General features: G+C 39.0%; 43 protein-coding genes and 1 other RNA gene. 14 read left to right on the top strand and 30 right to left on the bottom strand.

Features of this window, described 5'->3' with window-relative positions; all coding sequences use genetic code 11:
* The first annotated feature begins 625 nt into the window (after positions 1-625).
* Both B1C82_RS04065 and B1C82_RS04060 read left to right on the top strand, forming a co-directional pair.
* Positions 626-1996: an SBBP repeat-containing protein gene (locus tag B1C82_RS04065; protein WP_086446317.1), complete on the top strand. Its 1371-nt coding sequence runs from the start codon at positions 626-628 to the stop codon at positions 1994-1996.
* A gap of 175 nt (positions 1997-2171) precedes the next feature.
* A complete protein-coding gene (locus B1C82_RS04060; protein ID WP_086446316.1) occupies positions 2172-3182 on the top strand; it encodes a patatin-like phospholipase family protein in 1011 nt (336 codons plus the stop codon).
* Between the two features lie 3 nt (positions 3183-3185).
* On the opposite strand, the gene B1C82_RS04055 is transcribed toward B1C82_RS04060, so the two are convergent.
* Both B1C82_RS04055 and B1C82_RS04050 read right to left on the bottom strand, forming a co-directional pair.
* Positions 3186-4022: an RNA polymerase subunit sigma-70 gene (locus B1C82_RS04055; protein WP_234008468.1), complete on the bottom strand. Its 837-nt coding sequence runs from the start codon at positions 4020-4022 to the stop codon at positions 3186-3188.
* A gap of 104 nt (positions 4023-4126) precedes the next feature.
* On the bottom strand, positions 4127-4900 hold the full coding sequence (locus B1C82_RS04050) for an intradiol ring-cleavage dioxygenase (protein ID WP_234008467.1): 774 nt from the start codon (positions 4898-4900) through the stop codon (positions 4127-4129).
* A 221-nt stretch (positions 4901-5121) separates the two neighbouring features.
* On the opposite strand from B1C82_RS04050, the gene B1C82_RS04045 reads away from it, so the two are divergent.
* Together B1C82_RS04045 and B1C82_RS04040 are read left to right on the top strand one after the other, a co-directional pair.
* Entirely contained in the window at positions 5122-6549 is a 1428-nt protein-coding gene (locus B1C82_RS04045) for a glycosyltransferase family 39 protein (RefSeq protein WP_234008466.1), read from the top strand.
* A gap of 177 nt (positions 6550-6726) precedes the next feature.
* Positions 6727-7119: a hypothetical protein gene (locus B1C82_RS04040; RefSeq protein ID WP_086446315.1), complete on the top strand. Its 393-nt coding sequence runs from the start codon at positions 6727-6729 to the stop codon at positions 7117-7119.
* An 11-nt stretch (positions 7120-7130) separates the two neighbouring features.
* Here the strand turns inward: B1C82_RS04040 and B1C82_RS04035 are convergent, their stop codons facing one another.
* Complete coding sequence (locus tag B1C82_RS04035) at positions 7131-7694, bottom strand: SelL-related redox protein (protein WP_086446314.1); 564 nt, start codon at positions 7692-7694, stop codon at positions 7131-7133.
* A gap of 76 nt (positions 7695-7770) precedes the next feature.
* Here B1C82_RS04035 and B1C82_RS04030 point away from each other — a divergent pair, with 76 nt between their 5' ends.
* A complete protein-coding gene (locus tag B1C82_RS04030; RefSeq protein WP_086446313.1) occupies positions 7771-8481 on the top strand; it encodes a TerC family protein in 711 nt (236 codons plus the stop codon).
* Here the strand turns inward: B1C82_RS04030 and B1C82_RS04025 are convergent.
* The 5 genes from B1C82_RS04025 to rnpB form a co-directional block, all read right to left on the bottom strand.
* The gene (locus B1C82_RS04025; RefSeq protein ID WP_086446312.1) at positions 8441-9889 is read right to left on the bottom strand and encodes a peptidase C69 family protein; all 1449 of its coding nucleotides are present in this window, start codon (positions 9887-9889) and stop codon (positions 8441-8443) included. The two genes, B1C82_RS04030 and B1C82_RS04025, sit on opposite strands and share 41 nt — an antisense overlap.
* Before the next feature lie 49 nt (positions 9890-9938).
* Positions 9939-11264: a PP2C family protein-serine/threonine phosphatase gene (locus B1C82_RS04020; RefSeq protein WP_086446311.1), complete on the bottom strand. Its 1326-nt coding sequence runs from the start codon at positions 11262-11264 to the stop codon at positions 9939-9941.
* On the bottom strand, positions 11227-11649 hold the full coding sequence (locus tag B1C82_RS04015; RefSeq protein ID WP_086446347.1) for an acyl-CoA thioesterase: 423 nt from the start codon (positions 11647-11649) through the stop codon (positions 11227-11229). The genes B1C82_RS04020 and B1C82_RS04015 overlap by 38 nt, the downstream gene beginning before the upstream one ends.
* Before the next feature lie 149 nt (positions 11650-11798).
* Positions 11799-12398: a hypothetical protein gene (locus tag B1C82_RS04010; protein ID WP_086446310.1), complete on the bottom strand. Its 600-nt coding sequence runs from the start codon at positions 12396-12398 to the stop codon at positions 11799-11801.
* Positions 12399-12407: 9 nt separating this feature from the next.
* Positions 12408-12798: RNase P RNA component class A (rnpB, locus tag B1C82_RS04005), an RNA gene on the bottom strand.
* Positions 12799-13106: 308 nt separating this feature from the next.
* On the opposite strand from rnpB, the gene B1C82_RS04000 reads away from it, so the two are divergent.
* The 5 genes from B1C82_RS04000 (at position 13107) to B1C82_RS03975 (ending at position 17147) form a co-directional block, all read left to right on the top strand.
* Positions 13107-13817 carry a lysophospholipid acyltransferase family protein gene (locus B1C82_RS04000; protein WP_086446309.1) on the top strand — a complete coding sequence of 237 codons (711 nt, stop codon included), beginning with the start codon at positions 13107-13109 and terminating at the stop codon, positions 13815-13817.
* A 309-nt stretch (positions 13818-14126) separates the two neighbouring features.
* Positions 14127-14588, top strand: coding sequence for a tetratricopeptide repeat protein (locus B1C82_RS03990; RefSeq protein ID WP_086446307.1), 462 nt, complete (start codon positions 14127-14129; stop codon positions 14586-14588).
* A gap of 240 nt (positions 14589-14828) precedes the next feature.
* On the top strand, positions 14829-15116 hold the full coding sequence (gene hpf / locus B1C82_RS03985) for a ribosome hibernation-promoting factor, HPF/YfiA family (protein ID WP_086446306.1): 288 nt from the start codon (positions 14829-14831) through the stop codon (positions 15114-15116).
* Positions 15116-16048 carry a hypothetical protein gene (locus B1C82_RS03980; protein ID WP_086446305.1) on the top strand — a complete coding sequence of 311 codons (933 nt, stop codon included), beginning with the start codon at positions 15116-15118 and terminating at the stop codon, positions 16046-16048. The genes hpf and B1C82_RS03980 overlap by 1 nt, the downstream gene beginning before the upstream one ends.
* Positions 16049-16085: 37 nt before the next feature.
* Positions 16086-17147: an NAD(P)H-dependent flavin oxidoreductase gene (locus tag B1C82_RS03975; protein ID WP_199775829.1), complete on the top strand. Its 1062-nt coding sequence runs from the start codon at positions 16086-16088 to the stop codon at positions 17145-17147.
* Between the two features lie 4 nt (positions 17148-17151).
* Here the strand turns inward: B1C82_RS03975 and B1C82_RS03970 are convergent, their stop codons facing one another.
* The 4 genes from B1C82_RS03970 to B1C82_RS03955 form a co-directional block, all read right to left on the bottom strand.
* Positions 17152-17718, bottom strand: a complete 567-nt coding sequence (locus tag B1C82_RS03970) for an LIMLP_12425 family protein (RefSeq protein ID WP_086446303.1) — start codon at positions 17716-17718, stop codon at positions 17152-17154.
* 6 nt (positions 17719-17724) lie between these two features.
* Positions 17725-18327 (bottom strand): RNA polymerase sigma factor, encoded by a 603-nt coding sequence (locus B1C82_RS03965; protein WP_086446302.1) that lies wholly within the window; start codon positions 18325-18327, stop codon positions 17725-17727.
* Positions 18328-18424: 97 nt separating this feature from the next.
* Positions 18425-18778, bottom strand: a complete 354-nt coding sequence (locus B1C82_RS03960) for a PilZ domain-containing protein (RefSeq protein ID WP_086446301.1) — start codon at positions 18776-18778, stop codon at positions 18425-18427.
* A gap of 55 nt (positions 18779-18833) precedes the next feature.
* Positions 18834-20294 (bottom strand): MBOAT family O-acyltransferase, encoded by a 1461-nt coding sequence (locus B1C82_RS03955; RefSeq protein ID WP_086446300.1) that lies wholly within the window; start codon positions 20292-20294, stop codon positions 18834-18836.
* A 256-nt stretch (positions 20295-20550) separates the two neighbouring features.
* Here B1C82_RS03955 and B1C82_RS03950 point away from each other — a divergent pair, with 256 nt between their 5' ends.
* Positions 20551-21156 (top strand): DUF3332 family protein, encoded by a 606-nt coding sequence (locus B1C82_RS03950; RefSeq protein ID WP_086446299.1) that lies wholly within the window; start codon positions 20551-20553, stop codon positions 21154-21156.
* 32 nt (positions 21157-21188) lie between these two features.
* Here the strand turns inward: B1C82_RS03950 and B1C82_RS03945 are convergent, their stop codons facing one another.
* From B1C82_RS03945 to B1C82_RS03930, 4 genes are read right to left on the bottom strand one after another with little or no spacing between them, the layout of a single operon-like run.
* Positions 21189-21647, bottom strand: coding sequence for a DUF192 domain-containing protein (locus B1C82_RS03945; RefSeq protein ID WP_086446298.1), 459 nt, complete (start codon positions 21645-21647; stop codon positions 21189-21191).
* Between the two features lie 6 nt (positions 21648-21653).
* A complete protein-coding gene (locus B1C82_RS03940) occupies positions 21654-22427 on the bottom strand; it encodes an enoyl-CoA hydratase-related protein (RefSeq protein ID WP_086446297.1) in 774 nt (257 codons plus the stop codon).
* Between the two features lie 4 nt (positions 22428-22431).
* Positions 22432-23802, bottom strand: a complete 1371-nt coding sequence (locus B1C82_RS03935; RefSeq protein ID WP_086446296.1) for a PP2C family protein-serine/threonine phosphatase — start codon at positions 23800-23802, stop codon at positions 22432-22434.
* Complete coding sequence (locus tag B1C82_RS03930; protein ID WP_411550348.1) at positions 23786-24202, bottom strand: hypothetical protein; 417 nt, start codon at positions 24200-24202, stop codon at positions 23786-23788. The genes B1C82_RS03935 and B1C82_RS03930 overlap by 17 nt, the downstream gene beginning before the upstream one ends.
* 148 nt (positions 24203-24350) lie before the next feature.
* Between B1C82_RS03930 and B1C82_RS03925 the strand changes: the two genes are divergently transcribed.
* Complete coding sequence (locus B1C82_RS03925; RefSeq protein WP_234008465.1) at positions 24351-25349, top strand: hypothetical protein; 999 nt, start codon at positions 24351-24353, stop codon at positions 25347-25349.
* A gap of 83 nt (positions 25350-25432) precedes the next feature.
* On the opposite strand, the gene B1C82_RS03920 is transcribed toward B1C82_RS03925, so the two are convergent.
* The 5 genes from B1C82_RS03920 to B1C82_RS03900 all read right to left on the bottom strand — a co-directional run bounded on the left by B1C82_RS03920 (position 25433) and on the right by B1C82_RS03900 (position 32828).
* Entirely contained in the window at positions 25433-25939 is a 507-nt protein-coding gene (locus B1C82_RS03920) for an SURF1 family cytochrome oxidase biogenesis protein (RefSeq protein WP_157894093.1), read from the bottom strand.
* Between the two features lie 254 nt (positions 25940-26193).
* Entirely contained in the window at positions 26194-28260 is a 2067-nt protein-coding gene (locus tag B1C82_RS03915) for a methyl-accepting chemotaxis protein (RefSeq protein WP_086446293.1), read from the bottom strand.
* A gap of 22 nt (positions 28261-28282) precedes the next feature.
* The gene (locus B1C82_RS03910; protein WP_086446292.1) at positions 28283-30532 is read right to left on the bottom strand and encodes an ATP-binding protein; all 2250 of its coding nucleotides are present in this window, start codon (positions 30530-30532) and stop codon (positions 28283-28285) included.
* A 13-nt stretch (positions 30533-30545) separates the two neighbouring features.
* Entirely contained in the window at positions 30546-30932 is a 387-nt protein-coding gene (locus B1C82_RS03905) for a response regulator (RefSeq protein WP_008597002.1), read from the bottom strand.
* Between the two features lie 174 nt (positions 30933-31106).
* Positions 31107-32828: an EAL domain-containing response regulator gene (locus B1C82_RS03900; protein WP_086446291.1), complete on the bottom strand. Its 1722-nt coding sequence runs from the start codon at positions 32826-32828 to the stop codon at positions 31107-31109.
* Between the two features lie 187 nt (positions 32829-33015).
* Here B1C82_RS03900 and B1C82_RS03895 point away from each other — a divergent pair, with 187 nt between their 5' ends.
* Complete coding sequence (locus B1C82_RS03895) at positions 33016-34644, top strand: peroxidase family protein (RefSeq protein WP_086446290.1); 1629 nt, start codon at positions 33016-33018, stop codon at positions 34642-34644.
* A 22-nt stretch (positions 34645-34666) separates the two neighbouring features.
* A complete protein-coding gene (gene hisC, locus B1C82_RS03890; RefSeq protein ID WP_086446289.1) occupies positions 34667-35764 on the top strand; it encodes a histidinol-phosphate transaminase in 1098 nt (365 codons plus the stop codon).
* A gap of 12 nt (positions 35765-35776) precedes the next feature.
* Here the strand turns inward: hisC and B1C82_RS20640 are convergent, their stop codons facing one another.
* From B1C82_RS20640 to B1C82_RS03850, 9 genes are all read right to left on the bottom strand, one after another.
* Positions 35777-35947: a hypothetical protein gene (locus B1C82_RS20640; RefSeq protein ID WP_167373745.1), complete on the bottom strand. Its 171-nt coding sequence runs from the start codon at positions 35945-35947 to the stop codon at positions 35777-35779.
* Between the two features lie 241 nt (positions 35948-36188).
* A complete protein-coding gene (locus B1C82_RS03885; RefSeq protein ID WP_086446288.1) occupies positions 36189-36635 on the bottom strand; it encodes an OsmC family protein in 447 nt (148 codons plus the stop codon).
* A gap of 127 nt (positions 36636-36762) precedes the next feature.
* Positions 36763-37248 (bottom strand): DUF1801 domain-containing protein, encoded by a 486-nt coding sequence (locus B1C82_RS03880; protein WP_086446287.1) that lies wholly within the window; start codon positions 37246-37248, stop codon positions 36763-36765.
* Complete coding sequence (locus B1C82_RS03875) at positions 37241-37819, bottom strand: YdeI/OmpD-associated family protein (RefSeq protein WP_086446286.1); 579 nt, start codon at positions 37817-37819, stop codon at positions 37241-37243. The genes B1C82_RS03880 and B1C82_RS03875 overlap by 8 nt, the downstream gene beginning before the upstream one ends.
* Positions 37820-37824: 5 nt before the next feature.
* Positions 37825-38193: a DoxX family protein gene (locus B1C82_RS03870; protein ID WP_086446285.1), complete on the bottom strand. Its 369-nt coding sequence runs from the start codon at positions 38191-38193 to the stop codon at positions 37825-37827.
* 10 nt (positions 38194-38203) lie between these two features.
* Positions 38204-38668, bottom strand: a complete 465-nt coding sequence (locus tag B1C82_RS03865; RefSeq protein ID WP_086446284.1) for an SRPBCC domain-containing protein — start codon at positions 38666-38668, stop codon at positions 38204-38206.
* A gap of 3 nt (positions 38669-38671) precedes the next feature.
* Positions 38672-38995, bottom strand: coding sequence for an ArsR/SmtB family transcription factor (locus B1C82_RS03860; RefSeq protein WP_086446283.1), 324 nt, complete (start codon positions 38993-38995; stop codon positions 38672-38674).
* A gap of 503 nt (positions 38996-39498) precedes the next feature.
* On the bottom strand, positions 39499-40761 hold the full coding sequence (locus tag B1C82_RS03855; protein ID WP_086446282.1) for a replication-associated recombination protein A: 1263 nt from the start codon (positions 40759-40761) through the stop codon (positions 39499-39501).
* A complete protein-coding gene (locus B1C82_RS03850; protein WP_086446281.1) occupies positions 40745-40987 on the bottom strand; it encodes a hypothetical protein in 243 nt (80 codons plus the stop codon). The genes B1C82_RS03855 and B1C82_RS03850 overlap by 17 nt, the downstream gene beginning before the upstream one ends.
* Positions 40988-40991 lie beyond the last annotated feature (4 nt).

The following is a 40991-nucleotide window of genomic DNA, read 5'->3' as shown; positions in this document are numbered from 1 at the left end:
AATCGCTGGAATTGTTCATTATTTTTTCGGGTTAAGATGATTCGGTTAAAACCATCTTAATGCGAGATCTTTAGGTTTAAAAATCTCGCGGGTCACGCTACTCTATATGTTTTCAAAGATCTTTTAAGATCCCCTCAGGCTCTTTCCCTCCCGGGCGATATCCTTCAGGCGTAAAGACCATATTAATTACGTCTCTCAACCGGTCAAATAACTTTTGTAAAAATTGATTCGAATTTCTGCTAAAAATGGGAGGAAAACAAAAGAATTTTTGGAAGTTTTTCAGATGGAAATACAGAAAAGAATTCATGATTTCATTTTAAAATCCGACACGATTTCGGTTTAAGAATTAATAATTTATTTCAAGATTCAAATCTAAAAAATTTCACAAGAATCATCAAAACGATCTCAGTCATTTTATTTTTTATAATAAGAAGAGAAGAAACACGGGTGAAATACTGAGCAATGTCACAGGAGGTTATTTAGAACGGCCTGCAAAATCGTTTCAGTATATTATACAATCAGGATACAGGACCAAACGGCACATAACTTTATTCCCAAGAATATGAAATTATAATTTACAATTTGAATATTCGTTTTACTTAAAAAGTATTCTGAGAAATACTTAATGAAAGCCTACAAAAAAAATTGCATCTTCTATCTTACTGGAATCTTATTCTTATTTAATTGCAATTCCAAATCCAATCCGAACCTGTCAGTTAGTGCGTTAGCACTCCTTAATAATACAAAATCAGAAATTCAAAACAAAAGTGATGCTGCTTGGACTCGCCTCTTAGGAACGCTTTCAGCAAGTACATATGCAAATGCAATCACTTCGGATCCTTCTGGGAATATTTACACAGCTGGTGAGGCATGGGGAGATCTGGATGGACAAATTAGATCCGGTTACATTGATTTATTTGTCATAAAATATGATACCAATGGGAACAAACAATGGACCCGTTTGCTCGGTACGCCTGGTGAGATAGCAGAAACATATGCATATGGAATCACCTCTAATTCTTCAGGAAATATTTACACAACTGGTTACACAAATGGAAATCTTGATGGGCAAACTAAGACCGGGAGTCAGGATCTGTTTATAGTAAAGTATGATTCTAATGGAAATAAACAATGGACTCGTTTATTAGGAATAGTTAACAAACAAACACGGGCACAAGGGATTACATCTGATTCATTAGGAAATATTTATATTACTGGTTACACCTCAGGAAATCTTGATGGGCAAACTAAAACCGGGAGCTACGATTTATTCGTAATTAAATATGACTCTAATGGAAATAAAATGTGGACCCGCTTACTTGGAGCCTCTGGAGCAACCACATATTCACGTCATATTGTATCTGATTCTTCAGGAAATGTTTATGCAACTGGCTCTACTCATGGAAACCTAGATGGACAAACAAAAGTTGGTAATATTGACCTATTTGTCGTAAAATACGATCCCAATGGAAATAAACAGTGGCTCAAATTGCTGGGAGTTTTTTCACGCGAGGCAGAAGCGTATGGAATTACATCGGATTTATCAGGAAATATTTACACAACTGGTTACACAAATGGAAATCTAGATGGAGAAACTCGAACAGGTAGCCAGGATTTATTTATCGTAAAATACGACACGAATGGAAACAAACAATGGACCCGATTGCTCGGAGGCGATGAAAGGGACACATATGCTTACGGCATTACATCAGATTCTTCGGCGAATGTTTATATAACAGGGTATACCTATGCAAATTTCGATGGACCGCCTAAATCCGCTGGTGTGATTCCTGATCTTTTCGTTGTAAAATATGATAATACTGGTGCAAAACAAGAAATTCGTTTAATACGACAATCCTCTTTTTTCCCTTACGGAATCACATTGGATCCAGCAGAAAATATATATGTTACTGGCTTTACCAGTGCTGACCTGAATGGAAATGGGTTAGGTGCCGTTTATTTGTTTTTATCAAAATTTAATAAGCAATCGCAATGAATATTGCTCAAAAACCCGTAGTAGCTCGACCCGAGTGAAACGAGGGGCCGCCCGTTGACATCTACGTGGAATGTTGCAAAAAAGTCTTTTTTTTGGAAGAAAAAGGAAATCGAATTTGTGATTTAGAATTTCAAGTTTCTTGCAAATGCAGAAGGGTCGAAAATTTTATCTCTAGATGAGTTCATATTTTTCTCCTGGAGAATCAGAACAATCAGGAATGATGATTGGTCTGCCTAAAGCCAAAAAAGGCGCGAGGGCATTGGTAGTCGCAGGTGGAGGAATGAAAGGTTCTTTTGCAGGCGGTGCTTTATATGCGATCAACCAGGCAATGCCTTCTACATACTTTGATCTAATTTTAGGAGTTTCTTCAGGCTCCTGCGCTGCAGCTTACTACACTACTGGCTATGAAACAGATCATGCACATGGTTTGAAAATCCTGGATATTTGGAGAAAAGAACTCTCAGGTAGTCAATTGATCTCTTTTTTAAATCCTTTCCGGGGAAAAACTTTTTTAGATCAAGAATATCTAATAGACTATTTGTTTGGAACCAAGTATAGGCTTCCTTCCGAATATTTGGAGAAGAAGGAAACTTCTCCTTTTTATGTGGTAGTCACAAATCTTGCAAAAGCAAGAGCAGAATATGTGAAGGCTACCGCTTCTAATGTTCTAAATTTGTTGAAGGCAGCGACTTCTTTGCCCATTGCTACCAGAGGGAAATGGAAATTGGGCGAGCAGTATTACGGGGACGGAGGGATCTCTGATCCTATCCCCGTTGAGTCTGTTATCCAAGCAGGTTATAAGGATATTACTGTTGTATTAAATAGCCCTGAGGATGAATTTTCAGATCCAATTCCAGGGTTCCAAGGTTGGCTTTCCTATCCTTCTAACAAAAAACTTTCACATATGATCAGTAAAGTGCATCATACTATGTATAATCGTGCGGTTCGAATCATCCATTCCCCGCCTAAAGGTGTAAAAATCAGAGTCATCTCTCCGGAAGAATCCGAATTGAGTATGGTCACAACAAGTTCAAAACTTTTAAATCGTTCCGTTACAAAAGGAATGGAAGCTGGCCAAAGGTTAGTTGCGAATATGATCGCAGAAATTTCAGGACTCAAAAATAAATCAAAACTTTTGAGAAAACTTTTCATCCCTACGATCCGACCCGAAGAAGGTAAAGATTAATCTTTAGGCTGCTTCCAAAAATCTGATCTTTTTCAGATCTTCTTTTCTTTTTATTTCGGAAATCCCAAAATAATACGATTTTCTAACCGAATGTTCACTGAGCCCTAAATACCAGCCTATCTTTTTAAAACTTTTTTCTTCCATTACAGAACCGCAGACTTCGAGCAATTGTTTTCTGGAAATTTTCCACTTTTCTGAATTTTCGAAATGATGGATTTGCATATTTTGATAAAGCCTGGAAAGTTTCTCGTTTAACTCCTTTTTTCTAATCCAAGATTTCCTTTCTTCTTCTAGATCTTTTCCATAATAATCTCTAAGTTTTAATTTTTTCTTTTTAAGCTTAGAATAGAATAATCTGGAATCTTTTAAATTTAGAGGGATCCTATGTTTCAATTTGAGAATGAGAGAAGCAATGGGATCCATTTCAGAAAGAATTTTCCGGATTAAAATTGAAGTTTTCTGTCTTTCACTTAGTATGTCCTTAGTGAATTCGGATCTTGGATCATAAAATCTTTCGAATCCATCTGATAGAATTTCATTTTTGTTGAGTCGAATCTCTTTTCGCCGCTGATTCCATATTAAGTTTTTAGTATATGTCGTAAAAAAAGCGGGAAAATTGGAATAACCTCTTTCCCTGTACAGATGTAACACTTCCTCCGCATCCAACACCAATTTCAGAACGATCTCAGAACAGGAATCTTCGTCCAAATGATATCTTCCTCTGGCAAGTGCCCAGGCCCAGGTCCATGCTTCTTTTAAAAATTGTTCGGAATTACCTTCTCTAAAATAAAATTCAACGGATGAGATAAGTCTTTTGTCTTTTTCAGATAATTTTTCCATGATCGGATTTCGAAATAGAAGCCCCGATCTTCCACAAATATAAAAATGGAACCGTTCGCCTTAGGTCTGATTCTGGGAACTAAGACGAACTTATCTGTATTTTTTTAATTAGCGATCCCCACTGTGAGACTCGCAATATATCCGCCTGTGGAATTATCCTTGGTAATCGTACACAATTCCAAACTTAGATCAGAAGAAGAATTATTGAATATATTGTCATAACAATTCCCAGGGACGGATGTATTTTGTCCATGATCTGAATACAATGAAGTATTATATATAGTTTTCGTAATGTCTTCGGGGAAAGCGATTTGAGAAGTTGCCACAAGTCCATTATTCAAATACACTTGAAAATGAATATGAGTTACTCTTCCCGAATACCATCCTGGATAGATCGTAGTAAAATTCACGATACCAGAACTATCGGTGAGTTGTATCCCTCTGCAGAATGTTTCGCCTATATAATTCCTAATTCCCAAATATCCAGATTCCTTGTATCCGGAATAATATCCGTCTTTATCACAATGCCAAATATCTACTCTTGCATTCGAGATAGGGTTACAATTATCATTTATATTTTGGATCGTTAACACAAGACTCAAAGGAACTCCAGTTTTTCCTTCTGTGATATCCTGACGAAAATAAGAAGAATTGGAACTAAGGTCCAAAGGATAAGGGCCTTCCGTTTCTTTTGGGATCAAAGAACATACAGAAGTGCTGGAAACATCAGTTATATTGCAGGAAGAAGTATCCAGAATTCCCTGTAATAGACCAAGATTAGAAGTAGAATTATCTTTTTGAGAATTACAGGAACTCGTTAGTCCGGTAAAAACGGCACCAGATACAAATATACTTTTTAGAAAATCTTTTCTTTTCAATGCAAACTCCGTATTCTCTCGAATTCATCCGAGAAAATGATTTAGATATTTTTTGCATTTAAGTAAACCCGGTAATACGAGAAGGTTCCCGAGAAAAGAGGAGAGATTATTTTTTGTAGAATAATATAGATAGAACCTCCAACTAAGGATTGATCCCTAACAAATAGTTTGACTTAGCACTAAAATTGACTCATCTTGCAAATTCAATGTCAGAAACATTAATGAAAATAAAACGAGCTTTAAATATATTTTTTTCGGAAAAAATAATAGCCTCCATCTTCTTCGTTCTGACGGTGCTTGGTTTTTATCTTAGATTCTATAAATTAACAGACCAAAGTCTTTGGTTCGATGAGTTATTTTCAGTTACTCATAGTGCAAATGTTGCCTCTATCCCAGATTTGTTAGAAGGAATTAAATGGGATGTCCATCCTCCTGGATACCAAATCATTCTATATTATTGGATTAAACTTTTTGGAGATTCTGATTTTTCCGTACGATCTCTATCATCCTTTGCCAATATCATTTCAATCATTATTGTTACAGTTATTTATTACTTTCGAATCAATAAAAATCTAATAATGTCTCTCGGATTAGCTGCAAGTTTATCCGCATGCTCGATACTTTTATTGTACAGCCAAGAAGCAAGATCTTATAGTCTTATGGCTTCCTTTGGCCTGTTGGCAATTGTATTATCAATGGTCCACGATCAATACCAGACCTCGTATGTATGGCTCCTCACTTTCCTAATTCTATTAATTGAATCTTGGATTCATTACCTCGGGTTAATTTGGGCAGGTTCAATTATCATTATACATTTTCTTTATAATGTATTCAACAAAGAGAAAAGTAAGGCCATTTTATGGGGAATCACTGGGTCTTTAATCTTAATTTCGTTTATCCCTTGGTATTTATTTACCACTGCTGGGCATAAAATGGTCCCAATGAAACATATCCCACCAGCTGAATTTACCTTTCCTTTAACTATCATGTTTCTATTTTTCGGGAGAGGCATACTAACGTATTTCCCAAGTCTTATTTTTACAACAATAAGCGAGTTTCGCCGTTCTCCTAAAAATTTAAAATTTTTCTCCCTTTATGCGATTGTAGTCTTTTACTCATTGGTCCTATATTCTCTTCAAATTTTTGCGAATCTACCAATGATCTTGGATCGTAATATTATAGTAATATCAACTGCATATATATTACTCATATTCTTGAATTCTGAATTTTCGGAAAAATGGAAAAAGACATTTTACTTCTCAATTCTTTTTTCAGCGAGCATTCAATTATATGACTTTAAAACTTATACCAAAAAGTATTATAAAAAAGAAGAGTATCGCAACATTTCGATCCAAGTAGAAAAAATTAAATATGAATTAGGAATAAATCATAAACTTTCTTTTGTATCGATTTATCCGGATCATCAATCCCATTACCTTCCTGAAGAAAAAATTGAAAAATGCGAAGCGAATACCAATTTTAATAGTGAGAATAAATCTAAAGGATCTTATTTGATTTATCTCTGGGGTCATATTGGTAAAAGTTTTAGTAGTAGCCCAAGCCAACATTGTTTATTTCCAGAATATGAAATAATAAAAGAATCGGCTTTCTTTAAAGCTGGTCTTGTTCTTTTAAGAAAGAAAATCTAAAAACCGAAATTCTCAGAGAATGTTCCCGATAAATCAAATTAAATCGGAAATAATCTGTTCGTTTATAGATGATTATATTTTTCATAACTTAGATATTCCGGAACTAATTTCTAAATCGATCAGGTCCCATCTTTAAACAAAACCAAGGAACTAATAACTCCCGCAAGAGAACACACTATGAAAAAAATAATCTTACATTCTGCATTAGCACTCGTCTTAACCGGAGCTGCATTCGCACAGCCAAACGGTAGGCCTGGGGGACCTCCTGGCAAAGATCCATGCAAAACGGAAAGACAAACTTACTGTAAAGATTCCGGACCTGGACACGAAACAGATCGTTGTTTGAAAGAATATATGTCCAAACTATCAGAGGCATGTAAGAATCATATAAACGAAATGATGGCTCGGTTCGAAAAATTCAGATCAGCTTGCGCTGCAGATGATGAAAAATATTGTAAAAACGTAGAACGTGGGCCTTCTCATATGAGATGTATGAGAGAAAACGAAAGTAAGTTAACGGCTGCATGTAGAGCTGCACTTCCACCTCCTCCTCCAGGAAATAGGATGTAAGATGTAGGATACTAAGCCGGCAGAATTCCTGGATCATACTCATCCGTAGGTAAAGGTGTACAACCAGGTATTTTACTCCAATCTGGTTCGTCTCCAATATGGCGGTAGGAATGAGTCCAAAGAATTCTGTCCTTCAAAACTAAAAAAACGCCGGGCATTCTAAGCAAATGCCTGCCTTGGACGCCGTAAAAATTTCCTTTTGCAAGAGCACGCACTGCACTCACCCAAACTTCTGGGCCAGCTAATTCGATTAAATTGCCCTCTAACACATTAATCTGTTCGTAAAAGGAAGCACTTGGATTTGAGATTGCTTTTGCCTCAGGCCAGAATCGGGAAAAAAATTCTTCTCCATCTCTTACCGAGTCAGGATATACAAATAGAACAGGCGGGAAAGCAGCCATTTCAGAACTAAATGCACGAAGGTCCTCCACTGTTTCCCTGCAAAATATACAGCCTAGGTGCCGCAGAAAAACAAGCAAACTAGGTTTTTGAGGAAGATTGTCCCCAAAGCTCGGGCCGGTTAAATTTCTTCCTTCGACCTTGGATTCCAAAATTTCTTTCGGTAGGAATTTCATCTCTCTTTCAATTCTTCTACGATACCGGAATGGAAATCGATTGCTTTTCTAGTCCTTAGACGAATTTCTTTCTACAATGGATTTGCATATTATAGACCTTATTGTCTCTCTTCTAACCCTCACAGCAATGGAAATCGTTCTAGGGATTGATAATATCGTATTTCTCTCCATAGTAGTAGGCAAACTTCCTAAAGAGCAACAAGCAGGTGGACGAACTATCGGGCTTTTAGCAGCGTTAGGCTTTAGAATCGGTTTATTATTTACTGTAAGTTGGCTTGCAAGTCTCACAAACGGACTTTTCCAAGTTGGAGATTTTACAGTAACAGGAAGAGACCTGATCATGCTTGGTGGTGGGCTTTTTCTAATGGCGAAAAGTACAAGTGAGATCCATCACAAAATGGAAGAAGGTGAAACTGATCTAGACACAGGATCTTCTCCTTCTTTTTTGAATGTCATCGTTCAAATCATCATTTTAGATATTATTTTTTCCGTAGATTCTATCATTACTGCAGTGGGGCTTTCAGGAAATCTAATGGTGATGGTTCTCGCTGTGGTCATTTCTCTTATAATAATGTTAATATTTTCAGGAAAGGTAAGCGACTTTATCAACGAACATCCTACCATGAAAATTTTGGCTTTATCCTTTTTGATCATGATAGGAGTGATGCTGTTTGCAGATGGTTTACATTTCCATATTCCAAAAGGATATATATACTTCTCTATGGCATTCTCACTTCTTGTGGAATTCATAAATATGCGGATTCGTAAGGCAAATCAATCCCCTTAAGAACTCTGGAATTGATATGTGCCTTGCGATTCCAAATTGCCCAACTCAGATTATAAAGTGGAGAAGACCAGAAGTTCGGAAGAATATTTCCGTTTACAGCAAGTTCTAATACTTGGGTTCTCCATTTTTTATAAAGTCTGTCTACTTCTTCCGAAGCTTCTTTAGTAACTGGATCTAAAGAGAAATTCCGACCTAAACCAAGTGTATATTCTACTTTTTGAATATATTTTTCTTGTTTCTCCTTCAGTTCTGCGCTAAAGATCGAAACTGCCTTATCATAATTTTTCAGACAAAGCCTATATAAAATTTCATGATTCCACCATAAAGAAGAATCCGGATTTACACCCGGTTGAACAATATCTCCTTCTAAGAAAGTTTTCCCTGGAATAGAGAATGGGATAAAAACAGATAACGAAGGAATAGAACAACCTGTTGCCCAAAACTGAGAATAAGCAGGATTTGTATCCAGTTCCGCAACAAAAGAAGAAGTAGTTTGGTTAGGAGAAAGCGGACCTCCTGCATGGAGACACACTGAACCCATACCTGACTGAGCTGGGGAATAACCTATACTCTTAGAAGGAAAACCTCCTTGGCTGATAGAAAGAGGAACACTCCCCTTTTCTTTACCTTCTAACCTTAGAATTTGCATTGCCTCTGCAACACCTAACTTAGGACCGAAAAATTTTCCACCATCGGTAACGATCTCTCTTCGAACTTTACATTTACTGAAACTAGTAAATAGAGAATCAGAGAAAGCTTCTTTAAAAGAGAAAGTTTGTCCCTTTTTCAGCCAACCTTTTGCTCTTGCAAAATCGATCGCATGAGAATGAAGACCGTCGTAATCAGATTCTAAGGTAAGACCGTTTGAGATCGCATAAAAACCTTTAATCTTCTTCCAAGCCCAATATCTGTCTGCAGTTTCCAGGACAAAGGCTTCTTTAGGATCAGCAATTATAAAACTATTATGGTAGAAAAAGTCCCGATTTGAATAACCGCCGCATGCATCTTGGCCAAATCTTTCCAAATATTCTATAATCAGATCTCTTGCTTCTGAAGCTGTATCGGAACGTTCTAATCCAAGACGTAGAAGATCCATCCCAGTAAGACCATCATTCTTCTTTTCGATCTTAAGTTTGGTAAATACTGCCTCGTTACCGATCACAACACCTTTTGAATTTGCCCCCATCTCCGCTCCCCACATATGAAGAGGGCGAGAGATCAAAACTTCTCTGGCTTTTTTGGAATTAGGAACATCTATGAATGTAAGTCTTTTCTGGCTCTCCTTAGAAACCGTTTCGGGATATCTTACAAGACATTGGGGCTCGTTAGGTTCTCTGTCTGAATTTTTTCCAAAGATCATTTTTCCGGAAGAAGTGGAATCCGGAGTGACCACAAAAGTATCGCACATGGGCAGCGATACTAACTCTTCTTGCAAGAAGAGCAAGATGTTTTTTAGTTCAAAGAACTTCCAAATATAACATAGTCATATCATCTCTAGGAGGAGAAGAATGTAGTCCAATAACTGCTTCTCCCAAAGAATCTAAAAATACTCTGCCAGAAAGAGATGTATAATCTCGAATCAGATCCAAGAATGCTTCGTTACCGAAAAATTCTTTTTCTTCGGTATAAAACTCAAACATTCCATCCGAGAACAATATAACTCTATCCCCCGATTCTAATATAACTTCGTAATCACGATTGAATAGTTTAGGAAGTGCAAGTAGTACCGTTCCTTTTCCAGTCAATTCTTGGACAGAACCATCTGACTTGATTAAAACTGCTGGATGATGCCCTGCATACGAATAGGTCAGACTTTTTTTCTTTCTATCCAATCTCATATAAACTGCGGTGATAAAAAATCCACCGATCATTGTCATTAAAGACTCATGAATCATGGTTAATCCTTTAGACGGGCTTTCCGCAATAGGAGCAGTAGTCTTAAATGCCATCACAGCCATAGCGGAAACCATTGCCGCAGAAACTCCATGGCCAGCAGCATCGGCAAAGAAAAAGTCAAGCTCCCCTTCTTTACCCAAATTTGTTTTGATCAGATCACCGCCTACACTTTCCAAAGGTTTAAAATAAGAATAGATCCTAAAATTACCGGCCTCCGGAAAGTCAAGATCCACAAGACCTTTTTGTGTTTTCTGAGCGATGGATAATTCTTCTTCCATATTGGTCTGAATTTTTTCCATCTGCACATCTGCTTCTAACAATGTTTCGAATGTTTTCATTCTAAAACCAATCACAAGCACTGACAAGATCCCGGAAGAGATCAGACCAAAATAATACATCCCAACATCTATCTTAGGATCTTTCACATGTATCCCGACAAAGAATGCGATAGCAATGAATAAAAGTAGAACTGGAATTAGTACTCTCCGGTTATTAATGGAAACCCCAGTACTGAATACAACGAGTATCAATCCAAATAAATAGCCCAAATACAAACCATTCACATATAAAAGATAAAATGAATGAATACTCATCACAGCAAAATGGAAGAGTAAAACTAGTTCAGAGTATTTTTTAAATTTTTCGAATTTAAAACTTAGGAATAAAGAGATACAAATGAGAGAAACGTGAGCGACCCTTATCCATTTTGGATCGTATATTCCTTGGGAAGAAGGATCGCCTAACAACAAGCCGAATCCAGCAAAAAAAAGAAAAAGGGACATCGCGAAACGAAATCGCGAAAGAGATTCCTCGGATAAGAATTCTTTTACGCTTGTGATTGCCGGTATTTCATTTGTTTTGTTGGAAGAATTGTTCCTTGTAGACATCTGGAATCGCCACCGGTTTACCAGTAGAAAAATTAAACCATAACAGTTCCGCTTTTCCAGTCAAGACGCATTCCCCTGCTTGATTCCACATGGAACAAACGATCGAAAAAGATCTGTTCTTAACTGATTCCAATTTTACGGAAATATCAATCGTCTCCGGAAAACGAACCTGCTTTCTATAATCCATTTCTATATGAGTAAGGACCGGTCCACCCTCCATAGGCTTTTGAGGAGATTCCCAAAGACCCATATCATCAAAATAAGAGGCCCTGGCAGTTTCAAAATATCTTGCATAGACCACATTATTCACATGACCAAATGCATCCATATCTCCCCAGGCTACTTTTTGCTGAACGCTGTATGGATATTTTTCCGGTTTAGACATAGTACTAAAAAAATCGAAGGGAGAAATTCTGAAAAGGAAAGAATTATCTTCATAGTTCACATAAAGTCCACAGAGAGAAGTCAAGATACTTAAACGAAAATTCCGCTTTCTCCCGGTAAACTCATTAATACCTAAATAGAATACGCTTTTCAAGGATGCTTCTTTAAAAAGATTTCATACTTTTCTAGAGCTTTTTCTACGATTTTTTGAGGGAGATATTTTTCAAGTACGTCTATAAAAATTTCAAACCCGGACAAAAGAGTCACCACTTCTATTTCTTCTTTACCATCAGATAGAAAAAATGCAGATCTTTCAAATCGAACAGATTGAATATCCCGCCAAAGCATCCTTTTATGTTTTCGAAAAACTCCTTTAGACAAAAGCGCATCCTGCTCCAATATGATCTTATAATTTTTACAATAGAGTATAAGTATAGTCCCGATCAAAAAAAGGAGAAAAGACACTAAACACAAAATTGGATCAGGAAAGTGGAATACCCCATTCTTCTGAAAAATAAAATAAGTATCTCCCAAAAGAACAATTGGAACGAGTAAAATTAAAAAGAAACCTGCGAACCTATAAAAGATAGGAAGCCTTAAATAACGTTTTGTATTCTTTTGAAGCTGAAGTCTATCTGTATGTTTAATAAAATATTCGAATGTATATGTAAGAGAAAATGCAAAAGCAGACCCAAGTAACAAAACGAGGAGCGCTTCTTTTGTGAACCATTCCATATTTATTAAATTCATATAATGTCAGTGGAAGATCTGCGTGTAAGCCGGATTTTGTACTCTTACGAGCGATGATCATTTATCTTGGTCTTTCAGTTACCGAAAAGACTCTTTGCTCTCTACCCGCGGCCCTGCAGAACCAACGATGGCCGCCTATTCGAGATTGCACCCGGGAGGGTTTACACTGCCCGCTTCCTTACAAAAGCGGCGGTGGGCTCTTACCCCGCCATTTCACCCTTACTAGAAAACTAGCGGTATATTTTCTGCTGCACTTTCCATATCCGGTTTCTTACGATCCCGAACTCCGGGAATTACCCGGTCCCGCGGTTCTATGGTGTCCGGACTTTCCTCACAAACTTCCCGAATGAGGGATAACCCGCTCGATCAGAAAAGAAAGCGCGACCATCCGGCAGACCTTCCATTTACGAATTTAGAAAAAATCGGCCCAAATGCTATCATTTTCTTTGATTGGGCGACCCACTCACTTCGTTCGGGCCGGGCTCTACGCTCCAATCAGCGCCGCACCACCCTATGGCGCGTCGCCGGATTTCCGCTTCGATCCTTGTCGCAGAACAATCCCACGCAGAGACGCAAAGCCGCAGAGAAAATCAAACTCTGCGGCTCCGCGCCTCTGCGTGCCAATGCAAGCTCTGTGTGAAATAAAAATGTAAAGAAATCCTCTTCATATCTTGCAACCTTATCAACGATTCTTTCTCATATAGAACAATGTCATCAAAAAGCACTGTACAAAAGCCCCATCCGGGAAGTTCCAAATTAGCCAGAAAAGCATTGCGCTGGTTCGGAAGACTCTACGGATCCTTATTTTATAAAACAGAAGTTTATGGATTAGAAAATGTACCTCAAACCGGAAAGGTTCTGGTACTCTCCAAACACCAAAGGAATGATGATATTCCTCTGGGACTAGCCAAAGCATTATATCATAGAAGAATGGATATCTGGGCGATCATGAAAGATTCTCTCGCTGCCCCTATTTTTATGGACTATTTTCTAAAATGCGGAGGAATCCCTCTCAACAGAAAAGAACCTCGAAAAAGTAAAAACGATCTGCTATTTGCGAAGAAGGTACTGAATGAAGGCAATATGCTCGTGATCTTCCCGGAGCAGACTACCGTTCCTTATAAAATGGGAAAAGGCCGCCCGGGTGGATTTAGATTCATAGTGGGAAAGCCCGAAGAGCCTTTAGCGGTTCTATGCCTGGGATTAGAATATAAACCTAGAGGGTTTTTACGTAGAACCAGCTTTATAGTCCGAGCTGGAAAACTCAGACATTTTGAGCCCGATATGGACCATGAAGATTTCCTTCACGATTGTATGCACGAGATCGCAAGCCTGACAAATCTCAAATACCCATTCGAACAGGCTAAAAAATCAGCAGATCCAAATGAGGATTTAGAACTAACAGAAACGATTTCTTAGAATCCATTTTTTCCCGCCTTTTTAGTTCGCACGGAGAACACTGAGACCACGGAGTCGATTTCGCCTACTTTCCCCTCAGCGTGCTCTGTGACCTCTGTGTGAAACGTATCCTGCCTTAATACCTTCCTAACAGGGTGGAAGGAACTCCTTACGCCCCTCCCCATATACAACCTTAAATCTGCCAGATATACTCTATGCCAGGTTTCCGGGAAATTTTCAGGTTTGAAAAATAAAAAATCGAAAAAATCCCAGGAACTTGGCACGGCGTTTGCACTATATTAGACAAAGCCTCGGCTGGGAGATAAAAAGATGAACAAATTAATTAAAATTGCCCTAATTTTAAGCATCTCCACTGCAATTTATGCAGAACCTGAAACCAACGTGATCGAAAGTTCGCTCAAGAACTACACACCGGAGACAGAGACCCAGCTGGCAAATAAGCTAACTGCCCTTGGTAGCCTAAAACAAAAAACAAGGGACTACGAAGGTGCAATCGCTTTTTACGATCAGTCCCTGGCTGTGAGATCAAAAATCGGTGATAAAGAAAGTTCTGGATACGCTCTGGTTCTTTATCTGAAATCAATCTCCGAATTCCGTCTCGGCAAATCCTGCCAAGCCTTAGAGAACATTAAAGAAGTTATCCATGTATACCAAAAGATTGGTGACCTTGATTCCGCTCTTCACGCAGAGGAAGAAGGTCTTAAAAAATACCAGGAAGCATGTAGCCTGGCTTTTGCAAAACAGCCAAGCCTGACTCTAAACAAGGACTAAGAAACGCTAGGAAATCATCCCATCTCTAGTTCTAACTTCCCTGGTCCGCCCCTTTCGGGGCGGGCGCTTTTTTTGATTTGACTCTGATTTTTTCCATCCTAATCTTACAGGAATTCCTGGGTTGGGATGACTCCCTTTCTTTCCCGTCCAAAAATACGTTTCTTTAGTTTTTTCTGATCCGCATTCGTGCTATGATAAAACTTTGAGAAGCCATAAAAATAGAAATAGCGGAGGCTTTACATGAAAATCGTTTTTAATTGGAAAAACTTAGATCATTCCGGAACGGCAGAAGATTATGCCGAAAAAAAATTAGAACGAGTCTCTAAATATATACAAAAGTTAGTTTCGATGGAAATTTCATTCGAACAGGTGCATGGATTAATCAGCGCGAATTTGAATTTAGCTGCTGACGGAAGTAAATTTAACGCACAACATGAAGACAAAGATATTTATTCCTGTATAGACGGTTTAGAAGATAAGATCGTAAAACAAGTAAGTAAACATCACGACAAAAAAGCCGCTCATTGATGGACCAAGACAGGAAGTACGAAGAAGCGATAAAACATTTATCCGAAGGAGAGTTTGAACTCTCTCGAAACATATTCGACTCCTTATTGGAAGAAGATCCGGAAAACCCCGAGTTTGCCTCGGGGTTTTATATTTCTTCTTTCTGGGATCACAGAATAGATCGGATCCATCTTACAAAAGAAGGAAGAGAAAGAACGGGACTTCTATTGGAATTCCTAAAAGACTTCGATTCAATTTATACAAGTAAATCATTTCCAAAAGAACTCTCTTATCATTCCGCGATGGGTTCTATCCTACAAGAAACTACAGACCAAGTCCGTATCGCTCTCAGAAAAGAAGGTATACAATCACTTTCTCCGGGACTGATCGCAGAACTTGCATATAGGCTCTTACTTGCAGAAGATACGGATCTTGCCTCAGAAGTGTTACGAGATTCTTCTGGGCTAGAAAGATTTTCCCCTGAGTTACTGTTTTTCAGAGCAGAATGTACGTATCTGAGCGGACAACATTCGCAAGGGCTCCTACTTTATAGAGAAGCTTTTTTAAAAGAACCGAGCGCTATACGACTGGAATCTGTTCGTTCAGAGCCTATCTTCTCCGCTATCCAAATCCTAAGAGAAGAATTTAAAGAAGAAGCTGAACTGAAAGAAGCGTTACCCGTTCTTCTTCTCGAAAGAGGAGTATTCAAAGAGATTCGCAAGATGAATGATAAGGAATTAGAAGCATATCGCTCCGAATTATTTAGATTGAGAGATTCTTTGGGACTACGTAAAGGTGGGACCGAATTTAAAGTAAAGTGTAGAATGATCCAACTCTGCTGTGCTCTGCTCGACTCCAGAACTTCTATTCTTTACGGAGAAGTGGCCGGGGAAGCTAAACGTATCCTGGATTCTTTAGATCCGAACTTATATCATAAAAGATTGAAGGTCTAATAAAAGCCTGCAATAGGTAGGCGCAGGGAGAATTGTCTTGGCTCTCGAAAATCAGATTATTAAAGCTCTGGGTCTAAAAGGTCCATTGATACTATCTCCCTTAGCGGGAGGTCCTTCCACTCCTGAATTGATCGCATCAGTCTCAAATGCAGGCGCACTTGGATCTTTGGGGCTTGCCTATGAAACACCTGAACAGATCGCTCAGATCATCCAAAAAACAAGAAGCCTTACATCCAAACCAATCGCAGTAAATCTATTCGTTCCTGTAAAAACACCTGAAATCAGCGGAGAAGAAATGGATCTGGCAATCGAGGCTACAAAAATATACAGAGAAGAGTTAGGAGTTCCTTCCCCCAAACTTACTCCTCCTTACGCACTCGATTTTGATCAGCAATTCGAAACAATGCTAAGTCAAAGACCTGAGGTATTCAGTTTTACTTTCGGACTTTTAACTTCTTCTTACATCAAAGAATGTAAAAAGAATCGTATTATTACCTGCGGAACCGCTACCACATTGGAAGAAGCGATATTAGCGGAAGAAAGTGGTGTAGATTGGCTCGTGGCGCAAGGTATAGAAGCTGGTGGACATCGTGGAATCTTCTCCGCAGATGAAGAAGATTCCGGGATAGGATTATTTCCCCTGGTAAGAAGCTTGGTACGAAAACTGAAAATCCCAGTGATTGCTGCTGGTGGAATTATGGATGGTGCAGGAATCGCAGCAGTCCTTGCGCTGGGTGCAAGTGCCGCACAACTAGGCACAGCATTTTTATTATGTGAGGAAGCTGGAACTTCTAAACCTTATAGAGAAGCATTGGTCTCTAAAAATCGCAAAACAAGGACCACTCGAGTATTTTCAGGAAGGATCGCAAGAGGTTTAGAAAATAGATTTATGAAAGAAATGGAGGATCAGCTGATTCTACCTTTTCCAGCTCAAAATGCTTTCACAAGAGATATCCGAAAAAGATCTGCAGAACTCGGGATATCCGACTTCTTATCTCTTTGGTCAGGGCAAGGAATAGAATTAATCAGGGAAATGAAGGCCGGTAAACTTGTTGCGGTCTTATTCGAAGAATTAAGAACCGCAACATTATCTCAGTAGAGAATTATTTGCTAGTAGATTCCAGAACGTGGTGGATTTCTTGAGCAGTTCTATAATCACCTTTTTCAATAAAGTATTGCTCTAAAGAACCTAAGGTCTTATGAGCTTGGGGATTTTTGGAAATCTCAAGTAGATGACGTGAATTCAAATCAACGTCCACTCTTGCAGAAGATGGCAGATCCACGAACTCACGATCTTCGCCTACAGTGAGAGTTCCGGATCTTTCTGCCAAACTTGTTTCATTGGAAGAAGAAAAACGACCTACTGTAACTGCGAGAACTAAGATTGCGAGAGCTGCGCTGAGGGAGTATTGGAAGGAGCGGTTCCAAACAAAACTGCGGGAGAACTTGGACCAAGAGGTCTCTTCGTCGAAGCGAACATCTTTGAGTAAATTCGAAAGTCGAAGATCAAAGTCCTTGGAGAGGTTGATATCCTTCATCTGTTCCGTTCGCAGTTCTGATACTGCTCGAACCAGAGAGTTTTCTAATTTAACATGATCTGGATCTTCTTTCTGAAAAATAGAAGAGAATCCGAACTTTGTTCCCTGTTGTTTACTTGTTTGTTTTTCCATACCTTACTACCTAAAAAAGCCTTCGCTCTTCCCATCCTTCATAATCAGATGTTTCAAAAATTCCTTTGCCTTAAAGAGCCGGCTTTTGACTGTTCCGATATTGGTTCCGAGAATCTCAGCTATTTGTGAATAGGACATTTCCTCGAAATACCGGAGCTCGATGACTTCTTTATATATATCCTCGAGTTCGCCTATTTTGTTGATTAGATAGTTACTCTCGTCGGAAAGTTCTACTTTTTTTTCGAAGCTAATACGATCGTCAGTGACCTGGAACTCCGAATCGTCCATGGAATTCTCTCTGGCTCTCTTTCTTTTGGCCAGAAGGTCCTTGGATTTATTGACCACGATACGGTACAGCCAGGTGTAAACCCCGGATTCAGCCCTAAAATTGCGTATAGAGCGATATCCAGAGATCAGTGCATCTTGGACGATATCCTCTGCATCATCCCCATCTTTTACCATGGAGACAGCTTTTCTGTATAATCTTTCCCTATAAGGGCCGGTAAGCTCTATGTATGCCTTATCATCCCCTTCTTTGATCCGTTTTAGAAGTTGGATTTCTTTTTCTCGTACGGTTTGTTTGCGTTGAGGATTATCGGTTTCGATCATTAGAAGCCTTTACGACATAGGTAGGCTCTTTGCCGGCCTTTGCAATAAAAATATGACGTAAGGAAGTTTGCACTTACGTATGAGAGATTCTAGGATTTTAACCTTCTAAGGAAAGATTGATGAGTATGAGAGACTCTGTCAGTTCTAAAGCATCTCTAAAACGTATCCCGTATAAGAACTTTCGTTTGGAGTCGACCTGCTTTGGGATCTTCCAAACTACGTCCCCTAAAAATTCTAAACGTTTGCCAGTCTTTCTTTCAATGACGGAACCTTCGATTGGAATCGAGCCTGGCAAATCTTCTCCGCTCATTAAAATACAAATACCGGATTCGGAAATATTACCGAGTTTACCTTCTAACGTGATGAGCCCAGAATCCACCTGCACGATGTACTCGTCGAAATCTCTGGGATAAAATCTGGGACTCCTAGGTTTTTGATCAGGCTCACTCATCGATAAGGGTTCAAATTAGAAACGAATTCGGCAAGTGTCCAGCTTTTTACTTTTTTCAGAAGTCGAAGTAGATAAAAGGAATCTCTCCGTCTGGACTTAAGATCGCAAAACAAAATGCGATCAAAGGATAAAGAGAAAATTCTAGCCAGACAGGGATCTTGAACTCCTTTCCTTTTTCGTAAACAAGCCAACCAATATAATGTCCAATGATCACACAGAGTATCGCAGGGATACCTTGCTTTAACATATAAGGCCTAAGTTCTCCGCTTTGATACACATACATTCCATGTATCATTTTCAGAGCAGATTCTATATTTGCGGATCGGAAAATCACTCCAAAGGTAACCGCAACCGAGCTCGCATATAAAACTCTAACAGGAGTTAATGCCTTATCCCAGGAGTCTGAAATTGTTAGGTTCGGGAACCATTTCGCTTTCCATTCTTTTAATACAGATTCTACTAATAGAAATCCGCCCTGGATAGAACCCCAGATAAGGAAGGTCCAATTGGCTCCATGCCAAATCCCTCCCACGAACATTGTGAACCAAACATTAAACCTATGTCTTACAAGCCCTACACGATTTCCACCTAAGGAAATATATACATAATCTCTGAGCCAAGTAGAAAGAGTTATATGCCATCTTCTCCAATGTTCCGTAACGGATTGAGAAATGTACGGCATTCTAAAGTTCTCGGGAAGCTCATAACCTAAGAGAAGAGCCGCAGAATATGCCATATCAGTGTAACCGCTAAAATCGCAATAAACCTGCACCCAAAAAAGAAATGCGCCTAACCATAGTGCTTCTGTAGAATAAGCATCCGGATTTTTAAAGATCAGGTCCGCAATCGGAGAAATATTATCCGATAATACAACCTTCTTAAAATAACCCATTAGAAAATAACGAATGGCCTTTCTAAAAGGGATATCTTCTATCTTCTTCTCTGTTTGTAATTGAGGCAAAAAACTTTTCGCTGTAACGATAGGTCCCGCTACCAATTGAGGGAAGAAGGAAACAAATAATGCAAATCTAATGAAGTTTTTTTCAGAAGGAATCGCACCTCTGTACACATCTATCGTATAACTCAAACTCTGGAATGTATAAAAGGAAATCCCTACCGGGAGAACTATTTTAAGAACAGGGAATAAACTTGGAAAACCTAAAGTGTGTAAGAATACATTCAGATTCTCACTCAAGAATCCATAATATTTAAAAAATCCTAAAATGAATACAAGGTTCAGCACCAAGCTGATTACGATCATTCTTTTGCGGAAAACTTGGTCTTGGGATTCAAAGATCAAATCAGCTAAGAAGAAATCGATAACTGTGGACAATAAGATTAATCCACCAAATTTCCAGTTCCAGCTCATATAGAAGATATAACTCATGATGAGCAGGAAGATATGGATGATTGATTTGCGTAGTTTTGGCTCCGGAATAAGGGCCGGTAAAACGTACCAATGTGTTATAAATACGAAAGAGAAAAAAAGAAAAAATTCAAGTGTGGGAAAGATCACGTAGGTTCCCTAAATCAATGGGCATCTGCCCTTAAGAACGGCTTAATCATTTAATCCGTCTTTCGGTCCAGAAATACCGAGACAGGAACTAGGTCAAGGGATTCTCTTTCCTTTATTAGATCCATTTTAGGCCAATAATTTTCAGTCAAGATTTTGCTCCACAAAAAGGAAGGGAGAATGTAAATCTCTTGCAAGATTTTTTCCATACTTTAATCGTAGTTTCGCATTCCATTCATATAAAGGAGTTCCGTTTTCAATGGTGAAAAACGTTTTAAAAAAAATTATCCTGACCTTGGTACTGGTAGGAGCAAGCTTCGGTTCCTTTGCGAACTGTTTCGGAAAATTCGCACTTGTTAGAGTTTTCTACAATGCTAACGACGGGATCAATGTAGGCGGTGGCCTTCTTGCTAAGATTATCAAAACGATCTTATTCTACATTCCTTTCTCATTTCTAATGCTGATCGGTGGATTTTTCGACTTTTTTCTTTTCAACTTGATCGAGTTCTGGTCTGGAAGCAACCCAGTGGGACTAAATGAGTTCGACAAAGAAGGAAAATACGCGAAATCTTTCGAGCAAGACGGCGAAAAACTGACTTTAGTTTATTCTGATTTCGGTTCCAGATTGGATTTAACTGCTCTTTCAAAAGAAGGAAAATCAGAAACTCTGACTGCTTTCCGCGCTCAACCTGGAAAATTTTTCGCAGAGAGAGAAGGAAAACTTTCTGAGATCGAAGTTACTTCTCAATCAGTAGGATCCCAAGTGATCTTAAAACTGACTGAACAAGGTAAATTAAAATCTTCTAAAGTAGTAGAAGCACAAAGCTTACAAGACCTTCAATTAAGAGCTTCCGAGGCTCTTTAATCTTATAAAGATGGTCCGTCCGATTGGGCGGATCATTTTCCTATATATCTACTCTCTATCTTTAAAACAGAATTTTTTCCAAGCCCACGTTTCGCAAACCATCTGGGATTTGCCTCTACCGCATACATGACCTTTTGGGTGGAATGATATAGAACCTGAGTTTGGTTCGGTGCCATTTCGTAAACGTCTACTAACTTCTTATCTTTTGAGAAATAACCGATGCTCAAAGGGATTAAAGTATTCTTCATCCAAAAGGATAAATGATCCTCAGAAGGAAAGATGAAGATCATTCCTTCATTCTCTCCTAATTTTTTTCGGAACATCAATCCTCTTTGCCTGGACTCATCCGTATTTGCTACCTCTACAAGGAGTGCATGTTCTCCTATATAGATAGTGGTTTTTTCTAAGTATAGGGGGGAATTATATTCTCCCCAACCTGCCATAGGAAGGCAAAACAGAAAAGATAGGAGTAATAATCTAAAGGTTTTCATGGATCTTCAGAAATTAGGAGGTCTTTTTTCTAAGAATGCTCCCATCCCTTCTTTGGATTCTTTTCCAGAGAATAAATTAGAAAATTCTTTTTTCTCCAACTCTTGTCCTTTGGATAACTGCATATCCAAGCCGTTTAGGATAACTGATTTTGCAGTGGAGACCGCAATAGGTCCTTTTTTCAGGATAGATTCTGCGGTGGCTCTCGCAGCTGCGATCAGATCTTCTCCGTCTTTAGTAAGTTTGTTTAATATACCTATTCGATACGCTTCTTCCGCACCAATCATATCTCCTGTGAAGATAAGCTCCGCTGCTCTTCCGTATCCGATCAATCTAGCGAGTCTTTGGGTACCGCCAAATCCCGGGATCAGTCCAAGAGAAACTTCAGGGAGTCCCAATTTTGCTTTTTCAGAACCTATACGGATATCGCATGCAAGTGCGAGTTCTAGTCCACCACCCAGTGCAAAGCCGTTCACTGCTGCAATAGAAACTAATCTACTCTTTTGGATTTTGTCGAATGCGTGTTGGCCCAATGAGGCAAATTTTTCCGCCTCGTTTGCTCCCATATCTTTCATTCGAGCAATATCTGCCCCCGCAACAAACGCTTTTCCCTGTCCTGTTATGATCACTGCATGAATTAATGGATCTTTTTCTAAATTATAGATCTCGCTCGTTAATTCGCTTAATAATTCTTCGTTCAATGCGTTTAACGCAGAAGGACGGTTAATCTCCAGGATAGCCAATTTGCCTTCTTTTTGTAATTTGATCAGTGATTCGCTCATTTATTTACTCCATCTCGATGATCAGGAAAAGTGTGTCGTCTTCGAATTCTGCGTCTCCGAAAAATGCGGAGAGTTCGATTTGGACGGCTTCTTTAAACTGTTTTAAATCGGTAAAAGACTTATTTCTATTCAAGATTTCAATTAGGCCTTCACTTCCAAGCTGTTTTCCTTGCGGATTTCGATTCTCTATCAATCCGTCAGTATATAAAAACAACCTTTCAGCTGACTGGATCGGTAAAGAAACAAGTTCAGCGATTGGCCTTTTAATCCCAAATCCTAATATACTTCCAGTAGTTTCAATTTCCCTAAAGTCATTTCCATTTTGGGAATGCATTAGATAAGGATGCCCCCCATTGGCAAAATGGATCTCCTTGGAAATAAAATCGAAAAATATATAAACTGCAGAAGCATGATGAGACTTGAACTGCCTAAGAAGTGTCTCATCCAGATATTCCAATAGTCGTACTGGATGCAATTTGAGGCGATATGGCATGGTCGCTACCATAATTTTGATAAATGAAGCGACTAACGCAGAAGCAATCCCATGCCCCGCAATGTCAGTTAAGAAAACTCCTGTGTTTCCTTCCCTTAATTGTATAAAATCGTAAAAATCTCCACCGATCTCATTGGGAGTGGATCTAAATACTTCGTATTTGAAACCTTTGATACTGATATCTTCAGGAAATAGTGTCTCCTGCACTTTTCTGGCAATCTGAAGTTCATGCTGCAAAAATCTATACTCAGAGTCTAGTTCAGAAGATATCCGAACTAATCTTCTTACAATCACTACGATCGTAGTACCGATCAGGCTTAAGATCAAATATACCACATCTGGAACAAATAAAACTAAAGGAAATCCTGGAAGAGGACCATTCTTGAGTTTGAAATAGATAAACCCAAGATGTAATGCAATAGAATATGCCGCAGTTAAAAAGCAGCCTTTTACCTTAAGTCGGAACATTTGGAATAAAACCAAAAACCCAACAAGCAGGAAATAATTATTATAAAGTTGTAAACTATGAAGATCGTCGAAACTATAAAATGATTCGTTTAAGATCAGCATTACCAAAAAAGTAATACTGCAGTTAGTTCCATGAATAACTGCTGGCAGATATTTTCTCTGAAAGGAAAGAACTAGGCTCAGAATATTTAAGCTCAAAATGAGACCGAAATAAATGGTTCCATGAGGTGAACTTTGGATTTCAGGGATTAACGCTAAAAAATAAACTAAGAAGTGAAGAAAAAAAGCTAATCGAATGAATGATTGATCAATTCGGACGAAATCTTTCCATGCACTTACTTCCCTGTAATTAAACTCGGTTTCCAGGAAAGACCAAGGATTGAGTATTCCAGCTTTTTTATTGGATAGATTCATCTAATATAAATTCGTAAATTTCCGATCCATTAAACCTGATCTTCATATTGAAGCCCGACTTAAGATACCGATCTAATTTTTCCGCTAATTCCAAACCTTCTTTAGAATCCTTAATATTAGAATAATAGAAAGCGGCTGATTTTGCTTTATAGTTATACGGAAATCTTTCATTAATTAATAAAGTAACGCGAAATCCGCCGGGTCTTGTCTCTAAAACGATATGACTTACATCCTTTCGATTCAAGATCCTCTCATCGATAGGAAGTTCCCAAGGATTGGTTACATCCGAAAAGATCGAGACTCCATAAAGAAATAAAGCGACTAGATATAACAAGAAAGAAGTCCTAACAATACTGCCGGGAAATCTGCAACTGTTATAAAAAAAGACACTGGTCTTCATGAGAGACAGGCACAAATCTTACAAAGGCCCCATGAAATGCAAATCAATATCCCTGACTTTCTCTTGTTGATTTTTTGCGATGCAAAGAAAAATACTTTTCGTTCTAGCTCAAGTTTTGCACATTCAAAGCCGCATGTATTTGTGTCGATTGTTTGTCGTATTCATTCTTGTTTTTGAGGCCTTCTACTCTTGCAAAGAAGAACTAGGAGATCTAAATCCTTACGCAGACGTTCTATCTTCTACTCCTCTATCTAAAATAGAGAACTATGTCGGGTTGGAGTCTGCAGACTGGTCCTCAAGGATCCTCAACCTAGACAAACATGCCTTAGATTATGTGAATGCGTTGAATCGAGTAGATGGCTTTACCGAATCCCCATCGCCTGTCAAAGACCTCGACACAGTCAAACCTACTCTATTAGATGCTCTGACTTCTCAAACAGGACCAGTCGCCTCTCTTCTAAGAAACAAACTATTCCGTGTTTATGTCTGCGAAAATCTGGGAGGTTCTGCCGTTACGGGAATAGTTCGTAAAGATGGCAAATCTATTGGAGGTTTTGTAATCTTAGATATAAACACTCTGAATAGAAACGCAAATGATTGGATCAGTTATAAGGAAAATTCCGCATTCCAAAAAGGGAATATAAAAATACGAATCCGAATAGAAGAAGAAAAACAAAACAATAAAGCGAATGCACTTAGTTATATTTTGTTACATGAATTTGGACATATTCTCTCGGAAACAGAAAATATAGGTCCAAGTTTCTTTTCTCCTAAAAGATCCTTTATGAACTATGAATTCTATAAAGGAATTTGGAAATCGGAGAAGGTAGCTTATCTGGATGATTCCAATTTTGTCGTTCGGCCTCAGATCCGATTTTATTCAGAAACACTTTCTCTGAATGATAACTGGGAGAAAATTTATCCAATCCTTTCTAAAACGCCTTTTCCCACATTGTATTCAGCTGCAAATGCAGATGATTTTTTCGCGGATTCATTTGTTTCTTATGTTCATGTGATCTTAGAGAAACGTCCCTGGATCTTAGAGATCATGGATAGTAAGAAGGTACTGTTCCAAATGGGAAATGGAATCACAAAGCCTTCTCTAGAAAAACAAAGAGAACAAATTAAAGAGATATTAGAAAAATAGAAATGTTGGTAAGAGCATTCTGTATTGCTCGCAAGGAAACGGGGCACTGATCTTGATCAAAAAGTCTTTTTTACGAGTCGATCCTATATTAAATTGATCAAAAGAGGATGGAATCCTTTTTCAGATCCAACAATGGGAGGAACTTTATCCTCAATGACTTGCTGATTCATCTGTTCCAATAAAATTTTCAAATTTGCATTTTCTGTTCCAATCAAGTTCGTTGTGATTCCTCTAATTTCTACAGACTCTTCGAAATAAGGATCATACTTTAAACTTTTATAAAAATGATTTGTTCCTTCCGAGGGAATCCAACCCACGTTTATTAATACCGCGTCCAAGGCAGCCCAATAAGGCCAACCTAAAGACGGATTCCTTTCCCGAACATACGTAAATGGTTTGATGATCCAATAACCATCCATGTTATCCTTTTTTCCCGGAACCAAAACCTCTGCCGAATGAAAATAGCCTCGGATCACAACGAGTCGATTCGCCGAAAGTTTTGTACTTTTTAACCCCTTGATTCGATAGGCTTTTTGCTTTTTGATCTGAGTTGAATTTTCAATCGGTGGAACCGGTTTAAAGATCTTCACTCCTTCTCCGTAAAGGGAAAAAGAAAGCAACGAGCAGAATAAAATTAGGACTAAGGCAAATCGTGACACTGTATATACAAACAATCTAGCAAATTGAAATTGCAGACATTTCCGAAAATAGGCAAATTAAGAATAGTTCGGACTCTTAAGTATATTCCTTTAATTTCGCCAAAGTCTTTTCTTATGCATTCACTATACCACTGTATAATAAAATATGCACTTTCAGTATTGTATATTCAATATACAGCTCAAGTTTAAAGTTTAAACTTATCTACCGACTTAAGAAGCCCTTCTGATTGTTGGTGCATTTCACCAGAGTAAGAAGTCAGATCATCCGCACCAGAAGCAACTTCCTGGGTTCCTTCTGAGATACTTACAATCGTCTTAGTTATCTCATCTGTTGCTCTCTTCTGTTCCTGAACCGCTTCCTCTATCTGTAAACTGAAACTCATGAGGAAATTCGCCGATTGATGAATGTCTTGGGTGTTCTTCTCTTGGGTTCGAACAGATTCCAATACCTTCTTCGCAGATAGTCCAAAAGAATCTACCGAGGTTCTGAGCTTACGAAGTATATCACTCGCCTCTTTCACCTTAGTATTCCCGTTATGAACCGCGTTATTCGTGGAGTCCACAAGTTCTCCAATCTCTTGGACAGAAGAAGAAGTCTGAGACGCAAGCTTACTGATCTCTTCTGCAACTACTGCAAATCCTTTACCTGCTTCTCCGGCACGAGCGGCTTCAATCGCAGCGTTTAGGGCTAACAGATTTGTTTTCTCTGATATCTCAGTTATGATAGATAGAATCTCGTTGATACGACTCGCACTTTCTCCAATCTCATCCATTGCTTGGTTCGTTGCACCCATTGCATTCTCACCAGTCACAGCACGTTCCTGGGATTCAGATGCTACCTGCGATAAGGTTTGCATTTCATTATTAATTGTACCTATCTGCTCACGGAGTAGAACTACGTTTGTATCTATCTCCTTCATATTATCTATAGCTTTTTCCATAGACCTTCGAACATTCTCCGCTGAAGCGGCAAGTTCTTCAACTGCAGCCGATGATTCTTCCGCTGCTGATGCTTGAGCCTGAGCCACATCCGAGAAGTTACGACTCGACTCCGCCATTTGATCAGAAGTACTATTCAATTTTGTGGAAGATGTTTTAATATCCAAGATGATCTTAGAAAGATTCACTTTCATCATATCCATGGACTTGAGTAGTTTGCCTATCTCATCTTCTCTTGCTATTTCTATATGAGAAGTTAGATCTCCATCCGCAATCTTCTCAGAAAAACCAATCGCTTCCAATAAGCCTGTTGTTATAAGTTTATTGAAGATCAAGTTTAGAATGATCAGGATCACAACCATGATCACAAGAGAAGATAAAATAGTCTGTAAGATCACTCCTCTCATATCCGACCAGAAGATTGAATCTGGAATAGACACTTCTACTGCCCATGGTTTATCATAATTTCCTAATAAAAACGGGAAAAAGTATCTAGTGTTGCCGGAGCCTTTGATCTGAAAATCTTCTCCTTTCAGGCTAAGTTCCTTTACTTGATCACGAATGTTTTCCTCAGGAATTGCCTTACCCACTAAAGAAGGATCTCCTCCATTTGCCGCATAAAGCCCGTCAGGTGAAACCAAGGCAAGGTAACCTTCTCCTCTAAATGGTCGAATTGGACCTAAGAGTTCTTGGAGATTTGCCATTGCGATATCTGTTCCAACCGTTCCAACGAACTTTCCACCTCGCAAAATTGGTTTAACCATCGAAACCATGAGCACATCTTTTCCGCTCACGGAGTATACATAAGGATCCGAGATAAAATCCTTTTGTGTTTTTTTAGGAATACGATAGTAAAAACTAATCGTATCATCCACATCATAAGATTCAGCAAAAGTGATCTTCAGGTCTCCTGTGGACCTATTCCAATATGGAATAAACCTACCCGTAGCGTCATGATATGGAGTATTCTTATATCTTGCATCTTGACCATCGAAAGCATTGGGTTCGTACAATACCCAAGTCCCGAAAAAATGAACATCGGTTTCGGCTAACTTCTTAAGAGAAGCTATCATATCTCCTCGAGTAGGATGAGAAGTTTCCAGCATAAACTGAAACCCTCTAAGAGATCCTAAAACAGAATTTAGAAAATTAGAAATCTCATATTGATAACGTTTACCTGCCATGGTGGATCCGGAATCCACCTGAGATTTTAAACTAAAGTAGGATGAAAATGAATTGATACCCGCCAGAACAAAAGAACCGGTTAAAAGTACAATCGCTAAGTAGAGTGAAATTCTGTATCTGATACTCATTGTAAAAGCCCGAGTTTATATTTTATTCTGATTTTGGAAAAGAAAAGCGAAAGATAGTGCAGCCGGGTTCACTTTCCCAATTCCAACTGCCCCCGTATTTTTTAGAAATGGAAGCGGCAACTGCGAGCCCTATACCCGCGCCTTCCCCTTCCGATTTTCCAGAAGATAAAACTTCTCCCACTTGCTCTCTGATGTTTTTGGGAATACCAGAACCACTGTCTTCCACTTCGCAGATAATCTTAGATTCTGAATCATAAATACTTACCTTAAGTTTGCCTTCTCCGGACATAGCTTGGTACGCGTTATCCACAATCTGTGTCCAAAGTCGAACTAAATCTTCAGGTATACATCTTAGGGTCGCTTCAGAGATATAATTTCTTTCGACTGTGACCCTATTTCCGCCCGCTCCTTCATATACTCCAAGCACAACTTCCATTGTGTCGGAGACTTTGACCCATCTTTCTTTATCTTCTTTTGCGATCCCCGAATAGGTTTCTAAAGCAGACACTATTTTGTACATTCGATCAGTAGACCTATGGATAACTTCTTCCGAAATTTCAAGGCCTCTAACTGCCATCAAAAACTCCGTAATTCGATCCCACTCAGAACATCTACATAGCTGAAGAATGAATTCTGGACAATCGGCAAACCCCAACTCAGCTACCACGGCAGCTTTATCGCCTGCTTCTTCTATTTGTTCCTGTTTTAAGAATGCTTCTATAGAATGCCGGGTTTCTCTGAATTTTTTTCCAATCTGTTCTTTATGATTTTCTAATGTTCTATTTAATGTTGTATAAAAAAATTCTCTTTCCGATTCATCTGCCTTGCTTAGATATTCGAAAAGAAAAGGAAGAAGTATCGTAATCCTCTTCACATAAAACGAAATGTTCTCTCTAGAAGCTCCGATTGCTCCCAGCGGATTATTGATCTGATGACTAACTGCTCCCGAAATCCTGCCTATCGCGGCTAATCGTTCATTTCTAAGTAAAGTTTCCTGAGCGGTCTTTAATTCACCCAAGGCGACTTCCAATTCTTCTTTTTGAAGACGAATAATCTCATTTCGCGAATAGATTTCCGCTGATTCTCTGAGAATCTTTTCGGATCGGATCTGCTGATCGATCGCAGCCAGCAACTTTTCCTTCATATTTCCTAATGTTACAAAAAGATGATGGATCTCATCTTGGAATTTCCGAGTCGGGATCTGAACAGAATAGTTCCCGGCCCCTAAAGAATCTGCAAACGTAGTCGCTTCCGATAAGCCTTCCGAGACAAATTTGCAAAAGAATCTATCTAGAAAATATAAACAGATTGGCAAAAGCGCAAATGTAATGAGTAAACATCTTAGAATGATCGGACCTAGATCGTTCCAAAGAACTGAATCAGGAACATATACTTCTATGGCCCAGTTTTTTCCATAAGTCCCCATACTAAATGGAAATATGTAGGAGTTCCCACCTTCTACTGGATAAGCAAAAGATTGTCCGGAAGCTAAGGATTTCTGAACTGAATCTTTTACTTCAGCAGTTCCGGCATTCTTTCCTTGTAAAATTCCTTTCGCGCCGTGAACTGCATATTTCCCACCTGGAGAGATCAATGCCAAATGTCCGTCTCCAAACGGCCTCTTAGAAAACAATTCTTCTTCTAAATCCGAAAGTTTCAGATCCAAGCCTACTATTCCTATAAATCGTCCTTGGCGAGTAATAGGCCGGATCAAGGAGATCATAAAAATATTCACTCCCTCTAACGGATAGAAATAAGGCTCTCCTACAAAGTCACTTAATGTTGCCTTGGGGATTTGGTAATAGTTACCGCTTTCATCAGTATTATCATAATAAACACTTTCTTCTAGACTGATCTCATCTGGATTTTTAACACTTCTGTGAAAGTATGGAACAAATCTACCTTTTGAATTAGAACCTTTACGACCTATAAAGGAAAAATCTCTTCCATCAAAAAGATTTGGCTCGAAAACAGCGCCGGCTCCTAAAAATCTTTTATCATGCTGAAAAAGATCCACTAGATCTTTTTCAACGGAATCTCGAGAAGGACGAGTAAGTTCCCAGCGAGTTTTAGCTTCTCCCACTTTGGAAATTGCTTCTGAAAAAATTTTACGAACTTCGAAAGAAGCTCCTTCTGCCTTTGCAAAGGCTGCCTCTTGTGAAGCAACTTTGGAGTCATAGAATGCAGATATGGCCACTAATAGAGTTAGCAGGACTGAGAATGCAAATAGAACAATAGCGCAGTAAAGAGAGAAGCGCGTTCGAAGGCTCATTATGCCCCCCTATTTATTTAAGGGCTGAGGTGATAGTGGTTACTAATTCTTTTTCGTCCCAAGGTTTTTTCAAGTAACTGTATAAATTGATCTCTTTCTTTAAAGCTTCGACGGAAGCAATGTCCGCATGACCTGTGATGATGATCTTTTGGATCTCAGGATATCTTTGGTGAACGATTCTCAAAAATTCGTCTCCCTTGATATTCGGCATCAACCAATCAGAAATTACGATCAGGATCTTGACTCCCTCTGTTACTAATTCTTCAATGATCTGCATCGCTTCCGACGCATCTAGTGCAGTCTCATAACGATAAGTATCACCCAGATGTCTTTTGACTTGGGACTTCATACTCATCAAAATGAGCGCTTCATCATCAACAAAAAGAATCGCTTTCTCCACCGCTCCCCCGGTACCAACGTATAAATTAGACGAACAAAAACGAAAAAACCCCGGCTCAAAATCCGGAGCAAAACAAGGATACTTACTCTATAAATTATGTTTGCAACTCATTTTCGACTTTATCCCTCGAAAGAATGAGTACAAAGACTACCCGGAAAAAATAGACCAAAGTACCTATTCAATAATTTTTATCGAGACCGGAGTTATGTCGGGAGAAGGCTGCATAATTAGGTAACCTTGCGAATATTCTATGCCTAGAGAACGTACAACTTTCAGTTCTTCAGGAGTTGAAACAAATTCTGCTACAACTTTTGCCCCAATTCTGTGAGCGAGTTCTGTAATTGCGGAAGTTAAAATGAATGCAGTCCTATTTCTTTCTAAAGATTGGATAAATTTTCCATCTATCTTGATGAAGTCCGGTTGGATTTCCAACAATCTGGAAAAATTGGAATGTTCCACTCCGAAATCATCGATCGCAATTTTTGCTCCTAATTCTTTCAGCTCCGCAATCACTTTTAGTCTTTCCGGATTTCCATGAAAACTTGCAGTTTCTAAAATTTCAAAAGTTACCCTGGAAGGATTAATCCCGTAATGTTCCATACGAGATGATGCCCATTTCGGAAAACTTGGGCTTTCTAATTCTGTTTCCGACAAATTGATGGAGAATGAATAAGGTGAATCAGAAAATTTTCGAAGCGCCTTTTCAAAAAGAATAGGACTAATTCTTCTCAAAAGCCCTGTGGACTTGGCCAAATATAAAAAGCTCGCGGGAGCATATACTTTTCCATCTTCTACAATCCTAGCAAGGCATTCGAATTTTTCTACCTTTCCAGTTTGATTGTCCATAATCCCTTGGAAGTAAGGAACCACATTACCAGAATGTATCGCCTGGTTTAGTCTTTTCCCTAGATCCATATTGATCTTATATAGATCCTGATCGTCCATCTTTTCAGAATAGGAATAAATCCCAGATTCTGAATCGAATTCAGGTTCTTGGCTTGCTTTGACTAACGCGAGTCTCGCTTTATAATACAGATCTTTTTTCCCACTCGCAGTGGCGATCGTAGCATTGATCCGGAAAGAAATTCCAGACGCGGTAAAATAATCGGAACGTAGAAGTATCCGAAATGCAATTAAATGAGGTAGGAACTCCTCTTCCTGCACTTTGGAAAGAACGGCCACTTCATCCTCATATACATGGAAAATTTCTCCATAACTTCCTAGGATAGATTTCATGGAATCTAGGAACTTCTTCATTAAATCCTTATATAGAGAAACTCCAAAATCTCTTGTAGTCAAAGAAGTGGATTCGATCCGAATCAATGCAAGAAGAGAATCTTCCTTCTCTTCAGCAGCGAGATCCAATCTTCTTCTTAAGGATTCCAAATTAGGAAGTCCTGAGTCTCTATTATAAAGAAGCGCGTCTTCTAATTTTTTGTTGAGTTCAGAGAGAGAAATATCTGATTCATAAGAACGTACCGCTTCTTTTACCGTCATGAGTAGATCGTTAGAGTCCCAGGGTTTAGAAAGATATCTATATAAGTTTGCCTTATTGAGAGCATTTCCAACGGACTCCGCACTCGCCTGACCAGTGAGCATAATCTTTTTGGTATTCGGATTCGTCTCTTGGATCCTAATTAGGAATTCATCTCCTCTGATCCCGGGCATGACTTGATCGCTTAATATTGCAGGTATATGAATTCCAGCCTGGTTACATTCTTCTACTATTTGGAGAGCGAGTTCTGCACTGTCCGCAGCTTCTATTTGGTAACTTTTTCCGAAGGCTGACTTGAGTTGTTCTTTGAGTCCTCTCAAAATGATCAACTCATCGTCGACACATAAAATCACCGATCTTTTAGGTGATTCGTCTGATGAGCCATTTTCCTTATTTTGCACGATCGGATTCTCGTAGAACTAAGGATTAGACGCGGAAAAAAAGAATTTCCGGCCCGAACCAAAGAATATTTTTATTCTTAGCGAACTTATATATAAGTCTGAGTATTAGTCTTTTAGTATTTTCCATCTAAAATAAAATGAACAAGGACTTAGATCCTATATTGATCGCTGGACTCGATCACCCTTTATGATAAAAATTATTTTCGAAAACGATAAGGAAGTTTTCCTCGAACCTTCCGAATTAAACAAGCCATTATTACAAATTTCACTGGATGCAGGTATCCCTCATATACACGCATGTGGAGGTAACGCACGTTGCTCTACTTGCAGGGTATTAATACAAGAAGGAGACGAAAATCTTCTCCCTCGTAATGAAAAAGAAACAGTGTTAGCCCAGAAGAAGGGTTTTCCCGATAACGTTAGACTTGCCTGCCAAACAAAGATCTCAGGCGACGTTGTCCTCAGAAGATTGGTCATAGATGATGCGGATAAGGCACTTGCTTCTACATTCTCCGATTTGATCTCTGGTATAGAAAAACCGGTGGCGATCTTATTCAGCGATATTAGAGGTTTCACAGGTTTTTCGGAAAGTCATTTGCCTTACGATGTAATTCATATCCTGAACCGTTACTTTTATAGGATGGGAGATAAGGTCCTAAAATACGGCGGTATTATAGATAAGTATATAGGTGATGGACTTATGGCGATCTTCGGGTTAGAAGATCCGGATCCTGTTCGTGCAAATCTAAATGCGATCCGCTCCGCACTTGAAATGAGATCCGAATTAGAAAATTTGAATACTTATCTTCAAAATCATTTAGGTTCCGAATTTGAAATTGGAATTGGGATAAATTATGGAACTGCAATCTTAGGAAAGTTAGGACATCCATTGAGCATGTCTTTCACTGCGATCGGTGATACAGTCAACTCTGCAAGTAGGATAGAAACTACCACAAAGAAGGCAGATGCAAAGATCTTAATTTCCCAAAAGGTTTATGAATCCGTAAAGGACAGAGTTCTTAAAGGAAGAAGTTTCGAAACGAAATTGAAAGGTAAAACCGGAAATTATAGAGTCCACGAGGTATTAGGAACAAAGAATAATTGCGAAGGAAGCACCTGGCAAGAAACAGGATACAGGATCTGGGACAAGATAGATCCTACTGAAGCTGGGGCCTGGCTTCGTATGGTATTTCATGCTTCTTCTATCTTCTCCGCAGATGGAGAATGGTTAGGTCTCGAAGGTTCTATTCGTTTTCCAACCATCCTAAATGATGAGAATAATCGAGGAGTAACAAAACAAATAGAAGCAATTATCCATTTAAAAGAAGAATTGGAAAAAGAAGGAAGAGTTGGAATTCCTTCCCTTGCAGATATGATAGCTCTTTCTGGTGCGTTAGCACTCCAGAAAGCGGGTGGACCTCAGGTCCATATCCTACAGGGAAGAAAGGATTCGAGTTATCCTAGCGGAAGAATGCTTATGCCTGTGGATAGTCCGGATGTTAAAGATTCTCTAAACTATTTCTCCATGATGGGATTTTCCACAAGGGATACTGTTTTGCTCATGGGAGTCCATACATTGGGTTGGCATGCAAAGGGATCTTTTACGGAAACTCCCAATATATTCAATAATCATTATTTTAGAGATCTACTTTTGGATGGTGGAACCAGAATGCTTGCCACCGATAGGGCGCTACTTGGTTCAGAAGAGACCAAAAGAATGGTAATGGAATACGCACTTGATGAGTCCTTATTTTTTAAAGACTTCCAAGGACTTTACCAAAGATTAGTGGAACAAAAACGATTGGAAGAATCCTGACTCCGTTTTTTTCTGGAATTAGATGCGATTCCAACCCGCTTTAGACAAGATTCCGGCTTACGAGGCCGGCAAACCGATAGAACTAGTCGTACGTGAATACGGAATTTCTCCGGAAAAAGTTCTCAAACTAGCTTCCAACGAAAATCCGTATGGTGTCTCTCCTAAGGTTTCCGAAGTCATAAAAGAAGCTGTGTATAAGATGCCCTTATATCCTGACGATTCCTATAAAGCATTAAAGGATGCACTTGCGAACGCCCATGGAGTAGATGCAAAAAACGTAATACAAGGAAACGGAAGCGACCAAATATTCGACTTTGCTACAAGATCAGTATTAAGCCCTGGAGACAAGATCCTCCAAAATGGAAAAACATTCTCCATGTATTCTATATACGCAGGACAATGTGGTGCGGAAACAATCCAAACCAGTTCTGAACTTCATGATCTAAACCAATTCCTGGATCTGTATAAAAAACATTCTCCTAAGATCATATTCATCTGCACTCCTTGTAATCCGATCGGAGATGCTTTAGATCAGTCAGATCTATACACCTTTCTTCAAAAAATTTCCTCCGATACGATGGTTGTGTTGGATGCGGCATACATGGAGTTCGGAAAAACTAGAGATCCTAAAAAAGAAGTCAAAGCTTCGGATGTAATTTCAAAATTCCCGAATGTATTATATACAAACACTTTCTCAAAAATTTATGGATTAGGTGGAATGAGAATTGGGTATGGAATCGCTTCGGAAGAAATGATCCGCGCATTCTACAAATTGAGACCTCCATTCAATGTATCTCAACTTTCTCAGTTAGCAGCCGCTACTGCACTAAGCGATAGAGAATTTGTGGAAAATTATTTAAAATCGAATTTAAAAGAAATGATCCGTTACGAAGAGTTCGCAAAAAAGAAGGGACTCTCTTTTTTTGAATCCTATGCAAACTTTATCACAATTAAATTGAACCAAGCAAAACTGGATTCCACCCAAACCTTCGAAACACTCTTGAAGGAAGGGATTATATTAAGAAATCTTAAAAGTTACGGATTAAATGCCTTAAGAATTACGATAGGAAGGCCGGAGCAGAATGACCGGGTATTAGAAAGGCTTTCGGAACTCCTCTGAGAAATTCCGGGTTTATTTTTCGTATAGGTCTGGTCTCAATCTGACCACTTTTTCGTTTCTGCTTTCTGCCTTTTTAGAGGGGAAATTCACAGATTCAGAACGTGCAAATTCCTTTCTAACTTGGATCGGCCCTGCGGATTGGAACTGGCTTTTTTCGTTTTTCTCTCTTTCGGATTGAAACATTCAAAACCTCCTTTTTCGTCTTGGATGGGTAAGACCCGCGGTTTCCTTATTTAGTTTCGTCCCGAAACAGCGAATTCCTTACCTTATTATGTCAAAATTTTTTAGTTCTTAATTAGCCTACTCCCTATCTACAACAAGCGAATGACTAGAATATTACAGAAAGATATTTCTTTTAAAGCGAAGGTAGGAACTCCTTTCCGAAAATCAGAACTGGATTTTTCGAAAAGGAGTTTAGATTAGATTAAGCTGCAACAGATGATCCAGATTTTTGGGATAATACTCCTACCCCGGATAACGTATCCTTCACAGGGCATATCCTTTCTATGTGAGCAAGCAAAGAATCCACATTTTCTTTCGGAGAATCTGTCTGGATATCTACTCTATAACGGATCTGAGAAAATCCAGGACGGACGGCTGCAAGTTCTTGGAACCCGTCCAAATCAAGATCTCCTTCCACAAATACATGGAAATCCTTCAATTCTACTTTATGAGCAGGAGCATAAAGAGAAACTAAAACTCCAACACAACTCGCAAGTCCACCTAACACGAGTTCAACTGGATTCGGCCCTTGGTCCGTTCCACCTAAAATTTCAGGTTCGTCCACGACCCATTTATGATTTCTGCATTGTAGGTTTAATTTTAAACCTCCCGCCCAAGAAGCCTTACTTTCAAATACAGTATTTGCCATATCTTCCTCCCGAAGTTGAAATCATTCGGGATTCTGGCTTTTAGATGGAAAGAATTTAATATGCTATTACGGATATTTTAGACGCTTTATTGAACAAAGAAATGGACTTTTGCCCAATCATTTGGTCTTACATTTTTTCGCCTGGCAGTTCGCTAGCCTGCTTGATCCAAGAAGAAAGTTGGGATTCGTCTATTTTATCATTCTCCTTGATGTCCAGGTAACGTACTTCTTTCTGCTTGGATTCGCCTGGAGGAAGAGGTTTCAAATGAGTCCCTCTAAAGAAAGCGACCTTAACATATTTATTAAAAACATGAATTCCTAAAAACCAACCGTCTCCCTCTATCCCATATAAAGGAGAATTCCATTTTACTGCCTTATAAACATAAGGAACTGTGCGGACTATGATTTCGTCTAGTTTGAGTCCAATGTCCTTTTTCCAACCAGGCATAGCAGAAATATATTCCTGGACCGGACCATCTCCATAACCCTTAGCGATTTGAGGATTCCCACCCGAAAGTAAGACTGGCTTTTTATTACTAAGAGACTTCTTCTTAGGAGCAGAGTTTTTCGCTGTAGTTTTAGTTTTCTTTGCTGAAGCCTTCTTTTTAATCATCTAATCCTTTTCCCTTTAGAATATGAGGTATATATTTTTCTATCCTCGCCTCTCTGGTCTTGGATTGTTTCGCAGAAGAAAAATGAAGAAGATAACCTCTTTGTCTGCCTGGAGTTAAGGAATCAAAAGCGGACTTTAAGTTTGGGGATTCATCTAACTTACTTAAAAATTCCTCAGGCATATCAAATTCTTTTGTCTTTTTGAAATTAACTTTCTGGCCGGACTTTTCGACTTCTATCGCATTTTTAATATAAGATTTTAAAGAAGTTTTGAGTTTATCGATCTCTTTCAGATTCGTAAATCGGATCTGACGAGCAGATTGCACATTCTTAGTTTGCTGTATCAGAATTCCTTTTGGATCTTTTAATAAAGCACCTTTGAAAAACAAAAACGCACAATAGTCCTTAAATCCATGTATCAAAACTATATTATTGTTTTGAGATGTATAACAAGGTTGACCCCATTTCAACTCTTCAGTAAGTCCAGAAGACAAGGCGATCTTCCGCAATGCTTCATATTCTTCCTTCCACTGTTTGGCTTTATTAAAAAAGAAATCAACCTTAGGATTCATTTACATTACCCTTGTAATTTTCTATCAGCTGGTCTGAAATACCAAGAAACTACTGTCAGAACTAGCAATAATATAGGTCCGAAATATTCTTTTGCCGAATCTCCTGCTGCAAAATGAGAGAACGCAGCTCCTGACATTGTAAAGAAAAATCCTGCATATGCCCATTCCTTTACCAAAGGATATTTGGGAACAATTACGGCGATTACTCCAAGTAATTTCCAAACTCCTATAATGATCATCAAGTAAGCGGGGTAACCTAAATGTGCAAACATATCTGCTTCTTCTTTCATTTGGATGACCTGTACGATTCCAGTAGATACCATGCCTAAAGAAAGCCATGCAGTAGCGATCCAATATATAATCTTGTTTCTCATGTCCAATATCCTATTTAAATTTTTTTGCAGTTTCTTGTAATCTGTTATGAGCTATATTGATACCCTGTGCGAAAGGCATCTTTAATAATTGGTCTCTTAATGAGCTAGACTTAAATACTATGTGCATAGTAAGTTTACTTTTCTCTTCTCCTAATGATTCGAATTCTAAAAATTCAAGTTGAGGCGGGAAAGGAGAATTTTCCATCTCGAAAGTACGGGTAATCTTCTGATCGGGAACATATTCATGGATAACACCGTTAAATCCATGTTTGTTGCCATGAGGATCTGTAGTTACAAATTGCCAGCTTCCATGTTTTTTAGCTTCTAATTTCAGCACTTTTGTTCCCATCCATTCTTCCACGATTTCAGGTTCAATATGTGCTTTAAAAAGCAGATCTACAGGAAGATCGAATTCTCGTGTGATCAACAGCTCTTGTTTGCCGTCTTCTGCATCAATTTTGGTTTTAATTTCCATATTCTATTTTCTTGATCTATATTTTTTCATTACGGATTCTAATTTGTTGAATCGATCGTCCCACATTTTACGGAAGGGTTCTATAAAGTCGGCAATTTCTTTCATCTTCTTTGGGTTCAATTGGTAATAAATTTCCCTGCCATTTTGCTCCTGTTTCAATAATTCACACTCGGTAAGTATATGTAGATGTTTCGAAACGGTTGGCCTGGCGGTATCAAAATTGGATGCGATGGCCCCGGCAGTCATCGCTTGAGAAGCCACCAACAGAAGTATTGCCCTTCTGGTAGGATCTGCTATTGCCTGAAATACATCCCTTCTCAGATTCATTATGTAGTCACTTAACTACAGATATAAATGTAGCCATTCAGCTACGCAACAATTTTTTAAAGTTTTTTTTTCGGATAGGGCTATGAGGTGATTCTGATGTTGGAATTCCAACATGGATTTTAAGTGGAAGAGTCTGTTGACAGAAGAAGGTTTCTGTGATATGAGAAATGCGCTTTCCCACGGGCCACTCCCCCCAATCCCAATGCAGGGTGGGGGCGACGCTTCATCATATGTAGGAACTCCTACAATCAATATCTCCTCCACTTTGCTACCCTGTGTGCTCCGTGAACTCTGTGCGAAAATCTTGTTTATATTGAGTTCTCACGGAGATCGCTGAATCCACGGAGAAAGATCTTCGACTAAAACCCGCCAGGGATGCGGAGGGCGCTAAGCGTCCCGAATGAATATGAGGGACGAGGGCGAATGCCCGAGCCCGTAGCAGTCCGGTCTGCCAAAGACAGAGGCGGCCCGAAACTAATAACTTTATAAGAAAATAATATTACTTACTCGTAATTTTTGCCAGAGATCTTTTTCCAGATAGAAGCCAGATGCTCTTTGATCTTTCCTTCCATTCCGTTTTTCGTTGGCTTATAGAATTGAGGAGGATTATCTGAAAGATCGTCAGGGAAATAGGAGAAAGGCACAAATCCACAGAAATCATGAGGATACTTATAACCCTGGCCGGCTCCCTCTTTTTTATGAGTAGAAGTGGGAGCATTTCTCAGTCGATTCGGGATCTTTAAACTTGTCCCTCTTTCTTTTACAAAAGAAAGTGCAGAACCTATACCCATATAAGAGGCATTGGACTTAGGACAAGATGCTAAGAATGTGGTGACCTGTCCTAAAATGATCCTTCCTTCGGGCATTCCAATTGTTTCTAATGCATGAAGTCCTGCTACTGCCAAAGGCAAACCGTGAACGGAAGCATTTCCGATATCTTCGGAGGCAAGGATAATGAGTCTCCTTGCAATAAAGAGCGGATCTTCTCCACCTTCTAACATCATTGCTAGATAGAATAATGCAGCGTCCGGATCACTTCCTCTTACGGACTTGATAAAAGCAGAGATTACGTCGTAATGGCTTTCCCCACTTTGATCATATTCGATTACCCTACTTTCCAAAAATGTTTCGATATCAGAAGCTTCTATCTGGGATCCTGCATCTCTGGATAGAACAAGTCCCTCTAAATTAGAGAGAAGTTTTCTTGCATCTCCTCCAGAATAACGGACTAAAAGAGAACTTGCTTCTTTTGTAATATTCGGTTTCGGATCTAAGGATTCTATTCCTCTGGAGAGGATCTCTAAAAGATCATTCTCTCCGAGCGGTTCTAGTTTAAGCACCTGGCATCTGGATAATAGAGGTCTCGTAATTCTAAAAGATGGATTTTCAGTCGTGGCACCAATGAGAACTATTCCTCCGGTCTCCACTCCTTTTAATAAACTATCTTGTTGGGAAGAACTGAATCTATGGATCTCATCTAAGAAGAGTAAAATACTCCCCTCTTTCTCAGACCTTTCTAATAATTTTTTAATATCTGCAACACCCGTGGTGACTGCGTTATATTCTACAAAAGGTAATTTCCATGTATTACCTAAAATCCTTGCTATCGTGGACTTTCCCGTTCCAGGAGGTCCGTATAGCAGAATGCTTACTGGTTCTTTATATTTTTGTAATTGAAGCTTTGCCTTTTCCTGTCCAATGACCTGAGCAAATGAACTCGGCCTTATCTTGTGAGGAAGAGGAGCTCGCTCAAATAGACTGTCCAAGTTCTTCTTCCAATTCTCTTTGGATCTTACGTATGCAGGAGCGGATTGTAGAATTGCACACATCGCATGCGCTATGACAGCACACTAAGGATTGTTCTCTGATCTTTCCATCCAATACATTCTCCACCAATTCTGAAATTCGAACCGGCAAAGCAAACCAATCTAAATTTTCTAAAATCAGCTCTTTTCTGGTTTTGGGAATGAGTCTTGGAGAATCGTCCTTCATCTAA

The sequence above is a fragment of the Leptospira venezuelensis genome (assembly GCF_002150035.1).
Lineage (GTDB): Bacteria > Spirochaetota > Leptospiria > Leptospirales > Leptospiraceae > Leptospira_B > Leptospira_B venezuelensis.
The sequence above is the reverse complement of the archived record's forward strand: the minus strand, read 5'-3'. Positions and strand labels throughout refer to the sequence as shown.

Coding starts and splice junctions, on each gene's coding strand:
- B1C82_RS03880 (WP_086446287.1), bottom strand. CDS start 37,248: ATGATTAAAAAGAAGGCTTCAGCAAAGAAAACTAAAACTACAGCGAAA.
- B1C82_RS04065 (WP_086446317.1), top strand. CDS start 626: ATGAAAGCCTACAAAAAAAATTGCATCTTCTATCTTACTGGAATCTTA.
- B1C82_RS03965 (WP_086446302.1), bottom strand. CDS start 18,327: ATGATCGAAACCGATAATCCTCAACGCAAACAAACCGTACGAGAAAAA.
- B1C82_RS03910 (WP_086446292.1), bottom strand. CDS start 30,532: ATGAGCCTTCGAACGCGCTTCTCTCTTTACTGCGCTATTGTTCTATTT.
- B1C82_RS04060 (WP_086446316.1), top strand. CDS start 2,172: ATGAGTTCATATTTTTCTCCTGGAGAATCAGAACAATCAGGAATGATG.
- B1C82_RS03870 (WP_086446285.1), bottom strand. CDS start 38,193: ATGAGAAACAAGATTATATATTGGATCGCTACTGCATGGCTTTCTTTA.
- B1C82_RS04020 (WP_086446311.1), bottom strand. CDS start 11,264: ATGTCTACAAGGAACAATTCTTCCAACAAAACAAATGAAATACCGGCA.
- B1C82_RS04010 (WP_086446310.1), bottom strand. CDS start 12,398: ATGAATTTAATAAATATGGAATGGTTCACAAAAGAAGCGCTCCTCGTT.
- B1C82_RS03885 (WP_086446288.1), bottom strand. CDS start 36,635: ATGGCAAATACTGTATTTGAAAGTAAGGCTTCTTGGGCGGGAGGTTTA.
- B1C82_RS03895 (WP_086446290.1), top strand. CDS start 33,016: ATGATAAAAATTATTTTCGAAAACGATAAGGAAGTTTTCCTCGAACCT.
- B1C82_RS03860 (WP_086446283.1), bottom strand. CDS start 38,995: ATGAATCTGAGAAGGGATGTATTTCAGGCAATAGCAGATCCTACCAGA.
- B1C82_RS03930 (WP_411550348.1), bottom strand. CDS start 24,202: ATGAAGACCAGTGTCTTTTTTTATAACAGTTGCAGATTTCCCGGCAGT.
- B1C82_RS04000 (WP_086446309.1), top strand. CDS start 13,107: ATGTCATCAAAAAGCACTGTACAAAAGCCCCATCCGGGAAGTTCCAAA.
- B1C82_RS03915 (WP_086446293.1), bottom strand. CDS start 28,260: ATGAGTATCAGATACAGAATTTCACTCTACTTAGCGATTGTACTTTTA.
- B1C82_RS03990 (WP_086446307.1), top strand. CDS start 14,127: ATGAACAAATTAATTAAAATTGCCCTAATTTTAAGCATCTCCACTGCA.
- B1C82_RS03950 (WP_086446299.1), top strand. CDS start 20,551: ATGGTGAAAAACGTTTTAAAAAAAATTATCCTGACCTTGGTACTGGTA.
- B1C82_RS04030 (WP_086446313.1), top strand. CDS start 7,771: ATGGATTTGCATATTATAGACCTTATTGTCTCTCTTCTAACCCTCACA.
- B1C82_RS04055 (WP_234008468.1), bottom strand. CDS start 4,022: ATGGAAAAATTATCTGAAAAAGACAAAAGACTTATCTCATCCGTTGAA.
- B1C82_RS04025 (WP_086446312.1), bottom strand. CDS start 9,889: ATGTGCGATACTTTTGTGGTCACTCCGGATTCCACTTCTTCCGGAAAA.
- B1C82_RS03850 (WP_086446281.1), bottom strand. CDS start 40,987: ATGAAGGACGATTCTCCAAGACTCATTCCCAAAACCAGAAAAGAGCTG.
- hisC (WP_086446289.1), top strand. CDS start 34,667: ATGCGATTCCAACCCGCTTTAGACAAGATTCCGGCTTACGAGGCCGGC.
- B1C82_RS04035 (WP_086446314.1), bottom strand. CDS start 7,694: ATGAAATTCCTACCGAAAGAAATTTTGGAATCCAAGGTCGAAGGAAGA.
- B1C82_RS03980 (WP_086446305.1), top strand. CDS start 15,116: ATGGACCAAGACAGGAAGTACGAAGAAGCGATAAAACATTTATCCGAA.
- B1C82_RS04045 (WP_234008466.1), top strand. CDS start 5,122: ATGAAAATAAAACGAGCTTTAAATATATTTTTTTCGGAAAAAATAATA.
- B1C82_RS03960 (WP_086446301.1), bottom strand. CDS start 18,778: ATGAGTGAGCCTGATCAAAAACCTAGGAGTCCCAGATTTTATCCCAGA.
- B1C82_RS03875 (WP_086446286.1), bottom strand. CDS start 37,819: ATGAATCCTAAGGTTGATTTCTTTTTTAATAAAGCCAAACAGTGGAAG.
- hpf (WP_086446306.1), top strand. CDS start 14,829: ATGAAAATCGTTTTTAATTGGAAAAACTTAGATCATTCCGGAACGGCA.
- B1C82_RS03970 (WP_086446303.1), bottom strand. CDS start 17,718: ATGGAAAAACAAACAAGTAAACAACAGGGAACAAAGTTCGGATTCTCT.
- B1C82_RS20640 (WP_167373745.1), bottom strand. CDS start 35,947: ATGTTTCAATCCGAAAGAGAGAAAAACGAAAAAAGCCAGTTCCAATCC.
- B1C82_RS03935 (WP_086446296.1), bottom strand. CDS start 23,802: ATGAATCTATCCAATAAAAAAGCTGGAATACTCAATCCTTGGTCTTTC.
- B1C82_RS03940 (WP_086446297.1), bottom strand. CDS start 22,427: ATGAGCGAATCACTGATCAAATTACAAAAAGAAGGCAAATTGGCTATC.
- B1C82_RS03945 (WP_086446298.1), bottom strand. CDS start 21,647: ATGAAAACCTTTAGATTATTACTCCTATCTTTTCTGTTTTGCCTTCCT.
- B1C82_RS04040 (WP_086446315.1), top strand. CDS start 6,727: ATGAAAAAAATAATCTTACATTCTGCATTAGCACTCGTCTTAACCGGA.
- B1C82_RS04015 (WP_086446347.1), bottom strand. CDS start 11,649: ATGTCTAAACCGGAAAAATATCCATACAGCGTTCAGCAAAAAGTAGCC.
- B1C82_RS03865 (WP_086446284.1), bottom strand. CDS start 38,668: ATGGAAATTAAAACCAAAATTGATGCAGAAGACGGCAAACAAGAGCTG.